Annotated in this window: 51 protein-coding genes and 3 tRNA genes (1 of these 54 cut by a window edge); 38 read left to right on the top strand and 16 right to left on the bottom strand. The window is 64.2% G+C overall.

What is annotated here, in order from left to right:
- Positions 1-110: 110 nt before the first annotated feature.
- The gene (locus tag ABID59_RS08895) at positions 111-1,415 is read right to left on the bottom strand and encodes a multicopper oxidase family protein (RefSeq protein ID WP_354083101.1); all 1,305 of its coding nucleotides are present in this window, start codon (positions 1,413-1,415) and stop codon (positions 111-113) included.
- A gap of 154 nt (positions 1,416-1,569) precedes the next feature.
- On the opposite strand from ABID59_RS08895, the gene ABID59_RS08890 reads away from it, so the two are divergent.
- The 6 genes from ABID59_RS08890 (at position 1,570) to ABID59_RS08865 (ending at position 9,081) form a co-directional block, all read left to right on the top strand.
- Positions 1,570-1,654, top strand: a tRNA-Leu gene (locus ABID59_RS08890).
- Between the two features lie 179 nt (positions 1,655-1,833).
- A complete protein-coding gene (tig, locus tag ABID59_RS08885) occupies positions 1,834-3,192 on the top strand; it encodes a trigger factor (protein ID WP_148753603.1) in 1,359 nt (452 codons plus the stop codon).
- Between the two features lie 278 nt (positions 3,193-3,470).
- The gene (locus ABID59_RS08880) at positions 3,471-4,103 is read left to right on the top strand and encodes an ATP-dependent Clp protease proteolytic subunit (RefSeq protein ID WP_148753604.1); all 633 of its coding nucleotides are present in this window, start codon (positions 3,471-3,473) and stop codon (positions 4,101-4,103) included.
- 477 nt (positions 4,104-4,580) lie between these two features.
- Complete coding sequence (gene clpX, locus ABID59_RS08875; RefSeq protein WP_148753605.1) at positions 4,581-5,852, top strand: ATP-dependent Clp protease ATP-binding subunit ClpX; 1,272 nt, start codon at positions 4,581-4,583, stop codon at positions 5,850-5,852.
- 324 nt (positions 5,853-6,176) lie between these two features.
- Entirely contained in the window at positions 6,177-8,600 is a 2,424-nt protein-coding gene (lon, locus tag ABID59_RS08870; protein ID WP_354083100.1) for an endopeptidase La, read from the top strand.
- Between the two features lie 76 nt (positions 8,601-8,676).
- Entirely contained in the window at positions 8,677-9,081 is a 405-nt protein-coding gene (locus ABID59_RS08865) for a GFA family protein (RefSeq protein WP_354083099.1), read from the top strand.
- Positions 9,082-9,174: 93 nt separating this feature from the next.
- Here the strand turns inward: ABID59_RS08865 and ABID59_RS08860 are convergent.
- Together ABID59_RS08860 and ABID59_RS08855 are read right to left on the bottom strand one after the other, a co-directional pair.
- Positions 9,175-9,251, bottom strand: a tRNA-Val gene (locus ABID59_RS08860).
- Between the two features lie 216 nt (positions 9,252-9,467).
- Positions 9,468-9,824, bottom strand: coding sequence for a hypothetical protein (locus tag ABID59_RS08855; protein WP_354083098.1), 357 nt, complete (start codon positions 9,822-9,824; stop codon positions 9,468-9,470).
- 312 nt (positions 9,825-10,136) lie between these two features.
- Between ABID59_RS08855 and ABID59_RS08850 the strand changes: the two genes are divergently transcribed.
- Complete coding sequence (locus ABID59_RS08850) at positions 10,137-10,997, top strand: class I SAM-dependent methyltransferase (protein ID WP_354083097.1); 861 nt, start codon at positions 10,137-10,139, stop codon at positions 10,995-10,997.
- A gap of 121 nt (positions 10,998-11,118) precedes the next feature.
- Here ABID59_RS08850 and ABID59_RS08845 read toward each other — a convergent pair whose 3' ends face one another.
- The 7 genes from ABID59_RS08845 to ABID59_RS08815 form a co-directional block, all read right to left on the bottom strand.
- Positions 11,119-12,096 (bottom strand): cation diffusion facilitator family transporter, encoded by a 978-nt coding sequence (locus tag ABID59_RS08845; RefSeq protein WP_354083096.1) that lies wholly within the window; start codon positions 12,094-12,096, stop codon positions 11,119-11,121.
- 2 nt (positions 12,097-12,098) lie between these two features.
- The gene (gene ihpC / locus ABID59_RS08840) at positions 12,099-15,311 is read right to left on the bottom strand and encodes a divalent metal ion exporter subunit IhpC (RefSeq protein WP_354083095.1); all 3,213 of its coding nucleotides are present in this window, start codon (positions 15,309-15,311) and stop codon (positions 12,099-12,101) included.
- Positions 15,304-16,281: a divalent metal ion exporter adaptor subunit IhpB gene (gene ihpB, locus ABID59_RS08835; RefSeq protein WP_354083094.1), complete on the bottom strand. Its 978-nt coding sequence runs from the start codon at positions 16,279-16,281 to the stop codon at positions 15,304-15,306. The genes ihpC and ihpB overlap by 8 nt, the downstream gene beginning before the upstream one ends.
- Positions 16,278-17,552 (bottom strand): divalent metal ion exporter subunit IhpA, encoded by a 1,275-nt coding sequence (ihpA, locus tag ABID59_RS08830; protein ID WP_354083093.1) that lies wholly within the window; start codon positions 17,550-17,552, stop codon positions 16,278-16,280. Before ihpA ends, ihpB begins: the two co-directional genes overlap by 4 nt.
- 56 nt (positions 17,553-17,608) lie before the next feature.
- Positions 17,609-17,896 (bottom strand): hypothetical protein, encoded by a 288-nt coding sequence (locus ABID59_RS08825; protein ID WP_354083126.1) that lies wholly within the window; start codon positions 17,894-17,896, stop codon positions 17,609-17,611.
- Positions 17,897-18,073: 177 nt separating this feature from the next.
- Positions 18,074-19,321, bottom strand: coding sequence for a peptidase T (pepT, locus tag ABID59_RS08820; RefSeq protein WP_354083092.1), 1,248 nt, complete (start codon positions 19,319-19,321; stop codon positions 18,074-18,076).
- A gap of 144 nt (positions 19,322-19,465) precedes the next feature.
- Positions 19,466-19,765 carry an HU family DNA-binding protein gene (locus tag ABID59_RS08815; protein WP_148753615.1) on the bottom strand — a complete coding sequence of 100 codons (300 nt, stop codon included), beginning with the start codon at positions 19,763-19,765 and terminating at the stop codon, positions 19,466-19,468.
- A 669-nt stretch (positions 19,766-20,434) separates the two neighbouring features.
- Here ABID59_RS08815 and ABID59_RS08810 point away from each other — a divergent pair.
- Positions 20,435-21,580 carry a hypothetical protein gene (locus ABID59_RS08810; protein WP_354083091.1) on the top strand — a complete coding sequence of 382 codons (1,146 nt, stop codon included), beginning with the start codon at positions 20,435-20,437 and terminating at the stop codon, positions 21,578-21,580.
- A 189-nt stretch (positions 21,581-21,769) separates the two neighbouring features.
- Here ABID59_RS08810 and ABID59_RS08805 read toward each other — a convergent pair.
- From ABID59_RS08805 to ABID59_RS08795, 3 genes are all read right to left on the bottom strand, one after another.
- A tRNA-Asp gene (locus ABID59_RS08805) sits at positions 21,770-21,846 on the bottom strand.
- A gap of 418 nt (positions 21,847-22,264) precedes the next feature.
- Positions 22,265-22,468, bottom strand: a complete 204-nt coding sequence (locus ABID59_RS08800; RefSeq protein WP_148753617.1) for a hypothetical protein — start codon at positions 22,466-22,468, stop codon at positions 22,265-22,267.
- Between the two features lie 44 nt (positions 22,469-22,512).
- Positions 22,513-22,635 carry a hypothetical protein gene (locus ABID59_RS08795; RefSeq protein ID WP_354083090.1) on the bottom strand — a complete coding sequence of 41 codons (123 nt, stop codon included), beginning with the start codon at positions 22,633-22,635 and terminating at the stop codon, positions 22,513-22,515.
- A 45-nt stretch (positions 22,636-22,680) separates the two neighbouring features.
- Here ABID59_RS08795 and ABID59_RS08790 point away from each other — a divergent pair, with 45 nt between their 5' ends.
- The gene (locus ABID59_RS08790) at positions 22,681-23,586 is read left to right on the top strand and encodes an alpha/beta fold hydrolase (protein ID WP_354083089.1); all 906 of its coding nucleotides are present in this window, start codon (positions 22,681-22,683) and stop codon (positions 23,584-23,586) included.
- A gap of 6 nt (positions 23,587-23,592) precedes the next feature.
- Here the strand turns inward: ABID59_RS08790 and ABID59_RS08785 are convergent, their stop codons facing one another.
- Both ABID59_RS08785 and ABID59_RS08780 read right to left on the bottom strand, forming a co-directional pair.
- On the bottom strand, positions 23,593-24,885 hold the full coding sequence (locus ABID59_RS08785; RefSeq protein ID WP_354083088.1) for a spinster family MFS transporter: 1,293 nt from the start codon (positions 24,883-24,885) through the stop codon (positions 23,593-23,595).
- Between the two features lie 60 nt (positions 24,886-24,945).
- Positions 24,946-26,136: a Rieske 2Fe-2S domain-containing protein gene (locus ABID59_RS08780; protein WP_354083087.1), complete on the bottom strand. Its 1,191-nt coding sequence runs from the start codon at positions 26,134-26,136 to the stop codon at positions 24,946-24,948.
- Between the two features lie 184 nt (positions 26,137-26,320).
- Here ABID59_RS08780 and ABID59_RS08775 point away from each other — a divergent pair, with 184 nt between their 5' ends.
- From ABID59_RS08775 to mtnK, 26 genes are all read left to right on the top strand, one after another.
- Entirely contained in the window at positions 26,321-26,836 is a 516-nt protein-coding gene (locus ABID59_RS08775; RefSeq protein ID WP_148753621.1) for a MarR family winged helix-turn-helix transcriptional regulator, read from the top strand.
- Between the two features lie 184 nt (positions 26,837-27,020).
- Complete coding sequence (locus ABID59_RS08770) at positions 27,021-29,270, top strand: TonB-dependent siderophore receptor (protein ID WP_354083086.1); 2,250 nt, start codon at positions 27,021-27,023, stop codon at positions 29,268-29,270.
- Positions 29,271-29,292: 22 nt separating this feature from the next.
- Positions 29,293-30,429, top strand: a complete 1,137-nt coding sequence (locus ABID59_RS08765; RefSeq protein WP_354083085.1) for a PepSY-associated TM helix domain-containing protein — start codon at positions 29,293-29,295, stop codon at positions 30,427-30,429.
- Between the two features lie 477 nt (positions 30,430-30,906).
- On the top strand, positions 30,907-31,272 hold the full coding sequence (locus ABID59_RS08760; protein WP_092290902.1) for an NADH-quinone oxidoreductase subunit A: 366 nt from the start codon (positions 30,907-30,909) through the stop codon (positions 31,270-31,272).
- The gene (locus ABID59_RS08755) at positions 31,269-31,850 is read left to right on the top strand and encodes a NuoB/complex I 20 kDa subunit family protein (protein WP_430640188.1); all 582 of its coding nucleotides are present in this window, start codon (positions 31,269-31,271) and stop codon (positions 31,848-31,850) included. Before ABID59_RS08760 ends, ABID59_RS08755 begins: the two co-directional genes overlap by 4 nt.
- An 11-nt stretch (positions 31,851-31,861) precedes the next feature.
- On the top strand, positions 31,862-32,476 hold the full coding sequence (locus ABID59_RS08750) for an NADH-quinone oxidoreductase subunit C (RefSeq protein WP_354032746.1): 615 nt from the start codon (positions 31,862-31,864) through the stop codon (positions 32,474-32,476).
- A gap of 2 nt (positions 32,477-32,478) precedes the next feature.
- A complete protein-coding gene (locus tag ABID59_RS08745) occupies positions 32,479-33,675 on the top strand; it encodes an NADH-quinone oxidoreductase subunit D (protein ID WP_148753627.1) in 1,197 nt (398 codons plus the stop codon).
- On the top strand, positions 33,675-34,637 hold the full coding sequence (locus ABID59_RS08740; RefSeq protein WP_187435130.1) for an FkbM family methyltransferase: 963 nt from the start codon (positions 33,675-33,677) through the stop codon (positions 34,635-34,637). The genes ABID59_RS08745 and ABID59_RS08740 overlap by 1 nt, the downstream gene beginning before the upstream one ends.
- 10 nt (positions 34,638-34,647) lie before the next feature.
- Complete coding sequence (nuoE, locus tag ABID59_RS08735; RefSeq protein WP_148753629.1) at positions 34,648-35,259, top strand: NADH-quinone oxidoreductase subunit NuoE; 612 nt, start codon at positions 34,648-34,650, stop codon at positions 35,257-35,259.
- Entirely contained in the window at positions 35,259-35,462 is a 204-nt protein-coding gene (locus ABID59_RS08730; RefSeq protein ID WP_354083084.1) for a hypothetical protein, read from the top strand. The genes nuoE and ABID59_RS08730 overlap by 1 nt, the downstream gene beginning before the upstream one ends.
- A 15-nt stretch (positions 35,463-35,477) precedes the next feature.
- A complete protein-coding gene (nuoF, locus tag ABID59_RS08725) occupies positions 35,478-36,803 on the top strand; it encodes an NADH-quinone oxidoreductase subunit NuoF (protein ID WP_354083083.1) in 1,326 nt (441 codons plus the stop codon).
- 5 nt (positions 36,804-36,808) lie between these two features.
- Positions 36,809-37,297 carry a hypothetical protein gene (locus tag ABID59_RS08720; RefSeq protein WP_148753632.1) on the top strand — a complete coding sequence of 163 codons (489 nt, stop codon included), beginning with the start codon at positions 36,809-36,811 and terminating at the stop codon, positions 37,295-37,297.
- A 7-nt stretch (positions 37,298-37,304) separates the two neighbouring features.
- Positions 37,305-39,380, top strand: a complete 2,076-nt coding sequence (gene nuoG, locus ABID59_RS08715) for an NADH-quinone oxidoreductase subunit NuoG (protein ID WP_354083082.1) — start codon at positions 37,305-37,307, stop codon at positions 39,378-39,380.
- A 4-nt stretch (positions 39,381-39,384) separates the two neighbouring features.
- Entirely contained in the window at positions 39,385-40,452 is a 1,068-nt protein-coding gene (gene nuoH, locus ABID59_RS08710; protein ID WP_148753634.1) for an NADH-quinone oxidoreductase subunit NuoH, read from the top strand.
- Between the two features lie 14 nt (positions 40,453-40,466).
- Positions 40,467-40,955, top strand: a complete 489-nt coding sequence (nuoI, locus tag ABID59_RS08705) for an NADH-quinone oxidoreductase subunit NuoI (protein WP_027529879.1) — start codon at positions 40,467-40,469, stop codon at positions 40,953-40,955.
- Between the two features lie 9 nt (positions 40,956-40,964).
- Positions 40,965-41,603 carry an NADH-quinone oxidoreductase subunit J gene (locus ABID59_RS08700; RefSeq protein WP_148753635.1) on the top strand — a complete coding sequence of 213 codons (639 nt, stop codon included), beginning with the start codon at positions 40,965-40,967 and terminating at the stop codon, positions 41,601-41,603.
- Complete coding sequence (gene nuoK / locus ABID59_RS08695; protein WP_092028826.1) at positions 41,600-41,908, top strand: NADH-quinone oxidoreductase subunit NuoK; 309 nt, start codon at positions 41,600-41,602, stop codon at positions 41,906-41,908. Before ABID59_RS08700 ends, nuoK begins: the two co-directional genes overlap by 4 nt.
- Positions 41,909-41,915: 7 nt before the next feature.
- Positions 41,916-44,018 (top strand): NADH-quinone oxidoreductase subunit L, encoded by a 2,103-nt coding sequence (nuoL, locus tag ABID59_RS08690; protein WP_354083081.1) that lies wholly within the window; start codon positions 41,916-41,918, stop codon positions 44,016-44,018.
- Positions 44,019-45,527, top strand: a complete 1,509-nt coding sequence (locus ABID59_RS08685; RefSeq protein WP_148753637.1) for an NADH-quinone oxidoreductase subunit M — start codon at positions 44,019-44,021, stop codon at positions 45,525-45,527.
- A gap of 22 nt (positions 45,528-45,549) precedes the next feature.
- The gene (gene nuoN / locus ABID59_RS08680) at positions 45,550-46,986 is read left to right on the top strand and encodes an NADH-quinone oxidoreductase subunit NuoN (RefSeq protein WP_354083080.1); all 1,437 of its coding nucleotides are present in this window, start codon (positions 45,550-45,552) and stop codon (positions 46,984-46,986) included.
- 1 nt (position 46,987) lies between these two features.
- Positions 46,988-47,794, top strand: coding sequence for a biotin--[acetyl-CoA-carboxylase] ligase (locus ABID59_RS08675; RefSeq protein WP_354083079.1), 807 nt, complete (start codon positions 46,988-46,990; stop codon positions 47,792-47,794).
- Complete coding sequence (locus ABID59_RS08670) at positions 47,794-49,464, top strand: ribonuclease J (protein ID WP_148753640.1); 1,671 nt, start codon at positions 47,794-47,796, stop codon at positions 49,462-49,464. Before ABID59_RS08675 ends, ABID59_RS08670 begins: the two co-directional genes overlap by 1 nt.
- An 11-nt stretch (positions 49,465-49,475) precedes the next feature.
- A complete protein-coding gene (gene mce / locus ABID59_RS08665) occupies positions 49,476-49,880 on the top strand; it encodes a methylmalonyl-CoA epimerase (protein ID WP_354032753.1) in 405 nt (134 codons plus the stop codon).
- A 10-nt stretch (positions 49,881-49,890) separates the two neighbouring features.
- The gene (locus ABID59_RS08660; RefSeq protein WP_354032754.1) at positions 49,891-50,166 is read left to right on the top strand and encodes a DUF1467 family protein; all 276 of its coding nucleotides are present in this window, start codon (positions 49,891-49,893) and stop codon (positions 50,164-50,166) included.
- A 142-nt stretch (positions 50,167-50,308) separates the two neighbouring features.
- On the top strand, positions 50,309-50,656 hold the full coding sequence (locus ABID59_RS08655; protein ID WP_354083078.1) for a hypothetical protein: 348 nt from the start codon (positions 50,309-50,311) through the stop codon (positions 50,654-50,656).
- 35 nt (positions 50,657-50,691) lie between these two features.
- Entirely contained in the window at positions 50,692-51,981 is a 1,290-nt protein-coding gene (gene mtnK, locus ABID59_RS08650) for an S-methyl-5-thioribose kinase (protein WP_354083077.1), read from the top strand.
- An 80-nt stretch (positions 51,982-52,061) separates the two neighbouring features.
- On the opposite strand, the gene ABID59_RS08645 is transcribed toward mtnK, so the two are convergent.
- Positions 52,062-53,207 (bottom strand): DUF418 domain-containing protein, encoded by a 1,146-nt coding sequence (locus ABID59_RS08645; protein WP_354083076.1) that lies wholly within the window; start codon positions 53,205-53,207, stop codon positions 52,062-52,064.
- Between the two features lie 376 nt (positions 53,208-53,583).
- Here ABID59_RS08645 and ABID59_RS08640 point away from each other — a divergent pair, with 376 nt between their 5' ends.
- The 3 genes in view from ABID59_RS08640 to ABID59_RS08630 are tightly spaced (at most 57 nt apart) and all read left to right on the top strand, a layout consistent with a single transcriptional unit that may run on beyond the window.
- On the top strand, positions 53,584-55,173 hold the full coding sequence (locus tag ABID59_RS08640; RefSeq protein WP_502916402.1) for an ABC transporter substrate-binding protein: 1,590 nt from the start codon (positions 53,584-53,586) through the stop codon (positions 55,171-55,173).
- A 57-nt stretch (positions 55,174-55,230) separates the two neighbouring features.
- On the top strand, positions 55,231-56,154 hold the full coding sequence (locus tag ABID59_RS08635; RefSeq protein ID WP_354083125.1) for an ABC transporter permease: 924 nt from the start codon (positions 55,231-55,233) through the stop codon (positions 56,152-56,154).
- Positions 56,151-56,843, top strand: partial view of an ABC transporter permease gene (locus tag ABID59_RS08630; RefSeq protein ID WP_148753646.1) — the 5' portion only. 129 nt of this gene lie beyond the right edge of the window; 693 of the gene's 822 nt are visible here — the first part of the coding sequence; it begins with the start codon at positions 56,151-56,153; its stop codon lies beyond the right edge, outside the window. Before ABID59_RS08635 ends, ABID59_RS08630 begins: the two co-directional genes overlap by 4 nt.

Raw genomic sequence — 56,843 nt, 5'->3', positions numbered from 1 at the left:
CGCCATGCCCGCCGGCCTCCCGTCCCGGCGGGTAGCTTGAATCACCAAAACGCTGATTTGTGAATCCCCAACGATTCAGTCAGATGGGCTAACGCTCTAGGGCCGATGCTTCACTCCACCCCGTACCACCGCACCAGCCGTGGCGCGGCCCAATCGGTCACCACGGATTCGATCAGCCATCGTCCCGGCGAAGTCGCGGCGAAGGCGATGCGCTGGGTCTGGCCGGGCTCGATGGCGAGCGTGTCGAGCCAGTAGGGCTTCCAGCCATCGTCGAGCCGGTCGAGCAGGCGGAAATGGTGGCCGTGCAAATGGAAGATGGTGGTGATTGGGGCGGGGTTCTTCACCGCCAGCACGACGGTCCGGCCGGCCTTGGCGCTGAAGGCGGGGGCGGAGGTGGCGGAGAAATTGGCTGTCCGGCTCCAGCCGGCGCCGGGTGAGCCGGGCGCGACATCGAACCGCAGGGCGCCCCTCAGGTCGAGTTTTTCGGGAAGGCCGTTCGACGGGAGCGGCTGAGGCGGCGGCAGCGGCGTGCGCCGCTCCAGTTGGCCGGAGACGGCGAGGCGCCCGATCGGGTGCGCCTCCTTGCCGTCATGCAGCACCAACGCGGCCGCCATGGCCGCATCCACAAAGGCGTCGGCGCGGGCTCCGGGGGCCAGCACCAGGGCGCCGTTGCGGGCCGGGAACGGCTCCGCCGGCTGTCCGTCCAGCGCCATCACCTGGACCTCATGGCTTTCCAATTTGATTGCCAGAACAGAACGTTGCGAGCCGTTGATGAAGCGCAGCCGCAGCCGCTCGCCGACGGAGGCTGAGAGTTCGAATGAAGTCCGCCCGTTGAGTGTGTAGAGCGGCATCGTATCTTTGGGATCCTGGCCCGGCGGCAGTGCGGTGCCGTCCTGCCTCACGCGCCATTCCTCGATCAGCAGAACCTCGTCGCGATCGACGGCGATGCGGCTGGTCTCCTCGGCAATTACCGGAAGCGGGCGCGCAGGCTGCTTCAGGCGGTCTTCAAAGAGGCGAAAGTCGGCTACCAGGGTCCCGGCGTTTGGTATTGAAACAATTGATGTTTCGGTTGCGTCCGGGGCGGTGGGCGCGCGCCCCCGCAACGGATCAGCCAGCGCCGCCCCATTGAGGCCGTACCAGACCGGCGCAAGCGGGACCGGCAGGGTATTGCGGAAGGTCACCTCACAGCGGTCGCCGCGCCTGAGATGGACATTGCCGAGATGGCTTACGGCGGCCAGCTCCCAGATCGGTGCAGGGGGCCGATCCGGCCTCAGAGCGAGGGTCGCAGGGCGGGCCTGGAGCGCAAGCTGGGTGGTGGTAACAGGCGCTGCGCCACCGCCGAGCAAGCCCGCGGCGGAGGCCCCAAGGCCGGCCAGGACCTCGCGTCTGGATGGGGCGAAAATCCGCGGTTTCATAGGCGCGATCCGGACCACGCCGCGCTGGATAAGTCCAGCCATCGTGCTTACTTGAAGGGTGTCTCGATCAAGCCATTTTTTTGCTGCGAACAGGCGGGCCCATGCTATAAGCCCGCCGCCCGCGGCATCGCGGCCGGTCTTGATGCAAATTCACGCGGGCGTGGCGGAACTGGTAGACGCGCTGGATTTAGGTTCCAGTGACGAAAGTTGTGGGGGTTCGAGTCCCTCCGCCCGCACCAAGCGCTTTCAGCGTTTGCACGGATTACTGAGGGGCCTCGCTCCGCGCGGACGTTTTTCCGCCTGGAGCCGGGCTCGATGAACCACCGGCGTTGAGGCGTTTGCCTCGCGCCGGATCGATTAATGACAGCGTTCCGACGCGCGAGCGTGCCGGGACCGAACGAGAAGAAGATTGGACGCCATGCAGGTCACAGAAACCATCTCGGAAGGCTTGAAGCACGAGTTCAAGATCAGCGTTCCCGCCTCTGACCTCGACGCCAAGGCTGGCGCCAAGCTCGTCGACCTCAAGGACAAGGTGCGCCTCAACGGCTTCCGTCCCGGCAAGGTGCCGGTTGGCCACCTGAAGAAGGTCTATGGCCGCTCGGTGATGGCCGAGACCATCGACCAGACCATCCGCGACACCAACACCCAGCTGTTCTCCGAGCGCGGCTTCAAGCTCGCGACGGAGCCGAAGATCACCATGCCGACCGAGAAGGCCGAGGTCGAGGAACTGCTCTTGGGCAAGTCCGACCTGACCTACACGGTCGCGATCGAAGTGGTGCCCGCCATCGCGCTCGCCGACTTCAAGTCCTTCCAGGTCGAGAAGCCCGTCGCCGACGTCTCCGATTCGGACGTCGACGAGGCGATCAAGCGCATCGCCGACACCAACCGCGGCTATGCCGCCAAGGGTGAGGGCGCGAAGGCTGAATCCGGCGACCGCGTCACCATCAGCTTCAAGGGCACCATCAACGGCGAAGCCTTCGAGGGCGGCGCCGGCGAAGGCATCCAGGTCGTGATCGGCTCCAACACCTTCATCCCGGGCTTCGAGGAGCAGCTCATCGGCATCGGCGCGAACGAGACGCGCACGCTGAAAGTGTCGTTCCCCAAGAACTACATGAGCGAGAAGCTCGCCGGCCAGGCGGCCGAGTTCGAGACCACCGCGACGCTGATCGAGGCGCCGCAGGATCTCACCATCGACGACGAGTTCGCCAAGACGCTTGGCCTCGAATCGCTGGACAAGCTCAAGGAAGCCGCGCGCGAGCGGCTGGTTGCCGAATACGCCGGTGCGACGCGCCAGCGCGTCAAGCGCGCGCTGCTCGACCGTCTCGACGAGGCGCATCGCTTCGAGGCGCCGCCCTCGCTCGTCGACGAGGAGTTCAACCTGATGTGGAACTCGGTCAAGGCCGAGATGGATTCCGCCGGCAAGACCTTTGCCGACGAGGACACCACTGAGGACAAGGCGAAGGAAGAGTACCGCAAGATCGCCGACCGCCGCGTGCGTCTCGGCCTCGTGCTCTCCGAGATCGGCGAGAAAAACAAGATCACCGTGACCGACGACGAGGTCGGCCGCGCCGTGATCGAGCGTGCCCGCTCGATGCCCGGCCGCGAGAAGGAAGTCTGGGACTATTACCGCAGCAATGCCCAGGCGCTGGCCCAGCTTCGTGCACCGATCTACGAGGACAAGGTCGTCGACTTCATCCTCGAGCTCGCCAACGTGACCGAGAAGAAGGTCTCGCGCGAGGACCTGTACAAGGACGACGAGGAAAAGACTGCAGCCTGAAGGCTTTGAGACAGTCTTCTATTAAGGATGATCAGCGAACCGGCCCAGCTAGCCAGATGGCCGGCTGGGCCTTTTTGCGAGAATCAGCTTCAAGTGCCCGGTGGATTAAGCCTTAACTCGTTCCGTACTTGTCTGGCGCGAATTGGGCTATATCTGTCGGTGGAGCCTGTATCTACGCGTTCCACTTGCAAGCGTTCTTCTACCAACTTCCTGCATCACGGGACGTCCATCGGCCTTCCGGCAAAAGTGGCGACGTCCTCCGAAAACCTAGGTGACTCATGCGCGATCCGGTTGAAACCTACATGAACCTCGTGCCCATGGTGGTCGAGCAGACCAACCGTGGCGAGCGCGCCTATGACATTTTCTCGCGCCTTCTGAAGGAGCGCATCATCTTCCTGACCGGGCCGGTCGAGGACGGCATGTCGACGCTGGTCGTCGCGCAGTTGCTGTTCCTTGAGGCGGAAAATCCGAAGAAGGAAATCTCGATGTACATCAACTCGCCGGGCGGCGTGGTGACGTCGGGCCTCGCGATCTACGACACCATGCAGTTCATCCGCCCGCCGGTCTCGACGCTGTGCACGGGGCAGGCCGCCTCGATGGGCTCGCTGCTGCTTGCCGCTGGCGAGAAGGACATGCGCTTCTCGCTGCCGAACGCGCGCATCATGGTGCATCAGCCCTCCGGCGGCTTCCAGGGCCAGGCCACCGACATCATGCTGCATGCTCAGGAGATCCTGAACCTGAAGAAGCGGCTCAACGAGATCTACGTGAAGCACACCGGCCAGACCTACAAGTCGATCGAGGACGCGCTGGAGCGCGACAAGTTCCTGACGGCGACCGATGCCAAGGAGTTCGGGCTGGTCGACAGGGTGATTGACAAGCGCGCCGAGGAACCGGCGGCGAAGCCTCAGTAACGCGAGCGAGGCGGCAATATCGATCCCTGGAATTCCTCTTGCGGATTCCTTGGGGGATTCCCCGGGGATCGTCAGGGCAACGTTCACGTTAACGGCGCACTTCGCGAGGGCGCAAAAAACGCAGTTCTGCGCCCTGCGACAGGCAGAAAGTTCCGCTTTCGTGCTTGTTTTTCGTGGTAATCCAGCAACGCCGGGGTGATTTCGGTCACTTCGCCCGTGCCAAGACCTGAAATCACGGTATTGTCACGGGTTGTCGGCGACCCCTCGATTAGCGAATTCTTGATAGTCGGGTGACAGCATGGTTGGCTACGAATGATCGGCTATGATCGCGGAGAATCGATTGACCGTGATTCGCACGGTATGTAACGCGTAGGGTCTTTTTTGGTACGGAATTTGCTCTATTTGAGTCCCTTACCCGCGAACGTTTCGGGATGGGACGATCGAGCGGACGGGATCGAACCGCGGACGGAGACATGAATGAGTAAGGTCGGCACGAGCGACTCCAAGAACACGCTATATTGCTCGTTCTGCGGCAAGAGCCAGCACGAAGTCCGCAAACTGATCGCGGGTCCCACGGTCTTCATTTGCGACGAGTGCGTCGAGCTTTGCATGGACATCATCCGCGAGGAGAACAAGTCCTCGCTGGTCAAGTCGCGGGACGGCATTCCGACGCCGAAGGAAATCTGCAAGGTCCTGGACGATTACGTCATCGGCCAGAGCCATGCGAAGAAGGTCCTGTCGGTCGCGGTGCACAACCACTACAAGCGCCTCAACCACCAGACCAAGCACAACGACGTCGAGCTCGCGAAGTCGAACATCCTGCTGATCGGTCCGACCGGTTCGGGCAAGACGCTGCTTGCGCAGACGCTCGCCCGCATTCTGGACGTGCCGTTCACGATGGCGGACGCGACCACGTTGACCGAAGCCGGCTATGTCGGTGAGGACGTCGAGAACATCATCCTGAAGCTGCTCCAGTCCGCCGACTACAACGTCGAGCGTGCCCAGCGCGGCATCGTCTACATCGACGAAATCGACAAGATCAGCCGCAAGTCCGACAATCCCTCGATCACGCGCGACGTGTCGGGTGAGGGCGTGCAGCAGGCGCTGTTGAAGATCATGGAAGGCACGGTCGCTTCGGTTCCGCCGCAGGGCGGCCGCAAGCATCCCCAGCAGGAATTCCTGCAGGTGGATACCACCAACATCCTGTTCATCTGCGGCGGTGCGTTCGCCGGCCTCGAGAAGATCATCTCGGCGCGGGGACGGTCGACTTCGATCGGTTTCGCTGCCCAGGTGATGGCGCCGGAAGACCGCCGGACCGGCGAGATATTCCGTCACGTCGAGCCTGAGGATCTCCTGAAGTATGGCCTCATCCCCGAGTTCGTCGGCCGTCTGCCGGTCGTCGCGACGCTGGAGGATCTGGACGAGGTTTCGCTGAAGAAGATCCTGACCGAGCCGAAGAATGCGCTGGTGAAGCAGTACCAGCGGCTGTTCGAGATGGAGAATATCGAGCTGACCTTCGCCGACGAGGCGCTTGGCGCGGTTGCCCGCAGGGCGATCGAGCGCAAGACCGGCGCGCGTGGTCTGCGCTCGATCCTCGAAGCGATCCTGCTCGAGACCATGTTCGACCTGCCGGGCCTGGAAGGTGTGGAAGAAGTCGTGATTTCCCGCGAAGTCGTGGAAGGAACGGCGCGTCCGCTCTACATCTACGCCGATCGGTCCGATCGCGCCGTCGAGAACGCCAGCGCCTGATTTTGCGGCGCTGGAACGCTCCAAACGTCTTTCATGGTAGCGGCTGCGGAAATGTACTCCGCAGCCGGAATTGCGTCGCTTACCTGCGTGCGTAAGCGCCTGATGGCGCGCGTTTTTCGATGACTTGACACCCCCCCGGTCGATAGCCACCTTATGTCGGCGGCGAGCGAAAATTCTGTTCAAGATTCGCCTCAGTTCCGATCCGGCAAGCCCGGTCCAACCTTCAAATGGTAGACCGGTTTGTGGATCACCTCGGCACCTTGTGGCGGTTGCGCATGAGAGAAGCGGGCTGCGTGCGAGGGGGCAAAGCAAAAGGAAAAGGCCATGACTAATCCAAAACCCCGGCCAACCATCGTCCATGGCGAGACGCACGCTTATCCCGTGTTGCCGCTGCGCGATATCGTGGTCTTCCCGCACATGATCGTTCCGCTCTTCGTCGGTCGCGAGAAGTCGATCCGCGCACTCGAAGAGGTGATGAAGAATGACGCGCTGATCATGCTCGCGACGCAGAAGAACGCGTCCGACGATGATCCGGCGCCCGATGCCATTTACGAGACCGGTACGCTTGCAAGCGTGCTGCAGCTCTTGAAGCTTCCCGACGGCACCGTGAAGGTGCTGGTAGAAGGGCTCGAGCGTGCACGCGTGCAGAAGTACACCGATCGCGCCGATTATTATGAGGCCACCGCAATTGCGCTCGCCGACACCGACGCGAAGTCGGTCGAAGCCGAAGCTCTCTCGCGCTCGGTCGTGTCCGACTTCGAGAGCTATGTGAAGCTCAACAAGAAGATCTCGGCCGAGGTCGTCGGCGTCGTGCAGGCGATCACCGATTTCGCCAAGCTCGCCGACACAGTTGCCTCGCATCTCGCGGTCAAGATCGCAGATCGCCAGGGCATCCTGGAGACGCTGTCCGTCACCACCCGCCTGGAGAAGGTGCTGGGCCTGATGGAGAGCGAGATCTCGGTGCTGCAGGTCGAGAAGCGCATCCGCTCGCGCGTCAAGCGCCAGATGGAGAAGACCCAGCGCGAGTATTATCTCAACGAGCAGATGAAGGCGATCCAGAAGGAGCTCGGCGACGACGATGGTCGCGACGAGCTCGCCGATCTCGAAGAGAAGATCTCCAAGACCAAGCTCTCCAAGGAAGCGCGCGAGAAGGCGCAGCATGAGTTGAAGAAGCTGCGCCAGATGTCGCCGATGTCCGCGGAAGCGACCGTCGTGCGCAACTATCTGGATTGGCTGCTGTCGATCCCGTGGAACAAGAAGTCCAAGGTGAAGAAGGATCTGGAAGCCGCGCAGACGGTTCTGGACGCAGATCACTACGGGCTCGAGAAGGTCAAGGACCGTATCGTCGAGTATCTCGCGGTGCAGTCGCGCGCCAACAAGTTGACGGGCCCGATCCTGTGCCTCGTCGGACCTCCCGGCGTCGGCAAGACTTCGCTCGGCAAGTCGATCGCGAAGGCGACAGGGCGCGAGTTCGTGCGCGTCTCGCTCGGCGGCGTGCGCGACGAGGCCGAGATCCGCGGTCACCGCCGCACCTATATCGGCTCGATGCCCGGCAAGATCATCCAGTCGATGCGGAAGGCGAAGTCGTCCAATCCGCTGTTCCTGCTGGACGAGATCGACAAGATGGGCGCCGATTTCCGCGGCGATCCGTCCTCGGCCCTGCTCGAGGTCCTCGATCCCGAGCAGAACGCGACCTTCAACGACCACTATCTCGAGGTCGACTACGATCTGTCGAACGTCATGTTCATCACGACCGCGAATACGCTCAATATTCCGGGCCCGCTGATGGACCGCATGGAGATCATCCGGATCGCCGGCTACACCGAGAACGAGAAGGTCGAGATCGCGCGCAAGCACCTGATCCCGACCGCGGTGTCCAAGCACGGCCTGGACTCCAAGGAGTTCTCGATCGACGACGAGGCGCTGCTGCTTCTGATCCGCCGCTACACCCGCGAAGCGGGCGTGCGTAACCTGGAGCGTGAGCTCTCCACACTCGCCCGCAAGGCGGTGAAGGAGCTGATGATCTCCAAGAAGAAGTCGGTCAAGGTCACCGAGAAGACTCTCGAAGAGCTTCTGGGTGTGCCGAAATACCGCTTCGGCGAGATCGAGAGCGAGCCGCAGGTCGGTATCGTCACCGGCCTTGCCTGGACCGATGTCGGCGGCGAGCTCTTGACCATCGAAGGCGTCATGATGCCCGGCAAGGGCAAGATGACGGTCACGGGCAATCTGCGCGACGTCATGAAGGAATCGATCTCGGCGGCGGCGTCCTACGTCCGCTCTCGCGCGATCGTTTACGGCATCGAGCCGCCGCTGTTCGACCGGCGCGACATCCACGTGCACGTGCCGGAAGGCGCGACGCCGAAGGACGGTCCGTCGGCGGGCGTGGCGATGGCGACCGCGATCATCTCGGTCATGACCGGCATTCCGGTCCGCCACGATGTCGCGATGACCGGCGAGATCACGCTGCGCGGCCGCGTGCTGCCGATCGGCGGCCTGAAGGAGAAGCTGCTCGCCGCTGCCCGCGGCGGCATCAAGACGGTGCTGATCCCCGAGGACAACGCCAAGGATCTCACGGAGATTTCCGATGCGATCAAGGGCGGCATGGAGATCATCCCGGTCTCGCGTCTGGACGACGTCGTCGCCAAGGCGCTGGTGAAGAAGCCGGTGCCGATCGTCTGGGAAGAGGACACCAAGGTGACGGTGAAGCCCGACGGCGATGAGGCCGCCGGCGGCCTGACCGCTCACTGAGATCAGCGAAAGATGATAAAACGGCGCCTTCGGGCGCCGTTTTTATTTGGGGGGCAAGGAGCAAGGAGACCGGGCGATGCAGATCGACGGCAAGTGTCATTGCGGGCGGATCACCTTCGAGGCCGAGATCGACCCTGAGGCGGTCTCGGTCTGTCACTGCACCGATTGCCAGACCCTGACCGGATCGCCGTTCCGGGTGACCGCGATCTGCACCAAGGCCGACGTGAAGCTGATCGCCGGTGCGCCAAAGGTCTACGGCAAGCGCGGCGACAACGGCCGGATGCGCCTCCAGCACTTCTGTGGCGACTGCGGTTCCCCGCTGTTCACCAGCGGCGAGGGCGACCAGGCCGACGATTGGGGCATCCGCTGGGGCTCGATCCGCCAGCGCGACCAACTGCGGCCTGTGAGGCAGATTTGGTGTCAGTCGGCCGTGGTCTGGATCGACGCGGTGCCGCTGCTGCCGGGGAGGCCGAAAGATTGAGCTGGGCTTGCGACAAGCCCGCCTGCGCCGGCCTCGCACCAATGTGTGCCTCGGCTGGCTCGCCAAGCCGTAGCCAGCGAAGCAGGCGAAGGCTGGTGGGCGGTCACGGATTCGAACCGCGGACCCTCTCGGTGTAAACGAGATGCTCTAACCAGCTGAGCTAACCGCCCGGGTGGGCCTCTTTAGCGCCCCGGCCGGTGTCGAGGCAAGAGCCGAACGCGCCGCAAACTGGCTCCAATTTGCGGCCTGGTCAGGGTTCATGCTGGACACGAGCAGCCCTGCAGCAGGCCTGCTGGAGGGCAATCCGCTTTCGCAGCGCGAATCCGTCATCCGGCGGAAGAGGCCGGCGATCGTGCGTGCCGCCGCCGCGCAACTCCCGTCCGATATCAGGCCGTCTTGGTGAACATCGTCAGGACGCCGTCGGCGATGTTGATCGCGACGACTTGTGACGAACTCAAGCCCTTCGCCTTGAGGACGGAGGCTGCCTGCGGTGTGGCGTCGATGGACTGCCGAAGCGACTGAATGTCTTTTTCGCTTGTCTGCGCCACGAGTTCATCGACCTTTGCGCGCACCGCCGGCTGCAATTCCTTGACGTCCACCACCTGTATGCTCCGGATCACCGTGCTGGACTGAGTGGACGGCTGTTCCGCGCCGGGCTGCGACGACGCGCCCTGCGCCTGCACCAGAGCCGGAGTTCCGAGGGAGAGAGCTGCAACGATGACGGATGCCGTGAAGCTGCGCATGGTCTGCCTTTCCGATTTGAGGAACTGCGAATCTACCGAGGAAATCTGGTTGGCATCTGATTCCGATGTGGCCGTTCGGTGAAACCAATGCGGCCGCAATGCGCACAGACGCGCTGTGCCGGGGCCGGTGATGTCTGCGGCAAACGCCGGCTCGTGCCCTGAGCTCGACACGAGGGCGCTGCTGCGAGCTGAGGCCGGAAAGTGCTCCCCGGTTCAGGCAGGGCAATCGCATATGGTGCGCCGGCTCAGGGAGTAGACTGGATTTGGCAGGTGGGCGATAGATGTCGCCTGACCTGAGTGACAGAGGCTCCGATGCAGCAACCAAGCGGATACGAGCAAAACGCCGACCAGATCGCCTATTGGAACGGCCCGAGCGGCCAGCGCTGGGCCGATCGCCACGCGGCGCAGGAGAGCGTGCTTGGACCCATTGCCGACGTGCTGATCGACCGCGCCAAGCCGCAGCCGGGCGAGCGCGTTCTCGATGTCGGCTGCGGCTCGGGTGCGACGACTTTTGCGTTCGCGAAGGCTGTGGCGCCAAACGGCTTTGCGCTCGGTCTCGATGTCTCCGAACCGATGCTGTCGCAGGCGCGCGCGTTTGCGCCGAAGGGACTGCCGCTGGATTTCGTGCTGGCGGATGCGACGGTGTGTCCGTTCGAGCCGGCGAGCTTTGACCTGCTCGCCTCGCGCTTCGGCGTGATGTTCTTTGCCGATCCGATTGCGTCCTTCAGCAACCTTCACCGTGCGCTGAAGCCGACGGGGCGGCTAGCATTTGCCTGCTGGCGCGAGCCGAAGGAAAACCCGTGGATGATGGCGCCGTTGATGGCGGTCTACAAGCACGTGCCGAAAATGCCGCCGGTCGGGCCGGAAGAGCCGGGCCCGTTCGCCTTCGCCTCGGAGGAGCGCGTGACGCGCATCCTGAAAGGTGCTGGCTTCATCGACGTGGCGATGGAGCCGCATAATCTTCCCATGGACATCGCCATCGGCGGCGGGCTCGATGCCGCCGTCGACGGCGCGCTCCAGATCGGCCCCGCCAGCCGCGCGTTGCAGGGCCAACCGCCGGAGACGTACGCTGCGGCCAAGACGTCGATCCGCGAGGCGCTCGCGCCGTTCCTCAAGGGGCAGTCAGTGGCGCTGCCGGGCGCGATCTGGATCGTGACGGCGAAGGCGTCGTAGGCGCTGCTCTCTCCTCTCGTCATTGCGAGGAGCTCTTGCGACGAAGCAATCCAGACCGTCTCCGCGGAGGCATTCTGGATTGCTTCGCTGCGCTCGCAATGACGGTGTCGAGACAGAATGCCTACACCACATCATCCGGCGCGAGCGCGCAGCCATTGTCCGGATGTGTCTCGACCTGCAGCGTGGTGTGGCCGATGCGGAAGGTGGTCTTCAGCTGCTGCGCGGTCTCCATCAGGAACGCGTCGGCGCTGCCTGCGGGCATCACGAGATGGCAGGTCAGCGCGGTCTCGGTGGTGGAGATCGGCCAGACGTGGAGGTCGTGGATCCCTGAGACGCCGGGCCGCGCCAGCAGGAACGCCTTGATAGCGACGAGGTCGGTGCCCCTGGGCGCTGCCGCCATCGACATGTCGATGGAGCCGCGGAGCAGGTTGGTCGTGCCCCAGAGGATGCTGGCGCAGATGACGAGGCTGGTGAGGGGATCGAGCCAGAGCCAGCCCGTCCAGATGATCAGCGCCGCCGAGACGACGACACCAAGCGAGACTGCGGCGTCGGCCGCCATGTGCAAGTATGCACCTTCGATGTTGATGTCGTCCTTGCGTCCGCGTGCGAACAGCATGGCGGTAAAGCCGTTGATGAGGATGCCGATGCCGGCGACCACCATCACGGTGACGCCCGCGACTGGCTCGGGCTCGCGCAGCCGCAAGATCGCCTCCCAGCCGATCGCGCCGGTTGCGACCAGCAGGAACACCGCATTCGCCAGCGCCGCCAGAATGGTGGAGGCACGAAAGCCATAAGTGAAGCGGCCGCTCGGCGCGCGCCGCGCCGCGATCGAGGCGCCCCAGGCCACGACCAGGCCGAGCACGTCGGACAGATTATGGCCGGCGTCCGCCAGCAGCGCGGTGGAATTGCCGAGATAGCCGTAAACCGCTTCGGCCACGACCAGCGCGGTGTTGAGCGTAATGCCGATCGCGAACGCCTTGCCGAAATCGGCGGGCGCATGGACATGCCCGTGACCGTGCGAATGGCCGTGGTCATGGCCATGATCATGAGCGTGGCCGTGATCATGGTGGCGATGACCGTGATGGTCGTGACTGCTCAAACCTAGCGCTCCCCGGAAACCGCCAAATCAGGCGCCATTGTAGGCGTTTCGCCCGCGCCGTCACGCCGGAACAGTACATAGAGTGCCGGCAGCACGAGCAATGTCAGCACCGTCGAGGAGATGATGCCGCCGATCACGACGGTCGCGAGCGGCCGCTGCACCTCGGCGCCGGCGCCGGTGGCGAGCGCCATCGGCACGAAGCCGAGCGAGGCGACCAGCGCGGTCATCAGCACCGGGCGGAGCCGCGTCAGCGCGCCCTCGCGGACAGCGTCCGCAATAGGGCGTCCTTCGCTGCGCAGACGCTCGATGAAGGTGATGATGACGAGGCCGTTGAGCACAGCGACGCCCGACAGCGCGATAAAGCCGACGCCGGCGCTGATGGATAAGGGAATACCGCGCAGCAACAGTGCGGCGACGCCGCCCGTCAGTGCCAGCGGCACGCCGGAGAACACAAGCGCTGCATCCGCTGCCGATCCCATGCCCATGAACAGCAGCAGGAACACCAGCAGCAGTGCCACCGGCACGACGATGGTCAGCCGCTTGGTCGCCGAGACCAGCTGCTCGAACTGTCCGCCCCAGCCGATCCAGTAGCCGGGCGGCAGCTTGACCTTCTCGGTCACCGCCTCCTGGGTCTCGGCGACGAAGGAGCGCAGGTCGCGCCCGCGAACGTTGGTCATGACCACCACGCGGCGCTTGCCGTTCTCGCGGCTGATCTGGTTGGGGCCGGGCGCGATCTCGATTGTCGCAACCGAGGACAGGGGGACGTAGCGGGGTGTCGTGCCCGATGCCCCCGGCCACGCGGTCTTCGTGACCGCGGCTGCATCCTCGCCGGGCGGCAGCGGAATCGGCAGCGACCTGATCGTGTCGGGGTTGGCCCGCAGGCTTTCCGGCAGCCGCACCACGATGTCGAAGCGGCGATCGCCCTCGAACAGCTTGCCCACCGGCTTGCCGCCGATCGCGATCTCGACCAGGTTCTGCACCTCGCCGAGACTGAGGCCGTAGCGCGACAGCGCCTGGCGGTCGAGCCTGACAGTTAGGATCGGCAGACCCGCGACCTGCTCGGTCTTCACGTCGGCGGCGCCCTCAATGGCGCGGACCACGCTGTTGACCTGCTGGGCGATACCGGCGAGCACGTCGAGATCGTCGCCGAAGATTTTCACGCCGACGTCGCTGCGGATGCCGGCGATGAGCTCGTTGAAGCGCATCTGGATCGGCTGGGTCATGCCATAGGCGCTACCGGGCAGGGTGTTGGCGGCGCGCTCGATCTCTTCGATCACCTCATTCTTCGGCTTGGCGGGATCGGGCCATTCCTCGCGCGGCCTCAGCGTGACATAGGTGTCGGCGACGTTCGGCGGCATCGGATCGTTGGCGATCTCGGCGGTGCCGACCTTGGAGAAGATGGTCGCGACCTCCGGAACCTGCTTGACTGCCTTCTCAAGCCGGAGCTGCATGTCGACGCTCTGGGTCAGGCTGGTGCCGGGAATCCGGATGGTCTCGATGGTGATGTCGCCTTCATCCAGGCTCGGAATGAACTCGCCGCCCATGCGTGTCGCGGCAAGGATGCTGCCGGCGACGATCAGCACGGCAACGAACGCGACGCTGCCGCGGTAACGGATGGCGCGCTCGAGCAGCGGCACATAGAGCCGCTTGGCCGCCCGCATGAAGACGTTCTCCTTCTCCGAGACCTTGCCGGTGACGACAATCGCCACCGCAGCCGGGACGAAGGTGACCGACAGCAGCGCCGCACCCGCGAGCACCATCAGCACGGTCAGCGCCATCGGCGTGAACATCTTGCCCTCGGTCCCCGTCAGGGTCAGGACCGGCAAATAAACCACGGCGATGATCAGCGTGCCGAACAGGCTCGGCTTGATGACCTCGCTGCTGCCGTCGCGGATGGTCTGGAGGCGTTCGTCCAGCGTCAGCAGCCGTCCGCGCCGGTGCTGCCCGGCGGCGAGCAACCGCAGGCAGTTCTCGACGATGATGACCGCGCCGTCGACGATGATGCCGAAGTCGATTGCGCCCAGACTCATCAGATTGGCGCTGACCTTGCTCTCGACCATGCCCGTGACCGTGAACAGCATCGAGAGCGGGATGACGCAGGCCGTGATCAGCGCAGCGCGGATGTTGCCGAGGATCAGGAACAGCACCGCGATCACCAGCGCCGCGCCCTCGACGAGATTCTTCTCGACGGTCTGGATGGTCGCTTCGACCAGATGCGTGCGGTCATAGACGGCGCGCGCGATCACGCCATCGGGCAGCGATTTCGCAATCTCCGCGAGCCGGGCCTTCACGCGTTGCGCCACCGTGCGGCTGTTCTCGCCGATCAGCAGCATGGCTGTGCCGAGCACCGTCTCCGTGCCGTTGGCCGAGGCCGCGCCACTGCGCAGGTCCTGGCCTTCCTGGACGTCGGCGACGTCGCGGACGCGGACCGGTACGCCGCCGCGCGAGCCGATCACGATGTCTCTAATGTCCTCGATATCGGCGACCTGGCCAGGCGCGCGGACGAGATATTGCTCGCCATTGCGCTCGATATAGCCAGCGCCGACATTGGCATTGTTGGCGGCCAGCGCCGTCATGATGTCGCGGAAGCCGAGGTTGTAGGCCATCAGCCGGCCGGGGATCGGCAGCACGTGGAATTGCCGCTCATAGCCGCCGATCGAGTTGACCTCGATCACGCCGGGAATGGTGCGCAGCTGCGGCTTGATGATCCAGTCCTGGATGGTGCGCAGCTCGGTCGGCGTGAACTCGGCGCCAGTGGGCGATTTTGCGCCGGCCTTTGCCTCGACGGAGTAGACGTAGATCTCGCCAAGGCCGGTCGAGATCGGCCCCATCGCGAGCTCGGTGCCTACAGGAAGCTGGTCCTTCGCCTGCTGGATGCGTTCGTTGACGAGCTGCCGGGCGAAATAGATGTCGGTGCCGTCCTGGAATACGACGGTGACCTGGCTCAGGCCATAGCGCGAGATCGAGCGGGTGTAATCGAGCTTGGGCAGCCCGCCCATCGCGGTCTCGATCGGGAAGGTGATGCGCTGCTCGGCTTCGAGCGGCGACAGGCCCGGCGCGCGCGTGTTGATCTGGACCTGGACGTTGGTGACGTCAGGGACGGCGTCGATCGGCAGGCGCGTGAAATTCCAGGCGCCGAAGGCGCCGGCTGCCAGCGCGAACAGGACCACGAGCCATCGTTGACGAATGGAGAAGCCGAGGAAGGCGTCAATCATGATCGGCGTCTCCCTTGCCCATCTCCGCCTTCACGACGAAGCTGTTTTCGGCGACGTAGTGCTCGCCGGGTATGAGGCCGGCGCGGATTTCCACGAATTGCGGATCGGAATCTCCAAGCTCCACTGGGCGCGCCTCGATCTTGTCGCTGTCCTCGCGGACGAACACGATGGTTCGGTTCTCCAGCGTCTGGATCGCACTGCGGCGCACGGCAACCGCGACATTGCGGGCGGCGAGGATCAGCCGCGCCGTGACGAACAGGCCGGGGCGAAGCCGGCCCTCCGGGTTCGGCAGCACCACGCGCGCCAGCGCGGTCTGGGTCTCGCTGCTTCCGATCGGCGCCATGTAGGAGATACTGCCCTTGATCTCGCCGCGGGCGTCGTCGGGATCGATCAGCACCTCGTCATTGAGGCGGACGCGCCGGAGGTCCTGCCGGTAGATCGACAGATCGACCCAGATGGTCGCGAGGTCGGCGACGACGAAGGCCGGCTTCTGCTCGGAGACGTATTCGCCGAGCGAAATCTGCCGCTCGATGACGGTGCCGGCGATCGGCGCCTTGAGCTCGTAGACGGTCAGGCTCTGGTTGCTCTCGATGCTGGCGAGCAGATCGTCCTTGCCGACCTTGTCGCCGATCCGCTTCTGGATCGATTTGGCGAGGCCCGGAAAGCGCGGGGTGACCTGCACCACGGCCTCCTGGTTGGCGCGCAAGATGCCGTTGAAGGACAGCGTATCGGTCAGCGTGGCGCTCGCGGCTTCCGCGAGCGTCACGCCGGCAGCGGCGAGCTTGACGTCGGAGATGCGGATGCGGTCGGCGCCATGCTCATCCTGCTCGACATGATCGTTCGGCCTCTCCGGCTTCTTCTCTTCGGTATGCGCGGCGGGCGCGACCCTGGCCGGGGCGAGCAGGGAATAGCCGTAGGCGCCGAGCGTGGCGGCAAGGATGGCGATGAGGACGGTGGAGGACGTCTTCATCGCGCGCTCTCCCGCGCCAGCGCAAACGGATTGCCGACGAGGCCTTCGATGGTGGCAACGCCGGCATGGAAGTTCTGCAGCGCCTCCTGCTCGCGAAGCCGCGCCTGGGCGACGCTGGCTTGGGCATCGAGCACCTCCAGCAGGGTGAAGCGGCCCTGGCCGTAGCCCTGCGAGATCGCTTCCGAGGCCTCGGTGGCCTTGGGGATCGCAGTCTCGCGCAGCACCGCGAGCTCGCGCAGGGAGCCCTGGAGCGAGTCGTAGGCGCGGCCGGCGATCACGATCAGCGTGTTGCGGTTGGCCTCGCGCTCGGCCTTGGTCTTGGCCAGGCTTTCCTGGGCGGAGAGGATGTTGCCCTGGTTCTGGTCGAACACGGGGATCGGCACCGAGACGGTGAGGCGCGCCGCATCGTCATTGGTCTCGTTGAAATGGCGCCAGCCGGCCGCGATCCGCACGTCGGGATAGGGCCTGAGCCGCGCCATCAGCAGCTCGGCATTGCGCTGCGCATACACTGCGGTCCAGCGCACCAGCTGCGGATTGGCGTCGATGGCGGCGACGACAGACTGGAACGTCGGCGGCCGTCCCATGGTGTCGAGCCGGCCGGAGACCTCGCCGAATTTCGCCACGGGATCGCCCATCAGCACCGCGAGCTCGCGCCGGGCGCTCGCCAGCGTCGCCTTGAAGCGCTCGCGATCGGCCTTCACCAGCGCCGAGGCGACCTCGGCGCGGCCGGTCTCTGCCGGCGAAGAGGCGCCGGCCTCGACACGGCGGCGGAGCAGCGGCGTCAGGCGATCGATCGCGGCAATCTGCTCGTCGAGGATCTGGATGCGGCGCTGCGCGCCGAGCACGCTGAGGAAGGCGATCGCGGTCTCCGACAGCACCTCGAGCCTGATTGCTTTGCGCTGGATTGCGGCGACCTCGATGCCGGCCACGCCCGCCGCGATCCGCGCGTCGCGCTTGCCGAACAGCTCAAAAGCCTGGCTGATCTGGAGCGTGGTCTCGGCCGATCTGGTGCCGCGATAGATGCCCGAGCCGAACGAATTGTCCTGCTCATAGGACAGTTCGGGATTGAGCAGGGCGCCCGCCTGGATGCGCTGGCCCGTGGCGATTCCGACATCGCGTTCCGCTGCCGTCAGGCGCGGGCTCGCGGCCAGCGCGCGCGTCAGCGCCGCGCGCATCGTCAGGGTCTGGGCGTGGGCGTGCTGCGTCAGCCAGGGGCTGACGAAAATCGCCATCGCGCACGAAAGGTGCGCAGCAGTCCGTCTGCAAGACATGAAGGTGACCTGTGAACAAAAGCATCGTGGGCGCACGCGGCGCCCGGCTGGTCAGTTCAGGTCAGATGTTTGGGGGGCGGGGATTCGGTGTCAGGCGCAATGCCGATCAGCGCAGGCGCGCGCTGCGGAACCGGTGCGGCAACGAAGTGGGCTGCTGCTTCCGCCTGCATCAGCTGCGCCACGGCGACGGAGAAGCAGCCGTGGCAGTGATGGCCGCTGAGTGCCTTGTGATCGCCATGGCCTTCGGAACCATTGTCGAGGATCGAGGCGATCTCCGAGCCGCCTGCGGGGCTGGTCACGTCGATATCGTGCACGCCATGCAGCGCACCCGACAGCAGGTGCATCACCGCAACGAGCACAGCCACGAGCCCGCGCCAGTTGCGCAGGTGGCTGAAGCGATAGACTCGGTACGTCGCGATCACGAGATGACTCAAGTTCCCCAGTCTGACTGCGGGTACCATGGCTACTGCAACAATGTCGACCCGCAACATTGTTACGTGTGGGGAACGCGATGTCGCGCCTTACGCCTTCTCCTCCCAGATCATCGCCAGATGCACGATGGTCTGGACCGCCTTCTCCATGTCCTGCCGGCTGACCCATTCCAGACGCGAATGAAAGGCGTGCTCGCCGGCAAAGATGTTGGGGCAGGGCAGGCCCATGAAGGAGAGGCGCGAGCCGTCGGTGCCGCCGCGGATCGCGGTGCGCATCGGACGCAAGCCGGCGCGGCGGATCGCTTCGATCGCGTATTCGAGGATGTGCGGGTGACGGTCGATCACCTGCTTCATGTTGCGGTACTGCTCGCGGACCTCGAACTTGTAGGTCGAGCGCGGATAATCCTTCATCACATCCTTGACGATGGTCTCGAGCAGGATCTCCTTCTCCTTCAATCCTTCCTCGGTGAAGTCGCGCACGATGAACGAGAGGGTCGCCTGTTCCAGCGCGCCCTCGATGCCGACCGGATGCAGGAAACCCTGCTTGCCCGACGTCGTCTCCGGCGAGCAGTCTTCCTTGGGCAGCCGCTCGACGATGGCCGCCGCAATCTTGATCGCGTGCTCCATCTTGCCCTTGGCATAGCCGGGATGGGCGCTGACGCCGGTGATGGTAATGGTGGCGCCGTCGGCGGAGAACGTCTCGTCCTCGACACTGCCCGCGCTTTCGCCGTCCATGGTGTAGCCGAAATCGGCTCCTAACTTCTTGATGTCGACATTGTCGACGCCGCGGCCGATCTCTTCATCCGGCGTGAACAGGATCTTGATGGTGCCGTGCTTCACATCCGGGTTGTTGATGAAGAAATGCGCGGCATCCATGATCTCGGCGACGCCGGCCTTGTTGTCGGCCCCGAGCAGCGTGGTGCCGTCGGTGGTGATGATGTCGTTGCCGATCTGGTTCTTCAGCGCGGGGTGCTCGGCAAAGCGGATCACCTGGGTCGTATCGCCCGGCAAGGTGATGTCGCCGCCGCGATAGTTCTTCACGACTTGCGGCTTCACATCCTTGCCCGTGACGTCGGGCGAGGTGTCCATGTGTGAGCAGAAGCAGATCACCGGCACCTTCTTGTCGGTGTTGGCGGGGATCGTTGCGTAGACATAGCCGTAATCGTCGAGATGGGCGTCGGCGACGCCCATGGCCTTTAGCTCGGTGACGAGGACGCGGCCGAGATCCTTCTGCTTCTCGGTCGATGGCGAGGCCGGGGAATTCGGATCGGACTGGGTGTCGATGGTGACGTAACGCAGGAAGCGCTCGGTCACGGTATGGACGAAGGTCAGGGACATGTCTGTTCAAACCGCCGGGTCTTTTGGGAGCAGGTCTTGGGAAGCAGGTCTTGGGAAGCAGGTCTTGGGAAGCAACCGGTATACCAGAAAAGCGGGCCGCGTTGCGGCCGGACGAAGGCGAATCCGACTAAACGAAAGGGAGCATCAGATCGCCTCTTTCAGTTCCTTGACCGGGCGGAACGCGACCTTCTTGCTGGCCTTGATGTGGATCGCCTCGCCGGTGGCGGGATTGCGGCCGGTGCGGGCGGCCCGCTTGCGGACCTGGAGGATGCCAAGCCCGACGATGCGGACGCGGTCGCCCTTCTTCAGATGCCTGGTGATCAGCTCGACGAGGTCGGTGAGGACGGCCTCGGCGTGCTTCTTCGAGAGGTCCTGGCTTTCCGCGATCTCGGCCGCGAGGTGCTTGAGCGTGATCGTGGCCGGAGCAGCTGCCTTCTTCGCCATATCTGGCCTCCTCGGGTGTCGCGCGGACGCTTGCCGGGGCTCCCAAACTGCCAAGTTCCACAGGCCTAGACGATTCGGGATGAGACTGACTATGCCGGTCAGCGGGCGTGGGATTTTCGCGTGATTTCTCAATCGAATCCGCGCGTTCCTGCCGGCTGATAGGTCGAGATGCGGCACGATACTGCTAATCGGAATGAAGAGCCGATACTAAGCCTTTGAAGATGTTGTCACAATGTCGAGAGGAAGACAGCGCTCGACCCCCGCAGGCTCCGGCTTGGGCGCATCCACATCGAGACGATCAGTGCCGTGTCCCCGTAGCCAATCGGATTGCATGCACGTCGCGGTTAATGTTCAAGTGCCCGCGTGAACCCAAATGCGGCCGATAGCACGGCAGCAGGGGCGGCGGGGGCCGTTCGGATCGCAATTGATTTCGCCCAAGGCCGCGTTTGCGCGGTGTTACTTGGCGCGATGGCTTTTGCTGCGGTCTATTTCCTCGTCTACCCTGTCTGGCGATCGCAATTCCTGGTGGAGATCTGGTTCACCGAGGGATGGAACGCCTATTTTCAGGACGCGGCCGGCGCCGGTCGAGCGCTCTATCCCCCGTCTGATGCGCTGATCGTCAACAACTACCCGCCATTGTCCTTCTATGCGGTCGGCGCACTCGGCAGGATGCTTGGCGCCGACAATCTGTTCATCGGCCGTGCACTCTCGCTGACCGCGGTGATCGCGATCGCCGTCGAGATATTCGCCTGTGTCAGGCTTCTATCGGGAGGACTGGCTGGAGGCCTGTTGGCGGCCTTCTGGTACGTCGCGATCACGTCGCACAACTTCACCGCATATGCGGGTGCGAACGATCCCCAACTCGCCGGCGAGGCGATCATGGGCCTCGGATTGGTCTTGTTCCTGTCGCGCCAGCAGTCCGGCCGCTCGGTGCTCGGTCCTTTGCTCTTGATGGTGCTGGCCGGTTTCTGGAAGCACAACATGATCGCCATCCCGCTGGCGGCGATCGCGTGGCTTCTTATCAGGCGCGGCCGCTCTGCTTTCCCCGACATCGTGGTCAGCGCAGCCGTCGCGGCCGCAGGCCTGGCGCTCTGCGGAATTCTGTTCGGTCTCGACTTCTTCAGAAACCTCTTCGTCAGCAGGCATTATGGCCTCTCGCACTTGCTTTCGAACGTAGGTCATCTCCAATGGTCAGCTCCTGCGTTCCTCTCTTGGCTGACATGGGTTCTGTTCTCGAGAAGCCAGGCTGCAAGATTTACGGCGCTGCACGTACCCATCGGTCTCGGGGCATGCTTGCTGCAATGGCTCGGCGACAAGATCTATGGCAATGCCGAATTCGATCTCATCATCGCGCTTGCGATTGGCGTGGGCGTCGCCTTCGAAGAGATCAAGACCTCGCCGCTTGTTCGCCTGATCGGCGAGACCGGCACACGCGCCGTGCTGGTCTTGGTTCTGCTCCTTCGCTTCGTTGCCAGCGATCGCCAGGAACCGCTTCTTGTGATGTTTGACCGGGACTTCGAGCATCAGTTCTTGCTCAGCGAGCTCGCGGTCAAACGCGAAGCTGAAATTGTCTCTCAGACCAGCGGCGACGTCGCATGTACGGTGAAGGTGGTCTGCCGGGAGGCCGGCAAGCCGTTCGTCGTCGACGACTTCAAAATCGACGAGATGTTGGCGACGAAGCAAATGTCGCCTGATGGGCTGCATCGGCTCCTTTCCGATCGAGGTATCCAGACGTTCACGAACAGTCTTGCGACATCGGCCACCGTGAACACATCGCTAAGCCACGCATGGGCGCGCGGCGCGCTCGGACGCTGAAACGCAAGAGCCCCACCGGCCCGGGCTCGGTCGGCTCGAATTTAGTCTGCAGACCAAACTGGCCACCCTGAAGCCGCGGCGCTCGCGAACGAACAGGGCCGGCAAGTCAGAGGTCCTCGGCATACCCAGGATACGCCGTACCAGGCTCCGTTAAGGCGTCTCTCTAAATGATTGATATTCCGCCATAAATGGCGCGAGAGACGGGGCTCGAACCCGCGACCTCCGGCGTGACAGGCCGGCGCTCTAACCAACTGAGCTACTCCCGCGTGACGCGTATGTGTCCGCGCGGAACGAGGGGGGACTTAAAGGGGGGACATGGTGAAGTCAAGGACGTTGCGTTCACGGGGAGCAAACGCCTGCTGGAGCGGGGCGGGACCGTATCGCTACGGTCCGAACGGCTGGCTCCGGGCGCCGAATCAATCAATGGTGATGCAAGCTCCGCGGGCTATTTCCGAGGACAATTGGCTTGACCGTCGGCTCGCGCGCCTTCCAGGCCGGCGCGGATTTCGCGATGTTGCTGGCTGCGCGCAAATACTGATGGGACAACGTCGGCGCCAGGATTCAGCAACACTCCGGCGGCAGTCGGCTCGGAGTTTTTGGCCTCAATTCTTCAGAGATCGGCCAAAAGCAAAAGGCCGCCCTGAAGGGCGGCCGTTTTGTCTCAAACCGGACCTTTTTCCGCAATCAGCGGATCGTCGAGGCGCCCGAGCTCGTGACCGCCACCGGCTTGCCGGCCTTGATCACGTGGGTGGACTGGGCGGTCTGGCTGTAATCGGCGTTGGTGCGGGCTGCGATCCCGAAGGCGGCAACTGCGATGCCGGCCACCAGCGCCACCACCACGATCTTCAGGTGGGTACCCCGATCTGCAGAGTGAATTGAGTGGTTCATCCGAGCCTCCCGACGGGCTTTGGCGCCGTCTGTAGGCCGATGTCTTAAGGAGCATCTGTTTCCGCATCGTTTCGCCGGTTCGGCAAAATGGTTTCATCCGGCCATTTCAGGACGGCTTGAGTGGTTTTACCTGCCGCGTAATCGCGGGGGCCAATTCCCTTCGCCATGATCGTTTCCGTCGGCCGCGAACGATCCGGCAAGGGAGAAGCACCATGAACCGTCGAACCGTCCTCGAAGCCACGTTGCTTGGGACCGCCTTTGCGGCGTCGGGCGCCAGCGCGCCAGTGGCCGCAGCCCAGGAGACTGCGCGGCCGCCCTATGTAATGGCCAGGGACGGCACAAAGCTGTTCGTGCAGGACTGGGGCAGCGGGCCACCGGTGCTGCTGCTCTCGGCCTGGACCTTCGACGCCAGTAGCTGGGGCAGCCAGATTGCGGCCCTGAACGAGAAGGGCTTCCGCTGCGTTGCGCCCGACCGGCGCGGGCATGGCCGGTCCGAGATGCCGTCTTCGGGCTATGATTTGGAGACGCTGACCGATGACGTCGCCGCGGTGATCGAGGCCCGCGACCTGCGCGACGTGACGCTGGTGGGTTTCTCGATGGGGACGGCCGAGGCGGTGAACTATCTCGGCCGTTTCGGATCGGACCGGATCGCAAGGCTGGTGCTGGTCGCGCCGACGACGCCGTTCCTGGTCAAGACCGAGGACAATCCGGATGCGGTTCCGAAGGCGATGATCGAGGCTGACAACGCGGCGGTCGCGCGCGACTTCGCAAAATGGATCGCGGCGAACGAAGCGCCGTTCTTCACCCCTGACACGCCCGAGATCACGCGGACATGGATCCGCGAGATGATGCTGAGCGTGCCGCTGCCGGTGGCGCTGGCGTGCCGCAAGACCACCGCGTTCGCCGATCTGCGCGCGGCTGCCGCCAGGATCGATCGGCCGACGCTGATCCTCCATGGCGACAAGGACGCCAGCGCGCCGCTGCCGTTGACGGGCGCCAAGACCGCAAAGCTGATCAAGGGCAGCAAGCTGATTGTCTATGAGGGCGCGCCGCATCCGCTGCCGCTGACGCACAGCGAGCGGCTGATGGCGGACATGCTCGCCTTCATGAGCGCGTAAGCGCGCTCAGCTCGCCCGCTCGATGTCGGCGCGGATGGTCCGCGCCGCCCAAACGAACAGCAGGGCACCGAAAGTGGTCGTGACCGCCGCCGAGAGCAGGGAATAGCGCACCGCGTCGGCGCCGTAGCTGCCTTTCAGCGCGTCGTTGACCACGCCGACCGCGAGCGGGCCGACGCCCTGGCCGAAGCAGGTCGCGGTGAGCGCGATCAGGGCAGAGGCGAGCGCGCGCATGCTTGGCTTCGCCACCGTCTGCGCGATCGCGAAGATCGGCCCGAGATGGAAGCCGACCAGGAACGAGGTCAGCGCCAGCATCGCCACCATCATCGCAAAATCCTGCGTCAGCATGCACAGCGCAAAGACGGGGCCGGCGAGGCCTGAGGTGATCGCCGGCGCCCACAGCTTCCAGCGGTCGTCGCGGCGGCTCACTTGCGCCACGACGAAGCCGCCGAGCAGGGTGCCGGCCATGCCGGCGAGCCCCTTGAACGTACCGGCATAGGTGCCGATCTCGGCGCTCGACAGATGATGCACGCGCGCCAGGAACGGCGGGATCCAGGCCGCCGTCGCATAGTTCGTGTAGGTGGTGAGGCAGAAGCCGATCAGCACGATGATGAAGCTTTGTTGGGAGACGAGGAAGCGCAGCGTCGGCCCGAGCGGCTCGGGCACGAAGCTTTCCTGCATCGCGCCACGCTTCGGCTCCGAAATCGTCAGCCACAGGATCAATGCGAGCAGCATGCCCGGCACGCCCGCGACATAGAAGGCCATCCGCCAGCCATAGTGCTGGTTGACATAGCCGCCGATGAAATAACCGAGGAAGACGCCGAGATAGGTGCCGATGGCGTAGATGCCGAGCGCGCGCGGGCGCTCGTTCTTGGCAAAGAGATCGGCGACGATCGATTGCGAGGCGGGGGAGCCGGCGGATTCGCCGATGCCGACGCCGATCCTGGCAAAGGCCAGCGCGGTCACGCTCGAGGCCATGCCGCACAGCGCCGTCATCGCGCTCCAGAACGCGAGCGCCAGCGCCACGATGTTGCGGCGGTTGAGCCGGTCGGCGACGCGCGCGATGGGGATTCCGAGCACCGAATAGAACAGCGCGAAGCCGAAGCCTGCGAGCAGGCCCATCATGGTATCGCTGAGCTGAAATTCCTTCTTGATCGGCTCGATCAGGACATTGAAGATCGTGCGGTCGAGAAAGTTCAGCGCGTAGATGATGGTAAGCAGCCCCAGCACATAGTAGCGCCGCGCCGACGGCGTTGCCGCGGCGGCCGTTTGCACCGGCACCTGTGACGTGACATCGACCATCGCTTCCCCCCACTTTGTCTTTGTTATCTTTATGGGTCCAGCCTTACTGGAGCTGGTTGCTCAGCCTTCGCGAATGTAGTTCCCCGCTTCGAACTCGACCAGCGGCGCGCTTGCGTCGAATGAGACACCGACGGGGTCGCGGCCCGCTTCCATCGCCTCGAGCTGGTCGCCCAGCATGCGCCGGATCATCAGGATGCCGCGGTCGCTCTGGCCGAAATGCTCGTCGGAATGCACCGTCACCGGGCCCTGGCCGACCTGCGCCTCGTAATCGCCGGGGAATTGCTGGTGCTCTTGCTCCGTCATGTCCCACCAGAATTTTCCGTTGAACTTCGAGCGCATGCGGCCGATGTCGCCGGAAGTTTTGACGCGGCCGGCGACGTAGATGCGGAACGAGGTGTCGTCGATCGGCAGCGTCCAGCCGATCGATTCCACGCGGGCGAATTGCGCCACGCGCGGGTTCGGCACCACGCGCAAGGTCGGGAGGGCGGCTTCGGTGACGCGGTAAAACACACGGCCGTCGTCCTGCTTGCGGATCGAGCGCACGGCGATGCCGCGCGGTGTCTTGTCGAACTTCACCTCCGGCATCGAGGCCATCATGTTAGTGAATTGCGGCCCCGAGAACGAGCCGTGCAGCACCGGCACGTGGTAGGGATCGACCACGTTCTCGAAATGCTGCAGCCAGTTGCAGGGGATGACCGCGGGCCCACCGCCGCCGATCGAGGAATCGTCGGCCTCGACGAACTCTCCGTCGTCCATGTTTTCAAGGCACTCGTAGCGCGGCAGCACCGGGCGTTTCTCGGCCGGGCCCATATAAGCAAAGATCAACCCGTAGCGCTCCTCGACCGGGTACCAGGGCTGGCGCACCCTGTCCTTGAACTGGCCGCCGTCGGGCTCGCAGGGCTGCTCCAGGCAATGGCCCTCGGTGTCGAACTTCCAGCCGTGATAGCAGCAGCGGATGCCGTCCTCTTCGACCTTGCCGTAATAGAGCGTGGTGCCGCGATGGCAGCAGCGGGCGTGGAGGAGGCCGACGCGGCCGTGCTTGTCGCGAAACAGGATCAGATCCTCGCCGAGCGCGCGCACTTTCTTCGGCGTGTCGGTGGCGTCGCTGGTGAGCCCGACCGGATGCCAGTAGCGGCGGAGCAGTTCCCCCATCGGCGTGCCGCGCGCAACAGAGGTGAGCTCGGTGCGCGTCTGCGCCGGCTTCATCGCATAGGCCGTGCCGAGATCGCGATCCCGCTGGGTGATCGTCATGCTTGTTCCTCCCGCCGCAGGCCTTGGTGGCCGGGTCGTTTCTGGTGCGGTGACCCCAGTGAAAAATAATTCGATGACAATGTCAACGATCTTCCTGAGTGTGTCTTAATTGCATTTCGATCAGGCTGGCGAGGTTGCGCTACCAAGGCTTGGCACGTCCTGGCTTTCTTGGCAGAGGTGGACCATGAGCCAGACATCGAGCAGGGACGGGCGCGCATCGTCCGATACGGACGACAATCACTCGCCGGCGCCGATCACCGTGATGCTGTCGTCACGGCTGATGGTGCTGGCCAACCTGCTCAAGCGCGGTGCGATCCTGCGCTACAAGCGCCTGGCCGGATTGTCCTCGGTCGAGTTCGGTCTGGTCGCCTCGCTCGGCCGGCGGCCGCCGATGAGCGTGGCGCGGCTCGCCGAGGCCGTCGGTCAGGACAAGGGCCAGATCAGCCGTGCGCTGGCTGAACTGGTCTCGCGCAAGCTGATCGCGAAGTCCGAGAATCCCAAAGACAGCCGCGAGGTGCTGGTGTCGCTGACGCCGGCCGGGCTCGCCGCGCATGACGCGATCGTCCAAGGCGCACAGGAACGCAACCGGATGCTGCTCGCGCAATTGAGCAATGACGAGTTGGAGACGTTGCTTGCGCAAATCGATCGTCTCACCGCGACGGCGGAAGCGATGCTCGAAGCCGAGAAGGTTTCGCGCTGATCGCGCAGCAATCTCCGGAAATATTCGAGTGCTTCTAAGAGACTCTCTAAGAGTCGTTCTAAGAGCCTTTCAATTAGCGATATCGCGCGCGCTCCCCTAAGCGTCACCCAATCGCATGCCGTCCCGGGACAGGCGGCATGACGCATCAGATGCACATTGGGGTGGCGCGTTGAACAGTCTTGGAATGCTGCGGTTGGCCGTGTTGGCGACCGCGTCCGCTTTGGTTTTGATGCCGCAGGTATCGCTTGCACAATCGCCGGCGCAGAGTGGCGCGCAGAGCCTGCCGCCGGTAAACGTGGCTGCACCGGAGCAGCGCCGCCGCGCGGGCGTCCGCGCACCGCGCCGGACCCAAGGCCCGGTGCAGACGGCCGACAGCCGGAAACCGCAGCCACAGCGCAACGTCGGAATCGTCGAGACGCCACGTGGACCGGTGCAAGGTTACGTCGCTCATCGCAGCTCGTCCGGCACCAAGACCAACACGCCGATCATGGAGACGCCGCAGTCGGTCTCGGTGATCGGCGCCGAGCAGATCCGCGACCAGAAGCCGAACAAGCTCGATGAAGTGCTGCGCTACACCGCCGGCGTGCGCGCCGGCACCTTTGGCGCTGACACCCGCAACGACTGGTGGCTGATCCGCGGCTTCAAGTCCGACGACGTCGGGCTGTTCCTCGACGGCATGCAGCTGTTCTACACGTCCTATGCAAGCTGGAAGCTGCAGCCGCCGAACATGGAGCGCGTCGAGGTGCTGCGCGGTCCGTCGGCCGTGCTCTATGGCGGATCGAGCCCGAGCGGCATCGTCAACGTCATCAGCAAGATGCCGCCGGCCGAGCCGGTTCGCTACATCGAGACCGGCGTCAACAATTTCGGCAACGCCTATGTCGGCTTCGATGTCGGTGGTCCCGTCGCGATGCAGTCCCATGACGGCAAGCTGTTCTACCGCGTCGTCGGCCAGGTCCAGAACGGCAACACGCAGGTCAACTTCACGCCCGACAACAACTACTTCATCGCGCCGTCCTTCACCTGGAAGCCGGATGCCGACACCACCTTCACGGTGCTGGCCTCGGCCTCGAAGCAGGACACCCGCGGCATCAACTTCCTGCCCTACCAGGGCACGGTGACCAACGCGCCGTTCGGCAAGATTCCGACCAGCTTCTTCGTCGGTGATCCGAACGTCGACAAGTTCACGCGCGAGCAGGAGATGCTCGGCTACCAGTTCGAGCGCAATCTCACCGACGACCTCACGTTCCGGCAGAACGCGCGGTTCGCGCATATCGACCTGACCTATCGCGGCTTCGTCGGCAATGGCTGGGACAATATCAACACGGCCACAATGGCCCGTTACAATTGGTATGCGAAGAACACCGCCAACCAGGCCGATCTCGACAATCAGCTCGAGTACCGCTTCAACACCGGCCCGGTGAAGCACACGATGCTGTTCGGGGTCGATCTGAAGGGCTATCAGATCGACGACTACCAGGCGTTTAACTTCGGCACGGTGCCGTCCATCAACGTCTTCAGTCCCGCCTATGGCCTGGACATTCCGCTCACCGGCGCGCCGTTCCGCAACTTCCTGCTCACACAGAAGCAGGCCGGCACCTACGTTCAGGACCAGATGAAGCTCGGCAATTTCACGCTGGTGCTGAGCGGCCGCAATGACTGGGTCGAGACGACGCAGGCCGCCCGCGACACCGGCGCAAACATTGCCCAACGCGACGACAGCAGGTTCAGCGGGCGCGCCGGGCTGATCTACAATTTCGACAACGGCATCGCGCCCTACGTCTCCTATTCGACGAGCTACAATCCGATCATCGGGCTCAACGCGCAGAACCAGCTGTTTCTGCCGGAGACCGCGAAGCAGGCCGAGATCGGCGTGAAGGTCGCGCCCAAGGGATTTGACGGCTATTTCACCGCGTCGCTGTTCGACCTGAAGCGCCAGAATGTAGCGACCACCGATCCGTCGAATGTCCTGCTGCAAAACCAGACCGGTGAGGTGACGTCGCGCGGCATCGAGCTCGAAGCGGTGGCCAACGCCACCAAGGAACTGAAGTTCATCGGCGCGTTCACCGCCTATCATCTCTTCACCAGCAAGGACCTCGATCCGACCCTGATCGGCAAGACGCCGACCAACACGCCGGAGATGCTGATCTCGGGCTGGGCGGACTACACCTTCAAGGACGGGCCGCTCGAGGGATTTGGTTTCGGCGGCGGCGTGCGTTATGTCGGCGCGTCCTGGGCCGACACCGCCAACACTCTGGAAGTTCCCGCGGTGGTGCTTGGAGATCTCGCGGTCCATTACGAATGGCAGAACTGGCGTACGGCCATCAACGTGGTCAACCTGACCGACAAGATTTATGTCGCCAGCTGCGCGTCGGCATCGTCCTGCTTCTACGGCGACCGCCGCCGCATCACCGCGAGCCTCGCCTACAAATGGTGAGCGCAGGCGAGGGGAGGGCATCGTGAAGGCGCGCACGGTCCGGCTCTGGTCCATGGTCCACACCTGGACCAGCCTGATCTCGACCCTGTTCCTGCTTTTGCTCTGCCTGACCGGCCTGCCGCTGATCTTCCATCACGAGATCGATGAGCTCCTGGGCTACGCCCCCCGGCCCGAAGCTCATGCGAGCGCGGCGCGCGCGACGCCCCAAGTCGTCGCCGGCGCCGCGCTCGCCGCCGATCCCGGCCGCGTCCTGCAATATGTTTCCTGGGACAAGGACGAGCCCGGGATCGTAACGGCCTTCACCAACAGCGCGCCCGATGGTGCGCCTGACAACGCGACCGTGCGTGCCTTCGACGCGGTCTCGACCAAGCTGCTCGGGCCGGTCGGCGTCGGGCCGATGCTGATCGTGCTCAAGCTGCACACCGACATGTTCGCCGGCCAGGCCGGAAAGTTGTTCCTCGGCGCGATGGGGCTGCTGTTCGCTGTGGCGATTGTCTCCGGCGTGGTGCTGTACTGGCCGTTCACCCGCCGCCTGCGCTTTGCCACCATCCGTGACAGCGCCGCGCGCCGCGTCCGCTGGCTCGACTGGCACAATCTGATCGGCGTGGTGACGGTGGCCTGGGCGCTGGTCGTGGGCTTGACCGGCGTCGTCAACACCTGGGCCGAGCTGATGCTCAACCAGTGGAAGGCGACCGAGCTCGCCAGCATGGTCGCGCCCTATGCCGGCAAGCCGCCGCCGGTACGTCTCGCCTCGCTCGATGATGTCGTCGTGCGCGCCAGGCAGGCGGCGCCCGGCATGGAGGTCGCCTTCATCGCGTTCCCGGGCACGCCGTTCACGTCCTCGCACCATTTCGCCGCTTTTATGCGCGGCGACACGGCGCTGACGGCGCGGCTGCTCAAGCCGGTGCTGCTCGACGGCGAAACCGGGGAGGTCGCGGATATCAGGGCGCTGCCACTTTACCTTCAGGCGCTGCTGATCTCCCAGCCGCTGCATTTCGGCGATTATGGCGGGATGCCGCTCAAGGTGATATGGGCCGCGCTCGACGCGCTCACCATCGTTGTGATCGGCAGCGGCCTCTATCTCTGGGTGGCACGGCGGCGCAACCGTGCCCCTGCCAAAGCCGAAACATTCGCCAGACGAGCCCGGGTCCCGTCGTGATGCATGGCTTCTCTGACCGCGCGCGCCTGTGGACACGTGTCTTTGCTGCACCTGGCCTGCTCGCGGCCGCGACCATCACCGGTCTCCTGGCTGCATTGCTGTGGGGAACGGTCGGCCAGTATGTCGCCTGGGTGACAGTCGGAGCGCCGGTCGCGGTCGTTGCCTGGGTTTGGGTGCGCCGGCGGCCCCAAAAAACCGGGCCATTTTCGCCGACGATGCGCGGCAAATAGCCGGCGCCGCCTGTGCGCCGCAATCTTAGAACGGCTGCCCTGCAAAACCGTGGCCGCCCTTGCTGGGTTTGCCGATCTGCTCCATACCAGCGTGGGGTGATTCCGGGATTTCTACCGTGCCGGGGGGCGGCAAAGGGCCTGAAAAGAGCGTGTCTTGCGCCCATTGGTGCACTGCGCTAAGGCTCAGAACAATTCCAAATCGGACGAATCCGTGGCTGTCCCGAGGCTGCGGGAAAAAGGGCTCGCCATGAGCGGCATTCTACAGAACTATCTTCCACTCGTCGTCTTTATAGGGGTAGCTGCTATCATCGGCCTGGTGCTGCTGATCGCGCCCTTCATCGTGGCGTTCCAGCAGCCGGACCCGGAAAAGCTGTCGGCGTATGAGTGCGGTTTCAACGCGTTCGACGACGCCCGCATGAAATTCGACGTCCGCTTCTATCTGGTCGCGATCCTCTTCATCATCTTCGACCTCGAGGTGGCGTTTCTGTTTCCCTGGGCGGTGGCGTTCGGCAAGCTTGGTGCGACCGGCTTCTGGTCCATGCTGGTGTTCCTCGCCGTGCTGACGGTCGGCTTCGCCTATGAATGGAAGAAAGGCGCACTCGAATGGGATTGAACCCTGCACCATCAGCTGGCCCGATCGTGACGCCGGCCCCCAAGGGCATCCTGGATCCGTCGACCGGCAAGCCGGTCGGGGCCAATGATCCGTTCTTCCTCGAGGTCAATCACGAGCTGTCCGACAAAGGCTTCTTCGTGGCCGCGACCGACGACCTCATCACCTGGGCCCGTACCGGCTCGCTGATGTGGATGACCTTCGGTCTCGCCTGCTGCGCGGTCGAGATGATGCAGGTGTCGATGCCGCGCTACGACGTCGAGCGTTTCGGCTTCGCCCCGCGTGCCTCGCCGCGCCAGTCCGACGTGATGATCGTCGCCGGCACGCTGACCAACAAGATGGCGCCGGCGCTGCGCAAGGTCTACGACCAGATGCCCGAGCCGCGCTACGTCATCTCGATGGGCTCCTGCGCCAATGGCGGCGGCTATTATCACTATTCCTACTCGGTCGTGCGCGGCTGCGACCGCATCGTGCCGATCGACATCTACGTGCCGGGCTGCCCGCCCACGGCGGAAGCGCTGCTCTACGGCGTGTTGCTGCTGCAGAAGAAGATCCGCCGCACCGGCACCATCGAACGCTAAGGTTTTACGTCATGGACGACGCCAAGCTCGACGCCCTGGGGCAGACGATCGTGAGCGCGCTTCCGGGCGCCGCCCTCGGTCACTCTGTCGCCTTCAACCAGCTCACGGTTGATGTCGAGGCCAGCAAGATCGTCGAGGTGGTCACGTACCTCCGCGACGATCCGAACTGCCGTTTCGTCAACTTCACCGACATCACGGCGGTGGACTATCCGGATCGCGAGAAGCGTTTCGACGTGATTTATCACTTCCTGTCACCGACCCTGAACGCCCGCATCCGCCTCAAGGCCCAGGCCGACGAGACCACGCAGGTGCCGTCGCTGATCGAGGTGTTCCCCGGTGCCGACTGGTTCGAGCGCGAGGCCTATGACCTCTACGGCGTGTTCTTCGTCGGCCATCCTGACATGCGCCGGCTGCTTACCGATTACGGTTTCGAGGGCCATCCGCTGCGCAAGGATTTCCCGCTGACCGGCTTCCTCGAGGTCCGCTACGACGACCAGGAGAAGCGCGTGGTGTACGAGCCGGTGCGCCTCAACCAGGAATTCCGCAAGTTCGACTTTTTGTCGCCGTGGGAAGGGGGCGACTATCCGGTCCTTCCGGGGGATGAGAAGGCGGGGCCGAAGAGCTGATCATGAACGAGCAACCAGAAGTCCTTCGCAACTTCACCATTAATTTTGGTCCGCAGCATCCGGCGGCGCACGGCGTGTTGCGTCTGGTGCTGGAGCTCGACGGCGAAGTCGTCGCCCGCGTCGATCCCCATATCGGCCTGCTTCACCGCGGCACCGAAAAGCTGATCGAGCAGAAGACCTATCTCCAGGCGATCCCGTATTTCGACCGGCTCGATTACGTCGCGCCGATGAACCAGGAGCACGCCTTCTGCATGGCGGCCGAAAAGCTGCTCGGCATCGAGGTGCCGCGCCGCGGCCAGCTAATTCGAGTGCTCTATTGCGAGATCGGCCGCATCCTGTCGCATCTGCTCAACGTCACTACGCAGGCGATGGACGTCGGCGCGCTGACCCCGCCGCTGTGGGGCTTTGAAGAGCGCGAGAAGCTGATGGTGTTCTACGAGCGCGCCTCGGGCAGCCGTATGCACGCAGCCTTCTTCCGCGTCGGCGGCGTGCATCAGGACCTGCCCCAGAAGCTGGTCGACGATATCGAGGCCTGGTGCGATCCGTTCCTGAAAGTGGTCGAGGACCTCGACCGCCTGCTCACCGCCAACCGCATCTTCAAGCAGCGCAACGTCGACATCGGCGTGGTGTCGCTGAAGGAAGCCTGGGAGTGGGGCTTTTCGGGCGTCATGGTGCGCGGCTCGGGCGCGGCCTGGGACCTGCGCAAGTCGCAGCCCTATGAGTGCTATGCCGAGATGGATTTCGACATTCCGATCGGCAAAAACGGCGACTGCTACGACCGCTATCTGATCCGCATGGAAGAGATGCGCCAGTCGGTGCGCATCATGAAGCAGTGCATCCAGAAGCTGAATGCAGCCGACGGGCAGGGCCCCGTCGTCGTCGAAGACAACAAGGTCGCGCCGCCGCGCCGTGGCGAGATGAAGCGCTCGATGGAAGCGCTGATCCACCACTTCAAGCTCTACACCGAAGGCGTTCGCGTGCCGGAAGGCGAAGTCTACGCCGCGGTCGAGGCGCCCAAGGGCGAGTTCGGCGTCTATCTGGTCTCCGACGGTAGCAACAAGCCCTACAAGTGCAAGATCCGCGCACCGGGCTTTGCGCATCTGCAAGCGATGGATCACATCTGCCGCGGCCATCTGCTCGCCGACGTCTCGGCCATTCTCGGTTCGCTCGACATCGTGTTCGGAGAGGTCGATCGGTGATGGCGCAGGCGCCAATCCAGTATGACCGTGCCTCTGGGGCCCTTGAAGGGGCCAACCTGTGGGAGCGGACGGCTGCCTTGGCGCTGGTGACGGGATCGAAGATCTCGTCGCACTTCTCCCATATGGGCTACATCGCCTGCGCCAATCTGCTGCGGAAAACGCTGCCCGAGCGCAACATCGCGATCAAGCTCAACCCGGACGCCGTGTTCGAGTTCCCTTACGGCGACGGCTACTGGAGCAAGCTGCTCAACCGCTCCTATTGCTACGAGGACGAGCTGGAGCTGTTGTTCGCCGACTCCATCGACGTCGACTACACGCTGCTCGATTGCGGCGCCAATTACGGCTACTGGTCGGTTCTGGTCTCGAGCAAGCCGTTCGGCTCGCACAAGGCGATCGCGATCGAGCCGTCGGGCCAGAACTACCCGAAGCTCGCGAATAACGCCCGCATCAACGGCAATCGCTTCGAGACCATGAAATGCGCGATCGGCGCGACACGCGGCACCGCGCGGCTGTCGGGCACCAAGCACGAGGCCTTCAGCATCGCCGGCGCTCCCTCGGATGGCGGCGAGGACGTGCCCGTTCTCGCGCTCGACAATCTCATCGACGACGGCAAGGTCGCAGCCAGCGGCAAATATCTGATCAAGCTCGACGTCGAGGGCGTCGAGATCGAGGCGATCAGGGGCGGCGCGCGGCTGCTCCAGACCGACAGCGTCATCATGTGCGAGGAGCACGGCAGCGACCGCTCTCATGCGGTGTCGCGCTACATCCTCGAGCAGACCCCGCTGAAGCTGATCGTGCTCGATCCGCGCACCAACCGGCTTGAGACCGTGAGCGATCTGTCGATCCTCGACCGCATCAAGGTCTCGACCCACGTCGGCTACAACGTTTTCGGCACCGCAAGCGCATTCTGGCAGGACAGGATCAATGTCCTGAATGCGAAACCCGCGCGCCGCATGCAGTGAGAGATAAGAGATGTCCGTTCGCCGATTAGCACCGAAGGAAGTCCAGCCCGCGAGCTTTGCGTTCACGGACGAGAACCTTGCCTTCGCCAAGCAGCAGATCGCGAAATATCCGGCCGGCCGGCAAGCCTCCGCCGTCATCGCCATCCTCTGGCGCGTCCAGGAGCAGCATGAGGGCTGGGTCTCGGAAGCCGCGATCCGCGCCGTCGCCGATCTGCTCGACATGCCCTATATCCGCGTGCTCGAGGTCGCGACCTTCTACACGATGTTCCAGCTCGCTCCGGTCGGCAAGAAGGCCCACGTCCAGGTCTGCGGCACCACGCCGTGCCGCCTGCGCGGCGCCGAAGACCTGATCCACGTCTGCGAGAGCCGGATCCATCACGATCCCTTCCATCTCTCCAAGGACGGCAATTTCAGCTGGGAAGAGGTCGAGTGCCTGGGCGCCTGCGTGAATGCGCCGATGGTGCTGATCGGCAAAGACACCTATGAGGACCTGACCAAGGAAACCTTCGGCAAGGTGCTCGACGGCTTCGCCTCGGGCAATCCGCCGAAGCCCGGTCCGCAGAACGGCCGCCAGTTCTCCGCGCCGGCGGGTGGGCCGACCACGCTGAAGGAGACCACCTGATGGATCTTCCGTCTCAGGCGAACCGGGGGAGCGAAGCCGTGAAGAAATGGGGCTTCGTTGCCATGCACTCCGCGCTCGCGGCCACCTTCATGTTCCTGCTGCAGCGCTTCGTGATGAACGCGACGCAGGAAACCAGTCTGCTCTGGGCGCTGACCTTCGCCGTCTGCGCCGCCGGGCTTGCCTACAAGCAGGCCAATCGTTGATCGGAAAGCACTGATATGCTCGAGGACAAGGACCGCATCTTCAAGAACCTCTACGGCCTCCACGATTGGGGGCTCGAAGGTGCGCGGCGCCGCGGCGCCTGGGATGGCACGAAGAATATCATCGACAAGGGCCGCGACTGGATCATCAACGAGATGAAGGCGTCGGGCCTGCGCGGCCGCGGCGGCGCCGGCTTCCCGACCGGTCTGAAGTGGTCCTTCATGCCGAAGGAATCGACCGACGGTCGTCCGAGCTACCTCGTCGTCAACGCCGACGAGTCCGAGCCCGGCACCTGCAAGGATCGCGAGATCATGCGGCACGATCCGCATCTGCTGGTCGAGGGCTGCCTGATCGCGAGCTGCGCGATGAACGCGCACGCCTGCTACATCTATGTCCGCGGCGAGTTCATCCGTGAGCGCGAGCACCTTCAGGCCGCGATCGACCAGGCCTATGAGGCAAAGCTGGTCGGCAAGGACAACATCAACGGCTGGCCGTTCGACATCTATGTCGCGCACGGCGCCGGTGCTTACATCTGCGGCGAAGAGACCGCACTGCTCGAAAGCCTCGAGGGCAAGAAGGGCCAGCCGCGCCTGAAGCCGCCGTTCCCGGCCAATGTCGGCCTGTTCGGCTGCCCGACCACCGTCAACAACGTCGAATCGATCGCTGTCGCGCCCGACATCCTGCGCCGTGGCGCCGCCTGGTTCGCCGGCATCGGCCGTCCGAACAATGTCGGCACCAAGCTGTTCTGCATCTCCGGTCATGTCGAGCGGCCCTGCAACGTCGAAGAGGCCATGGGGATTCCGTTCCGTGAGCTGATCGACAAGCACTGCGGCGGCATTCGCGGCGGCTGGGACAACCTCAAGGCCGTGATCCCCGGCGGCTCGTCGGTGCGCATGGTGCCGGCGGAGCAGATCATCGACACGCCGATGGATTTCGATTCCTTAAGCAAGCTGCGCTCGGGCCTCGGCACCGCGGCCGTGATCGTGATGGACAAGTCGACTGACTTGATCCGCGCCATTGCCCGCATCTCCTATTTCTACAAGCACGAGAGCTGCGGCCAGTGCACGCCGTGCCGCGAGGGCACCGGCTGGATGTGGCGCGTGCTCACCCGCATGGCCGATGGCCGCGCCCACAAGCGCGAGATCGACATGCTGCTCGAGGTGACAAAACAGGTCGAAGGCCACACCATCTGCGCGCTTGGCGACGCAGCCGCCTGGCCGATCCAGGGCCTGATCGCGCATTTCCGTCATGAGATCGAAGCGCGCATCGACCAGTATTCGCACAAGGCCGACATCGACGATGCCGGCGTCCGCGATCCCGAGAACATGGTCGCGGCGGAGTAATATCGATGTCGCAACCGAGCTCCTGGTGGCAGAGATACGGAACGCTGGCGCAGATGGCGCAGGCGAGCGTCGCGCTGCTCGGCTTCGTTGCGATCCTGTTCCAGATCAACGAGATCCGCACCGGCAACCGCGCCGCCAGCGCGCGTCAGGCTTTTCTTGGTTACACCGACCTGGCGTTCAAGAATCCGAAGTTTGCGCAACCGGACTACGAGAAAATCAAGGCCAGCGACCGCGACGAGCAGGTTCAGTACGAGAGCTTCGTCACTTACTTGCTTTACGCCTGCGAGGAAGCGATCAGCGCGTTCTCCGGAAAGGGCGAGTGGCTGGCGTCCTGCGACTATGACCTGAAGCCGCATCTGCCGTTCCTGTGCGAGAAGAGCGCCGCGCAGCCGGCCTATCTGGCCACCTACGGCACCGAGACCCAGCAATGGATCAAGGCCTCGCTGAAGGCGGCCAGCATTACACCGCCAGATTGCAAGCTGGGAAAGACTTGAGACCGCAATGACCAAACTCATCATCGACGGCAAAGAGATCGATGTCCCCGCCGAGTACACGCTGCTTCAGGCGTGCGAGGCGGCCGGCGCCGAGATTCCACGCTTCTGCTATCACGAGCGGCTGTCGATCGCCGGCAATTGCCGGATGTGCCTCGTCGAGGTGAAGGGCGGCCCGAAGCCGGTCGCAAGCTGCGCCTGGGGCGTGCGCGACTGCCGTCCGGGTCCGAAGGGCGAGCCGCCGGAAATCTCGACGCGTTCGCCGATGGTGAAGAAGGCACGCGAAGGCGTGATGGAGTTCCTTCTGATCAACCATCCGCTGGATTGCCCGATCTGCGACCAGGGCGGCGAGTGCGATCTGCAGGACCAGGCGATGGGCTATGGTGTCGACACCAGCCGCTTCGCCGAGAACAAGCGCGCGGTCGAGGACAAATATCTCGGCGCGCTGGTCAAGACCTCGATGAACCGCTGCATCCAGTGCACGCGCTGCGTCCGCTTCTCGGCGGAAGTCGCAGGCGCCCCAGAGATGGGAGCGACGGGGCGCGGCGAGGACATGGAGATCACGACCTATCTCGAGCACGCGCTGACGTCGGAATTGCAGGGCAATCTCGTCGACATCTGCCCGGTCGGCGCGCTGACCTCGAAACCCTATGCCTTCGCGGCGCGTCCGTGGGAGCTCGGCAAGACCCAGTCGATCGACGTCATGGACGGCGTCGGTTCCGCGATCCGCGTCGATACCCGCGGCCGTGAGGTGATGCGCGTGCTGCCGCGCATCAATGAGGCGGTGAACGAGGAGTGGATCTCGGACAAGACCCGCCACGTCATCGACGGCCTGCGCACCCAGCGCCTCGACCGGCCCTATATCCGCGAGGCCGGCAAGCTGCGTGCGGCGAGCTGGCCCGAGGCCTTCGCGGCGATCGCCGCCAAGGCGGCGCGTACCGACGGCAAGCGCATCGGCGCGATCGCTGGCGACCTCGCCGGCGTCGAAGAGATGTTCGCGATGAAGGATCTGCTTGCTAAATTCGGCTCGGCCAATCTGGCGGTGCAGGGCGGCGACGCCTTCGATCCCGCACTCGGCCGCGGCTCCTACATCTTCAATCCGACGCTCGCGGGCGTCGAGCAGGCGGATGCGCTGCTCATCATCGGCGCCAATCCACGCAAGGAAGCGGCCGTGTTCAACGCCCGCATCCGCAAGCGCTGGCGTGCCGGCGGCTTCAAGGTCGGCGTGATCGGCGCCAAGGCCGATCTCACTTACGACTACGACCATCTCGGCGCGGGCACCGAGACGCTCGGCGAGCTCGCGGCGGGCAAGCACTCCTTCATGGACGTGCTGAAGAACGCCAAAAACCCGATCATCCTGGTCGGCGCGGGCGCAGCCTCGCGTCACGACGGCGCCGCCATTCTGGCCGCTAGCGCCAAGCTCGCGCTCGACGTAGGTGCGGTGAAGGACGGCTGGAACGGTTTTGGCGTGCTGCACGAGACCGCCTCGCGCGTCGGTGCGCTCGACATCGGCTTTGTCGCAGGTCCCGGCGGGCTGAACGCCGCGCAGATGACGACCTTCGGCACGCTCGACCTGCTGTTCCTGCTCGGCGCCGACGAGATCAAGGCGCCGGACGGCACCTTTGTGGTCTACATCGGCACCCATGGCGACCGCGGCGCGCACCGCGCCGACGTGATCCTGCCGGCGGCCGCCTACACCGAGAAGTCAGCGATCTATGTCAATACCGAAGGCCGCGTGCAGATGACCGGCCGCGCCGCGTTCCCGCCGGGTGAAGCCCGCGAGGACTGGGCGATCGTCCGCGCGCTCTCGGAAGCGCTCGGCAAGAAGCTCGGCTACGACTCGCTTGCTGCGCTGCGCCAGGCGCTCTTCAAGGCCGTGCCGCATCTGATCCGTCTCGATCAGATCGAAGCGGGTGCAGCCGACCAGATCAAAAAGCTGGCGGGGAAGGGCGGCTCGACGGAGAAGGCGCCATTCAAGGCTGTCGTCGAGGACTTCTATTTGACCAACCCGATCGCGCGTGCGTCCGCCGTGATGGCGGAATGCTCGCGGCTTGCCTCCGGGCAGATGCTGACCGCAGCGGAGTGAGCCGATGGAATTTTTCGCAAGCGCATTCTGGACCGGCTTCCTCTGGCCGCTGATCATCATGATCGCGGAGAGCGTGCTGGTGCTCGTCGTTCTCTTGGTCGCGATCGCCTACATCCTGCTCGCCGATCGCAAGATCTGGGCGGCGGTGCAGATCCGCCGCGGCCCGAACGTGGTCGGGCCCTGGGGCCTGTTCCAGTCCTTCGCCGACCTGCTGAAGTTCGTGCTCAAGGAGCCGATCATTCCGTCTGGTGCCAACAAGGGCGTTTTCCTGCTGGCGCCGCTGGTGTCCTGCGTGCTCGCGCTCGCGGCCTGGGCGGTAATTCCGACCAATCTCGGCTGGGTGATCTCCGACATCAATGTCGGCGTCCTCTTCATCTTCGCGATCTCGTCGCTGTCGATCTACGGCATCATCATGGCCGGCTGGTCGTCGAATTCGAAATATCCGTTCCTGGCCGCGCTGCGCTCGGCCGCGCAGATGGTGTCCTATGAGGTCTCGATCGGCTTCGTCATCATCACGGTGCTGCTCTGCGCCGGTACGCTGAACCTCTCGGCCGTGGTCGAGGCCCAGCATGCGCGGGGCCTCGCCAGCCTGATCGGGCTGCCGCAGCTCACCGTCCTGAACTGGTACGTCTGGCCGCTGTTCCCGATGTTCGTGGTGTTTTACGTCTCGGCGCTGGCGGAAACCAACCGTCCGCCCTTCGACCTGGTCGAAGCGGAGTCCGAGCTCGTCGCCGGCTTCATGGTCGAATATGGCTCGACGCCGTATCTCTTGTTCATGCTCGGCGAGTATGTCGCGATCGTCACGATGTGCGCGCTGGCGACGATCCTGTTCCTCGGAGGCTGGCTGCCGCCGGTGGATCTGCCGCCCTTCAACTGGGTGCCGGGGATCATCTGGTTCTCGATCAAAGTGTTCTTCATGTTCTTCCTGTTCGCGATGGCAAAGGCGATCGTGCCGCGCTACCGCTACGACCAACTGATGCGCCTCGGCTGGAAGGTGTTCCTGCCGCTGTCGCTGGCGATGGTGGTCGTGGTGGCCGGCGTGCTGCAATTCGCCGGCATCGCGCCGAAGTGAGGGCTGTCATGGGTATCAACATCAACGCCACTGCACGCTCGCTTCTGCTGTCGGAATTCGTCTCGGCGTTCTTCCTCGCCATGCGCTATTTCTTCCAGCCGAAGCCGACGCTGAACTATCCGTTCGAGAAGGGCCCGATCTCGCCGCGCTTCCGCGGCGAGCACGCGCTGCGCCGCTATCCCAACGGCGAGGAGCGCTGCATCGCCTGCAAGCTGTGCGAAGCGATCTGCCCGGCGCAGGCCATCACCATCGAGGCCGGACCGCGCCGCAACGACGGCACCCGCCGCACCGTGCGCTACGACATCGACATGGTGAAGTGCATCTATTGCGGCCTCTGCCAGGAGGCCTGCCCGGTCGACGCCATCGTCGAAGGTCCGAACTTCGAGTTCGCGACCGAGACCCGCGAGGAACTGTTCTATGACAAGGCCAAGCTGCTCGCCAACGGCGACCGCTGGGAACGCGAGATCGCAAAAGCGATCGAGCTCGACGCGCCGTACCGGTGAGATGAGAGCATGATCCTTCCCGCGCTGTTCTTCTATCTCTTCGCCGGCGTCTGCGTCGCCTCGGCGGTGATGGTGATTGTGTCGCGCAATCCCGTCCACTCCGTGCTGTACCTGATCCTGGCCTTCGTCAACGCCTCCGGCCTGTTCGTGCTGCTGGGCGCCGAATTCCTCGCAATGATCCTGATCGTCGTCTATGTCGGCGCCGTCGCGGTGCTGTTCCTGTTCGTGATCATGATGCTCGATGTCGACTTCCTCGAGCTGCGCGAGGGCTTCATCCAGTACCTGCCGGTCGGAGTCGTGATCGGCGGCATCTTCCTGTTCGAGCTGCTCCTGACCGTCGGCGCCTGGGTCATCAATCCGACCGTGAGCAAGACCATCACGTCGCCGATCCCGACCAACGTCTCGAACACCGAGGCGCTGGGCCTCGTGCTCTATACGAAGTACGTCCACTACTTCCAGCTCTCGGGCATGGTGCTGCTGGTCGCCATGATCGGCGCCATCGTGCTGACGCTGCGCCACAAGGCGAACGTGAAGCGGCAGGACATCAATGTTCAGAACGCACGCACGCCCGAAATGGCGATGGCGATGCGCAAGGTGGTACCGGGGCAGGGGCTCCAGGACAGCGACGCGGCGGAGTGGGTGAAATGACGGTCGGGCTCGGGCACTATCTGGCGGTCGGCGCCATCCTGTTCACCCTTGGAATCCTCGGCATCTTCCTGAACCGCAAGAACATCATCGTCATCCTGATGTCGATCGAGCTGATCCTGCTCTCGGTCAACATCAACCTGGTGGCATTCTCGACCTTCCTCGGCGACATCGTCGGCCAGGTCTTCGCGCTGCTGGTCTTGACCGTTGCGGCTGCCGAAGCCGCGATCGGTCTCGCCATCCTGGTGGTCTATTTCCGCAACCGCGGCTCGATCGCGGTTGAGGACGTCAATCTGATGAAGGGTTAACCCGGCCATGGTCCAGGCAATCGTCTTTCTGCCGCTGCTGGGCGCCATTCTGGCCGGCGTGATCGCGCTGTTCGGCGCGCATGCCCGCAACCCGTCGGGTGACACGGTCGAGCATCACGACGACCACGGGCACGGTGCGCAAGCCCATGCCTCCGATGCGATCAACGAGGATGCGTCGGTCATCCACGAGAGCCAGCACGAGCCGGGCGACGGACATGACGGCCACGGCCCGGTCGAGCCGGCGGCCGCCGGCTCGCGCGGTGCCGAGCTGATCACCACGGCGCTGCTGTTCGTGGCGGCTGCGCTGTCCTGGATGACGCTGGTCGATGTCGGCTTCAATGGCCACGATGCCCGGATCCAGCTTCTGCCCTGGATATTCTCCGGCGAGCTCGAGGTCTGGTGGACGCTGCGTGTCGATACGCTCACCGCCGTGATGCTGGTGGTGGTGACGACCGTGTCCTCGCTCGTGCACCTCTATTCCATCGGCTACATGGACGAGGATCCGTACCGGCCGCGCTTCTTCGGCTATCTCTCGCTGTTCACCTTCGCCATGCTGATGCTGGTGACGGCGGACAACCTCGTGCAGATGTTCTTCGGCTGGGAAGGCGTGGGTCTGGCGAGCTATCTGCTGATCGGCTTCTGGTACCAGAAACCGTCGGCTAACGCCGCCGCCATCAAGGCCTTCGTGGTCAACCGCGTCGGCGATTTCGGCTTCGCGCTCGGCATTTTCGCGATCTTCTACCTGACCAGCTCGACCGATTTCGAGACTATCTTCCATGCGGCGCCCGGCCTGACTGGCAAGACCATCGACTTCCTCGGCTGGCACGCCGACGCCCTGACGCTGACCTGCGTGCTGCTGTTCATGGGCGCGATGGGCAAATCGGCGCAGTTCCTGCTGCACACCTGGTTGCCGGATGCGATGGAAGGCCCGACGCCCGTGTCGGCGCTGATCCACGCCGCGACCATGGTCACCGCCGGCGTGTTCATGGTGGCGCGCCTGTCGCCGCTGTTCGAGCTCGCCCCGAACGCCCAGGCCGTCGTGATGTTCTTCGGCGCGACCACCGCGTTCTTCGCAGCGACCATCGGTCTCGTCCAGAACGACATCAAGCGCATCGTCGCGTACTCGACCTGTTCGCAGCTCGGCTACATGTTCGTGGCGATGGGAGCGGGGGCCTATTCGGTCGGCATGTTCCATCTGTTCACGCACGCCTTCTTCAAGGCGCTGCTGTTCTTGGGCTCCGGCTCGGTGATTTACGCGATGCACCACGAGCAGGACATCCGCAACATGGGCGGCCTCTGGAAGAAGATCCCGTACACGTTCGCGGTGATGACCGTCGGCACGCTGGCGCTGACTGGCTTCCCGCTATTCGCCGGCTACTTCTCCAAGGATGCGATCATCGAGTCCGCCTACGCCTCGCACAATCCGTTCTCGATATATGCCTATCTGTTGACGATCGCAGCCGCCGGCCTGACCTCGTTCTACTCCTGGCGGCTGGTGTTCAAGACCTTCTTCGGCGAGCCGCACGACCAGGAGCACTACGAGGCCGCGCACGAGAGCCCGATCTGGATGCTGATCCCGATCGGCGTGCTGGCGGTTGGCTCGGTCCTCGCCGGCTTCCCGTTCAAGGAGCTGTTCACCGGGCCTCACGGCGTGGAAGAGTTCTTCCGCGAGTCCGTGAAGATGAACCCGCATATCCTCGAGGATATGGAGCACATGCCGCCGCTGCTCGGCTGGCTGCCCTTCGTGATGATGGTCGGCGGCTTCCTGGTGTCCTACACCTTCTATATCCGCAAGCCCTACCTCCCGGTCGAGCTCGCGAACACGCAGCCGATGCTGTACCAGTTCTTGCTCAACAAATGGTACTTCGACGAGCTCTACGACTTCATCTTCGTCCGTCCGGCGAAGTGGATCGGCTACCAGCTCTGGAAGAAGGGCGACGGCTCCATCATCGACGGCCTCGGCCCCGACGGTATCTCGGCCCGCGTGCTGGACATCACCCGCAACGTCGTGAAGATCCAGACCGGCTATCTCTATCACTACGCATTCGCCATGCTGATCGGTGCCGCCGGCCTGATCACCTGGTTCATGTTCGGCCTTGGAGGCCAGTAAATGACAACCTGGCCCATCCTATCGGTCACGACGTTCCTGCCGGTGGTCGGCGCGCTGATCGTCTATCTCAGCCGCGGCGATGACGAGGCGGCCAGGCGCAATTCGCGCTGGATCGCGCTGTGGACCACGCTGATCACCTTCGCGGTGTCGGTGCTGCTGGTCATGCGCTTCGACCCGTCGAATGCGGACTTCCAGTTCGTCGAGAAGGCGAACTGGCTCGCCACCGGCATCACCTACCACATGGGTGTCGACGGCATTTCGCTGCCCTTCGTGATCCTGACCACCGCCTTGATGCCGTTCTGCATCATTGCGAGCTGGAAGTCGGTCACGAGCCGGGTGCGTGAATACATGATGGCGTTCCTGATCCTGGAAACGCTGATGATCGGCACCTTCTCGGCGCTCGACCTCGTGCTGTTTTACCTGTTCTTCGAAGGCGGCCTGATCCCGATGTTCCTGATCATCGGCGTCTGGGGCGGCCCGCGCCGGGTCTATGCGTCCTTCAAGTTCTTCCTCTACACGCTGCTCGGCTCGGTCTTGATGCTGCTCGCCATTATGGCGCTGTACTGGAACGCCAGCACCACCGACATCCCGACCCTGATGCACACCGCCGTGCCGAGGTCGCTGCAAACCTGGGCGTGGCTCGCCTTCTTCGCCTCGTTTGCAGTGAAGATGCCGATGTGGCCGGTGCACACCTGGCTCCCCGACGCGCACGTCGAGGCACCGACCGCCGGCTCCGTGGTGCTGGCGGCGATCCTGCTGAAGATGGGCGGGTACGGCTTCCTACGCTTCTCGCTGCCGATGTTCCCGCTGGCCTCGCATGACTTCGCGCCGCTGATCTTCACCATGTCCGTGATTGCCATCATCTACACCTCGCTGGTGGCCCTGATGCAGGAGGACATGAAGAAGCTGATCGCGTACTCGTCGGTTGCGCATATGGGCTTCGTCACCATGGGCATCTTCGCCGGCACCATGCAGGGCGTCGCCGGCGGCGTGTTCCAGATGATCTCGCACGGCATCGTCTCCGGCGCGCTGTTCCTCTGCGTCGGCATCGTCTATGACCGCATGCACACCCGCGAGATCACGGCCTATGGCGGCCTCGTCAACCGGATGCCGCTCTATGCGCTGACCTTCATGGTGTTCACCATGGCCAATGTCGGTCTGCCCGGCACGTCCGGCTTCGTCGGCGAGTTCATGACGCTGCTCGGCACCTTCAAGGTCTCGATCCCGACCGCGTTCTTCGCGACGACCGGCGTGATCTTGTCGGCATGCTACGCGCTGTGGCTCTACCGCAAGGTCGTGTTCGGGGCGCTGGTCAAGCCGTCGCTGGCGAGCATGAAGGATCTCACTTTGCGTGAGTGCGTGACTCTGTTCCCGCTGATCGCGCTGACGATCCTGTTCGGAATCTATCCGAAGCCGGTGCTCGACATCTCGGCCGCCTCGGTCCAGCAACTCGTCAACAATTACAACACCGCTGTGACGGCCGTGAAGGCCGCCGCACTGCTCCATTGATCGGGCAGGTCAGGATATCGCCATGAGCTTTACGACTGCAGGTTATCAACTGGCGCCGGTGCTGCCCGAGCTCGTGCTCGCGATCGGCGCCATGGCGCTTCTGATGCTCGGCGCCTATCGCGGGCAGGGGACCACCGGCGCGGTGAACACGCTTGCGGTGCTGCTGCTGATCGTGGTCGGCGTGCTCGAATACATGCTGCCAGCAGGCAAGCAGGTGACCTTCGGCGGCAGCTTCATCGTCGACGATTTCGCCCGCTTCATGAAGATCCTGGCCCTGATCGGCTCGGCGGTGACGCTGGTGCTGTCGACCGAGTTCCTGTCGGACCCGTCGCGTCGCATCTTCGAATACGCGATCCTGGTGCTGCTCTCGACACTCGGCATGATGGTGCTGATCTCGGCCGGCGACCTGATCTCGCTCTATCTCGGCCTCGAATTGATGTCGCTCGCGCTCTATGTCGTGGCGACCTCGAACCGCGACAACGCCAAGTCGACCGAAGCCGGCCTGAAGTACTTCGTGCTGGGTGCATTGTCCTCGGGCATGCTTCTCTACGGCGCCTCGCTGATCTACGGCTTCACCGGCACCGTCAGCTTCGCCGGCATCGCCTCGGCTGCGACCGCCGCGAATATCGGCCTCGTGTTCGGCCTGGTGTTCCTGCTCGCGGGTCTCTGCTTCAAGGTCTCGGCCGTGCCGTTCCACATGTGGACGCCCGACGTGTACGAAGGCGCCCCGACCCCGGTCACCGCGTTCTTCGCGTCTGCGCCGAAGGTGGCCGCGCTCGCTGTCTTCACCCGCGTCACGCTGACCGCATTCCCCGGCATCGTCTCGCAGTGGCAGCAGATCCTGGTGTTCGTGGCGATCGCCTCGATGGCGCTGGGTTCGTTCGCCGCGATCGGCCAGAGCAACATCAAGCGCCTGATGGCGTACTCCTCGATCGGCCATATGGGCTTTGCGCTGGTCGGCCTTGCCGCCGGTACCGTCGAGGGCGCCCAGGGCGTGCTGATGTACATCGTGATCTACGTCGCGATGACGCTCGGCTCGTTCTCGATCATCCTTGCCATGAAGCGTAACGGCCAGGCCGTCGAGCAGATCAGCGATTTCGCCGGTCTCTCGCGCACCAACCCGCTGCTCGCCTTCATGTTCGCGATGCTGCTGTTCTCGCTCGCCGGCATTCCGCCGCTCGCCGGCTTCTTCGCCAAATGGTACGTCTTCGTGGCCGCCATCAAGGCGAATTTGTTCACGCTCGCCGTGATCGGCGTGCTCTCCAGTGTGGTTGGCGCCTACTACTATCTCACCATCGTCAAGACGATGTATTTCGATGAGCCGGCCGGCCAGGTCGATCCGGTGCGCGTCGAGGTCAAGACGGTGCTGGCGGTCGCGGGCCTGTTCAATATCCTGTTCGCGTTGTTCGCGGGTCCGGTGGTGAGCGTCGCCTCCGCAGCCGCCAAGTCGCTGTTCTAGGATGGGCTTCGCGCTCGGTCCTCGTGCCATCGCGGCGGGCTACAGGCTCGCAGCTTCTGAGCGGACCGGCTCGACCAACACGGATGCGATCGAAAGCGCGCGTTCCGGCGAACGCGGCCCGATCTGGTTCGTGACAGCGGAGCAGACGGCGGGCCGCGGTCGCCGCCAGCGTGCCTGGGTCTCGCCAAAGGGCAATCTCGCTGCCAGTGTCCTCGAAGTCGTGAACTTGGCCCCTGCGGTCGCCGCGACGATAGGTTTCGCCGCCGGGCTGGCGCAGGAAGCCGCCCTGGAGAAAGTCAGTATCGAAGCCGCGCTACGGCTCGGGCCCGACCGGCCGCGCTACACCCTGAAATGGCCGAACGACGTCCTCGCCAATGGCAAGAAGCTGGTCGGCATCGGGCTGGAGGCCGAAGCCGTCGGCGATCGCCTCGCGATTGTGGTGGGCATCGGCACCAATATCGTGGCGGCGCCCGAGGGCACGCCGACGCCGGCGGTATCGCTCGCAGCGCTCGGCGTCCAGATCAGCGCAGAGGAGCTGTTCTCGGCGCTGACGGATACCTGGGTCGAGTTTCGCGGCATCTGGGACAATGGTCGCGGCTTTACCGAGATCCGAAAACTCTGGCTGGAGCGCGCCGCCCGCCTTGGCGAGCCGATCGCGATCAATACGGGAACGACGACGCTGGAAGGCATTTTTGACACGATCGACGACACCGGCTGCCTGATCGTCCGCACCGCGGAGGGCCGTCGTGTGCCGGTGGCCGCGGGCGAGGTGTTCTTTGGCCCGGTTCGTTCGGTGGGAGCTGCGTGATGGCGAGGCCCGACGAACTGGTATTTGCGCCGCTCGGCGGCGTCGGCGAGATCGGCATGAACCTGTCGATCTACGGCCTTGGTAACCGCCAGCAGCGGTCCTGGCTGGCGGTCGATCTCGGCGTCTCCTTCGGCGACGAGGAGCATCTGCCCGGCATCGACCTGATCATGCCGGACATCAGCTTCCTGGAGAAGGAGCGCAAGAACCTGATGGGCCTGGTGCTGACCCACGCCCATGAGGACCATTTTGGCGCCATCATCGACCTCTGGCCCAGGCTGAAATGCCCGATCTACGCCACGCAATTCAGCGCGGCGCTGTTCGAGGCCAAATGCGCCGCCGAGCGCAACGCGCCAAAAATTCCCGTCACCGTGGTCCCGTCCGGCGGCCGTATCGACGTCGGCCCCTTCAACGTCGAGTTCATCCCGGTTGCGCATTCGATTCCGGAAGCGCATGCGCTGGCGATCCACACCGAGGCCGGCACGGTGCTGCACACCGGCGACTGGAAGATCGACCCGACCCCGACGCTGGGACGTCCGACCGACGAGAAGCGGCTGCGCGAGCTCGGCGAGGAGGGCGTGCTCGCCCTGATCGGTGATTCCACCAACGCAGTGCGCGACGGCCGTTCGCCTTCCGAAGCCGAAGTCGCCCGCACCATCATCGACCTCGTCAAATCAGCCAAGGGCCGCGTCGCGGTCACGACCTTCGCCTCCAACGTCGCGCGCATCAAGGCCGTCGCCGACGCGGCGAAAGCCGCCGACCGCGAGGTCGTCGTGGTGGGCCGCGCCATGGAGCGCGTGGTGCAGGTCGCGCGCGAGACCGGCTATCTCGACGGCGTCCAGAATTTTCGCTCGCCCGAGGTCTACGGCCATCTGCCGCAGGACAAGGTGCTGGCGCTCTGCACCGGCAGCCAGGGCGAGCCCCGCGCCGCATTGGCCCGCATCGCCAATGACGACCATCCCGAGATCACGCTCAACCGCGGCGACAGCGTGATCTTCTCCTCGCGCACGATCCCGGGCAACGAGAAGGCGGTCGGCTCGATCATCAACAATCTGGTGCTGCAAGGCGTCGAGGTCCTCACCGACCGCGACCACCTGGTCCACGTCTCCGGCCATCCGCGTCGCGATGAGCTGCGCGACATGATCTCCTGGGTGAAGCCGCAGCTCCTGATCCCCGTCCATGGCGAGGCCCTGCACCTGAACGAGCACGCCAAGCTCGCGCGCGCTGCCGGCGTGCCGCGTGTGCTGGTCATTCGCAACGGCGACCTCGTCAAGCTCGGTCCCGGCGATCCCGGCATCATCGGCGAGGTGCCGTCGGGCCGGCTCTACAAGGACGGGACTATTCTGGAGGATTCCAAATCCCGCGCGGTGGTCGAGCGCCGCCGCATGGCGTTCTCCGGCTGTGCCTTCGTCGCCATCGCCATGACCGCACAGGGCGAGCTCGCCGACGAGCCCGAGGTCGACCTGGTCGGCATCCCCGAGAAGAACCGGGCGGGCGAGCCGTTCGATGACATCGTCTTCGATGCCGTGATGTCCACGATCGAGGGCCTGCCGAAGGCGCGGCGCCGGGATCCGGACGCGCTGGCTGAATCGGTGCGGCGCGCAGTCCGGGCGGTCATCAACGAACATTGGGGCAAAAAGCCCCCCTGTCTGGTACACATCCTGACAGTCTAAGGGAGAAGCACATGCTGGGCCGGCTCAACCATGTGGCGATCGCCACAAAGGACGCGATCAAGGCTGCCAAGATCTACGGCGCGGCGTTCGGGGCGCAGATTTCCGAGGCCGTCGCGCTGCCCGAGCATGGCGTCACCACCGTGTTCGCGACGCTGCCCAACACCAAGATCGAGTTCATCGAGCCGCTCGGCGAGACCTCGCCGATCGCAAAGTTTCTCGAGCGCAATGCCGATGGCGGCATCCACCACGTCTGCTACGAGGTCGTCGACATCATCGCCTCGCGCGACACCCTGGTGAAGGAGGGCGCGCGCATCCTCGGCGACGGCGTGCCGAAGATCGGCGCCCACGGCAAGCCGGTGCTGTTCCTGCACCCGAAGGACTTTTCCGGCGCGCTGGTCGAAATCGAGCAGGCGTAAGACCGGGATCATGGCCGTCCAGATATCAACCGCGCTCGCAATCTACTTCGTGATCTGGTGGATCGCATTGTTTCTGACGCTGCCGTTCGGCGTGCGCAGTCAGCACGAGGATGGCGTCGGCGCGCCCGGCACCGACCCCGGCGCCCCGGTCCTGACCGGCATGAAGCGCAAGCTGATCTGGACCACGATCATCTCGGCGATCATCTATGGCCTCGGGATGGCCGCCTATGAGGCCGGCTATCTCTCGATCGAGCGGCTGTCGAAATTGATGGGAATGCCGTTTTAGAGGTGAGCCGACGAGAGACAAACCAAGGTCGTCATTGCGAGCGCAGCGAAGCAATCCAGTATCCCACCGCGGAAAGATTCTGGATTGCTTCGCTTCGCTCGCAATGACGCCCGAGATAGTTCGATTAGTTGGGGAATAACGAATGACTTTTCAGAAGATCGTCGTCGCGCTTCTGGTGCTGATCGTCGCCGGGATCAGTGCCATCGGCTATCTTGAATGGAGGACGGCCGTGCAGGCGCGAACCCTTAAGGCGTTCGTCGAGGGCTACGTCTTCAACGAGGCCGTGATGGCCTGCGAGCAGGCCAAGAGCTCGACGCCGTTCAAATGGAACGGCGGCAAGAGCACCTCGGTCATCGGCCTGAACTCGGTCAAGCCTGACAAATACGCCGTCAGCGCCAGCTACACGCTGGTGGCGGACAGCGTTTATTGTGATTACGATCCCATCAAAAGAAAGGCCGAGATCGGCTCGAGCTTCCTGGAGCGGGAGTAACGATCCGGCCATGCCAAGCATGGGATGGGATCGTCATGACCGGGAGCCGGGCGGGGAACTATCGGATTCTGCAGGAAGCGGCCTTGCGGGACTATCTCGCAGGCTTGCCTGAGATCGCGGCACTGGTCGGCGGCGCGCCGGCCGCCTGGGCCATCACCGAGGTAGGCGACGGCAATCTCAACCTCGTCTTCATCGTCAAGGGCAACCGCGGCGGCATCGCCGTGAAGCAGGCGCTGCCTTACGTCCGCCTGGTCGGCGAGAGCTGGCCGCTGCCGCTGTCGCGGGCCCATTACGAATATCTCGCGTTGTCCCGGCAGGCCGAGCTCGCGCCCGGCCTCGTGCCGGCGCTGCTGCACCACAACGAGACGCTGGCACTCACCGTGATGGAGCTGCTCGAGCCCCACGTCATCATGCGCAAGGGGCTGGTGGCTGGGACGCGCTACCCGCGCTTCGTCGAGGACATCACCACCTTCATGGCGCGGACGCTGTTCTTCACCTCCGACCTCGCGCTCACAGCCGCCGAGAAGAAGGACGCCATCGCGGCCTTCGCCGGCAACCATGCGCTGTGCAAGATCACCGAGGATCTGATCTTCACCGATCCCTACCGCGTGGCCGCGCAGAACCGCTGGACTGCGCCGTATCTCGACGGCCTGGCCGCATCCTTGCGCGACGACATGGAGCTGCATGTCGCGATCTCCCGGCTGAAGCTGAAGTTCATGGCAAGCCCGGAAGGCCTGCTCCATGGCGATCTCCACACCGGCTCGATCATGGTGACCGAGGGCGAGACGCGGGTGATCGACCCGGAATTCGCATTCTACGGCCCGATGGGTTTTGACGTCGGCGCGGTGCTGGCGAACCTCCTGATGGCATATTTTGCATCAAGCGGTCACGAGCGCTCGCCCGGCGAGCGGCAGGCATTTGAGAGCTGGGTGCTGGAGACAGTCGAGAAGGTCTGGAACGGGTTCGCGCGAAAATTCCTTGGCTTCTGGCGGACGGAAGCCCGCGGCGACGCCTATCCGGTCTCGCTGTTCGCCGGCGACAAGGGCGCCGCGCGGCTGGAGATCGAGCGGCAGGCCTACATGCAGCGTCTGTTCACCGACACGGTCGGGTTCGCCGCCGCGAAAACAATCCGCCGCATCTTCGGCCTCGCTCACAACATCGACTTCGAGCTGATCGAGGATCCGAAGAGCCGCGCCGTCAGCGAAGCCCGCGCCGTGCGGCTCGCACGCGGAATGATGGTGGAGGCGGTGGCGTTTCGGACGATCGCCGACGTCACAGGCGCTGCGCGAAAATTGCGCGATTGGCAGCCGGAGCTATCCGGCTGACCGGAGCCTCTTTCCGCGGAGGCAGTCTGGATTGCTTCGTCGCAAGAGCTCCTCGCAATGACGGTGGAGACAGAGCCGAGTCATCTCGCAGCCCCGACCTCTGCCACCACCATCGGCTGCCTCACCCCATACATCAACGACCGCCACAACCATTCGAGCGGGCCGTAGCGGTAGTGGCGCAGCCAAAATGCGCTGAAGCGCAACTGTGCGGCGTAGACGATGATTCCGATGGCGAGGGCCGGGGCGACGCCGAGCCGGCCGAACAGGCCAAGGCCATAGCCGTAAAATATCCAGCCGAAGATGACGGATTGTGCGACGTAGTTGGTGAAAGCCATCCGGCCCAACGGCGCAGCCCAGCCAAGCAACTTCTTTCCGCGCTCGACATGGGCGATGCCGAGGATCGCGGCACCATAGCCCAGCGCCAGCACAATGGTGCCAAGCGGCTCGATGCCGCGATAAAGGAGGCCTGCGCCGAGGCCGATCGCGGGGAGCGCGATGGCGAACAGGCCGCGCGTATTTTGCACAATGCCGCTGCGCCAGGCCAGCGCGCCCAGCAGAAACAGCCCGATCGTGCGCAGGAAGACGAATGCGTGCAGCGAGGCGATGAGGGGAATTTCGCGCAGACGAAACGGCAGCACGTCGCGGAAACCGCCCGTCGCATAGATGCGATTGGCATCCATGACGTCCTGCCAGATCGCGGCCCGGCTCGGAAACAATCCGGCCGGCGGAAAAGCCTGCATGGCCAGATACAGCGCGAGAGACACCAGAGCGGCAAGCGTCAGCAGCCAGCGTGGACCAAACAGGAACGGCAGCACGATGAATCCGGCAATCGCATATTCGGTGAGGATGTCACCGTTCCAGATCAGGCACAGATGAATGACGCCGAACACCAGCAGCACGGCGAGCCGGCGCAGGAGCAGCGCGGTGCGGCGCTCGCTGTTGGCGAGCCGGTCGAATTGAATGGCAAGGCCTGCGCCGAACAGCAGCGAAAACAGCGCAAATGCCTTGAGCTCGACGGCCTGGCTCAGGATCGCCTCGACGGCGCGATCGATTGGTGAAGCGAGAATCCTGGGGCCAAGAAACTGCTCGAAAATCGAAACGCGAAATTCCATCACCAGGTTGATGGCCATGACGCCGAACAGCGCGATGCCCCGCAGCACGTCGATGGCGTCGATCCGCTCCGCGGAGGGCGTCGGCCTGGGAGCTCCGGCGTTATCGGACGTCATCGAAGGATTCCAATCGTAGCTCGGCGACATGCGATGGAGGACGAGATGCCGCCACATTCTCTGTCATTGCCCATCCTACGGGCTACGGGCTGAGGGCGCGTTAATACAGCCGCATCTGAAGCGGAGCGCCGTCCGGGCCGACCGGCAGGCCCCGGGTCTCGTTGGCTGCGACCTCGAGCTGTCGACCCATCTGATCGGGAAAAATGTTCACCGGCCCTGGCTTGCGGGATGTGCAGCGCAAGAGCGTGCCGAGACAGCCAGGGTGTCGCGCCGGGCGCCGCGTTCCGGAACCCGTCTCCATCAAAACGAGGCTTGCATTCGACGGGCTCCGAATGATCAAATCCCTGATCGGGATACCTGCGTTGTTGGGGGACACATGATGTTCAGGATGATTGCGATCGTTGCGGGCTTGGGACTGGCGCTCGCCGCCCCGGCAGAGGCCCAGACACCGCGCAAGGGCGGAACCATCCGCATGACCGCACCCTACGGTTCGAGCTTCACCAGCCTGGACATCCACACCACCCAGCGCGCCCAGGACGAGATCTACGCCAAGGCCCTGCATCGTTCGCTCTACATCTGGGATTCCGCGGAAGGAAAGCCGGTTCCGGAACTTGCCAAGGAGGCCGTCGTCTCCGGCGGCGGTCTCGTCTACACCTTCAAGCTCCGCGACGACGCCTACTTCCACAATGGCCGCAAGATGACGGCCGACGACGTCATCTGGTCCTACAACCGCATCATGGACGGCACCAGGGCCTATCCTGGCGCGCGTTATGTCCGCATTATCGAGGGCGCGGCCGCGGTCGAGAAGGGCCAGGCCAAGGAGATCTCCGGCCTGAAGAAGATCGACGACTTCACCGTCGAGATGAAGCTGACCGAGAAGGTCGATCCGGCCTTCTACCTGTTCACCGCGCTGACCTCGATCTATCCCGCCGACGAGGCTGTCAAGGACAGCTTCATCCAGCACCCGATCGGCCTTGGACCGTTCAAATTCGTCGAGCACGTGCCGGGATCGCGCATCGTCATGGAGCGCTGGGACCGGTTCTACAAGCCCGGCAAGCCCTACGCCGACAAGGTCATTGTGTCGGTCATGGGCGAGGCCGCGGCACGCGATGTCGCCTTCCGCAACAAGGAGATCGACACCTCCGTGCTCGGGCCGGCGCAATATGTCGCCTATCAGGCTGATCCCAACCTCAAGGGCACCATCGCCGAGGTCGCCGAGGTGTTCACGCGTTACATGGGGATGAATCCCGCGTTCAAGCCGTTCGCCGACAAGCGCGTCCGGCAGGCGATCAACTATGCGATCGATACTGATTTGATCATCAACAAGCTGGTCAAGGGCAAGGCCTATCGTGCCACCAGCTGGCTGCCGCTGACCTCGACGGCCTACGACAAGGCGATGAAGCCGTACCCCTACGATCCCGCCAAGGCCAGGCAGCTGCTTGCCGACGCCGGCTATCCCTCGGGCTTCGAATTCGAATGGACCACCAGCCAGAATGAAAGCTGGGGCCTGCCGATCGTCGCGGCCGTGATCCCGATGCTGGACAAGGTCGGCATCAAGGCGAAGGTCAAGCAGGTCGAGGCCGCGGTGCTGTCGGAGGTGGTTCGCTCCGGCGACTACCAGGCCTTCATCTATTCCCAGCAGACCGGCCCGGACCCCCAGGCCGCCCTGAAATGCTTCCACTCCTCGACGCCGCAATCGGCCTGCAACTACATGAACTTCAAAAACGTCGAGTTCGACAAGATCATCGATGAGGCCGGGCAGGCCGACGATACTGCAAAGCGCACCCAGCTGCTGCAGAAGGCCAATGCGCTGCTCTACGACGAGGCGCCGGTCTGGTTCTTCAACTACAACAAGGCGGTCATGGCGGTGCAGCCGTGGCTCCACGGCGTTCAGCTGAACGCGACGGAGCTGACCCACCAGAATGTCGAGGACCTCTGGGTCGACGAGACCTCGCCCGCGAAGTGACACGCGTTCTCGTGCTCCCTCCATCGCCATGAGCGATGGGGGCGGAAGAAAGTGCCGATGCTCTCCTTCCTGATCCGCCGCCTGCTGCAAACCATTCCGACCGTGCTCGCTGTCGTGGCTCTGGTGTTCGTGCTGTTCAGCGTCGTTCCCGGCAGCATCGTCTCGTCCATGAGCGACGACGCCGATCCCCAGGTCGAGCTGCGCCTGAAGAAGCAGCTTGGCCTCGACGATCCCGTCCATGTGCGTTTCGGCGCCTATATCGCCAAGCTTGCCACCGGTGATTTCGGCACGTCGTTCCGGACCCGCGAGCCTGTGACGACCATGATTGCCAAGCGGGCCTGGCCGACGCTGCAGCTGATCTTCACCGCCATGGCGTTTTCGGTTCTGCTCGGCGTGCCGCTCGGCTTCATCGCCGCATTGCGGCCGGGCGGGCTCGTCGACACGCTCGCGATGGTCGTGGCGGTGTCGGGCCTGTCCATTGCCAAGTTCTGGCTCGGGCTGGTGCTGATGTATCTGTTTGCGCTGAAGCTCGGCTGGCTGCCGAGTTTCGGCTATGGCGATGGCGGCCTGAAATACCTGATCCTCCCGGCGGTGACGCTTGGCGTCTCGCCGATGGCGCTGTTTGCCCGGACGACGCGCGCTGCGGTGCTCGAGATCATGACGGCCGACTTCGTCCGCACCGCGCGCTCCAAGGGCATGAGCGAGACCCGAGTGGTGAAGTGGCATGTGATGCGCAACGCGCTCGTCATCATTCTCACCACCGTCGGCCTGCAGTTCGGCGGGCTGATGGGGCAGGCGGTCGTCGTCGAGAAATTGTTCTCCTGGCCGGGCATCGGCTCGTTGCTGGTCGACAGTGTCCTGCAGCGCGACATTCCGGCCGTCCAGGGCTCGATTCTCGTGGTGGTGCTGGCCTTCCTCGCGATCAATCTGCTGATCGACGTGCTCTATGGCGTGATTGATCCCAGGATCAGATACGCATGAAGCTCCGCGCCAATCTCATCATCGGTGGCGCGCTGTTCGCGCTCGCGATCCTGGTCGGTGTGCTCGCGCCCTGGCTGGCGCACACCGATCCCGTCCTGGACGCCAATCTGCTGAACGCGGAGGAGCCACCGGGCTGGACCTGGTGGTTCGGCACCGACGACCAGGGCCGCGACATCTATTCCCGCGTCGTCTACGGCGCGCGCGTCTCGCTGACGGTCGGCATCGTCTCGCAGCTCATCAACAGCGTCATCGGCGTGGCGCTGGGCCTGAGCGCCGGCTATTGGGGCGGCTGGTGGGACGATGTCGTCAACGCCCTGACCAATGTCATGCTCGCGATCCCCTCGCTGATCTTCGCGCTCGCCATCATGGCGGTGCTTGGCCCGGGCCTGACCAGCCTGCTGATCGCGCTCGGGCTGACCAACTGGTCCTTCACCTGCCGGATCGCACGCGCCTCGGCGCTGTCGCTGCGGAGCCAGGGCTATGTCCAGGCGGCGACCGTGCTCGGCTATGGCGATCTGCGCATCATGATCACGCAGCTGTTGCCGAACATGCTGGGGCCGATCGTCGTCATCGGCACGCTCGGCATGGGCAGCGCGGTCCTCTCCGAGGCCGCATTGTCGTTCCTCGGCCTCGGCGTCCGCCCGCCGTTTCCGAGCTGGGGCAGCATGTTGTCGGACGCCCGTGACCAG

It is taken from the genome of Bradyrhizobium sp. S3.3.6, assembly GCF_040546905.1.
Classification (GTDB): Bacteria; Pseudomonadota; Alphaproteobacteria; order Rhizobiales; family Xanthobacteraceae; genus Bradyrhizobium; species Bradyrhizobium cytisi.
The sequence above is the reverse complement of the archived record's forward strand: the minus strand, read 5'-3'. Positions and strand labels throughout refer to the sequence as shown.

Excerpts from the sequence above, each read along its gene's own strand:
- ABID59_RS08810 (WP_354083091.1), top strand. The coding sequence starts at position 20,435 with ATGCTTGGCGCCGACAATCTGTTCATCGGCCGTGCACTCTCGCTGACC.
- tig (WP_148753603.1), top strand. The coding sequence starts at position 1,834 with ATGCAGGTCACAGAAACCATCTCGGAAGGCTTGAAGCACGAGTTCAAG.
- mce (WP_354032753.1), top strand. The coding sequence starts at position 49,476 with ATGCTGGGCCGGCTCAACCATGTGGCGATCGCCACAAAGGACGCGATC.
- ABID59_RS08730 (WP_354083084.1), top strand. The coding sequence starts at position 35,259 with ATGGATCTTCCGTCTCAGGCGAACCGGGGGAGCGAAGCCGTGAAGAAA.
- ABID59_RS08790 (WP_354083089.1), top strand. The coding sequence starts at position 22,681 with ATGAACCGTCGAACCGTCCTCGAAGCCACGTTGCTTGGGACCGCCTTT.
- ABID59_RS08720 (WP_148753632.1), top strand. The coding sequence starts at position 36,809 with ATGTCGCAACCGAGCTCCTGGTGGCAGAGATACGGAACGCTGGCGCAG.
- ABID59_RS08825 (WP_354083126.1), bottom strand. The coding sequence starts at position 17,896 with ATGCACCTGCTGTCGGGTGCGCTGCATGGCGTGCACGATATCGACGTG.
- nuoH (WP_148753634.1), top strand. The coding sequence starts at position 39,385 with ATGGAATTTTTCGCAAGCGCATTCTGGACCGGCTTCCTCTGGCCGCTG.
- ABID59_RS08760 (WP_092290902.1), top strand. The coding sequence starts at position 30,907 with ATGAGCGGCATTCTACAGAACTATCTTCCACTCGTCGTCTTTATAGGG.
- ABID59_RS08865 (WP_354083099.1), top strand. The coding sequence starts at position 8,677 with ATGCAGATCGACGGCAAGTGTCATTGCGGGCGGATCACCTTCGAGGCC.
- ihpB (WP_354083094.1), bottom strand. The coding sequence starts at position 16,281 with ATGAAGACGTCCTCCACCGTCCTCATCGCCATCCTTGCCGCCACGCTC.
- ABID59_RS08775 (WP_148753621.1), top strand. The coding sequence starts at position 26,321 with ATGAGCCAGACATCGAGCAGGGACGGGCGCGCATCGTCCGATACGGAC.
- ABID59_RS08745 (WP_148753627.1), top strand. The coding sequence starts at position 32,479 with ATGAACGAGCAACCAGAAGTCCTTCGCAACTTCACCATTAATTTTGGT.
- nuoN (WP_354083080.1), top strand. The coding sequence starts at position 45,550 with ATGAGCTTTACGACTGCAGGTTATCAACTGGCGCCGGTGCTGCCCGAG.
- ABID59_RS08855 (WP_354083098.1), bottom strand. The coding sequence starts at position 9,824 with ATGCGCAGCTTCACGGCATCCGTCATCGTTGCAGCTCTCTCCCTCGGA.
- ABID59_RS08850 (WP_354083097.1), top strand. The coding sequence starts at position 10,137 with ATGCAGCAACCAAGCGGATACGAGCAAAACGCCGACCAGATCGCCTAT.
- nuoE (WP_148753629.1), top strand. The coding sequence starts at position 34,648 with ATGTCCGTTCGCCGATTAGCACCGAAGGAAGTCCAGCCCGCGAGCTTT.
- ABID59_RS08670 (WP_148753640.1), top strand. The coding sequence starts at position 47,794 with ATGGCGAGGCCCGACGAACTGGTATTTGCGCCGCTCGGCGGCGTCGGC.
- ABID59_RS08685 (WP_148753637.1), top strand. The coding sequence starts at position 44,019 with ATGACAACCTGGCCCATCCTATCGGTCACGACGTTCCTGCCGGTGGTC.
- lon (WP_354083100.1), top strand. The coding sequence starts at position 6,177 with ATGACTAATCCAAAACCCCGGCCAACCATCGTCCATGGCGAGACGCAC.
- ABID59_RS08895 (WP_354083101.1), bottom strand. The coding sequence starts at position 1,415 with ATGAAACCGCGGATTTTCGCCCCATCCAGACGCGAGGTCCTGGCCGGC.
- nuoG (WP_354083082.1), top strand. The coding sequence starts at position 37,305 with ATGACCAAACTCATCATCGACGGCAAAGAGATCGATGTCCCCGCCGAG.
- ABID59_RS08780 (WP_354083087.1), bottom strand. The coding sequence starts at position 26,136 with ATGACGATCACCCAGCGGGATCGCGATCTCGGCACGGCCTATGCGATG.
- mtnK (WP_354083077.1), top strand. The coding sequence starts at position 50,692 with ATGACCGGGAGCCGGGCGGGGAACTATCGGATTCTGCAGGAAGCGGCC.
- nuoF (WP_354083083.1), top strand. The coding sequence starts at position 35,478 with ATGCTCGAGGACAAGGACCGCATCTTCAAGAACCTCTACGGCCTCCAC.
- ihpC (WP_354083095.1), bottom strand. The coding sequence starts at position 15,311 with ATGATTGACGCCTTCCTCGGCTTCTCCATTCGTCAACGATGGCTCGTG.
- ABID59_RS08660 (WP_354032754.1), top strand. The coding sequence starts at position 49,891 with ATGGCCGTCCAGATATCAACCGCGCTCGCAATCTACTTCGTGATCTGG.
- ABID59_RS08645 (WP_354083076.1), bottom strand. The coding sequence starts at position 53,207 with ATGACGTCCGATAACGCCGGAGCTCCCAGGCCGACGCCCTCCGCGGAG.
- ABID59_RS08675 (WP_354083079.1), top strand. The coding sequence starts at position 46,988 with ATGGGCTTCGCGCTCGGTCCTCGTGCCATCGCGGCGGGCTACAGGCTC.
- ABID59_RS08815 (WP_148753615.1), bottom strand. The coding sequence starts at position 19,765 with ATGGCGAAGAAGGCAGCTGCTCCGGCCACGATCACGCTCAAGCACCTC.
- ABID59_RS08640 (WP_502916402.1), top strand. The coding sequence starts at position 53,584 with ATGATGTTCAGGATGATTGCGATCGTTGCGGGCTTGGGACTGGCGCTC.
- ABID59_RS08770 (WP_354083086.1), top strand. The coding sequence starts at position 27,021 with ATGCTGCGGTTGGCCGTGTTGGCGACCGCGTCCGCTTTGGTTTTGATG.
- pepT (WP_354083092.1), bottom strand. The coding sequence starts at position 19,321 with ATGTCCCTGACCTTCGTCCATACCGTGACCGAGCGCTTCCTGCGTTAC.
- nuoK (WP_092028826.1), top strand. The coding sequence starts at position 41,600 with ATGACGGTCGGGCTCGGGCACTATCTGGCGGTCGGCGCCATCCTGTTC.
- ABID59_RS08740 (WP_187435130.1), top strand. The coding sequence starts at position 33,675 with ATGGCGCAGGCGCCAATCCAGTATGACCGTGCCTCTGGGGCCCTTGAA.
- ABID59_RS08795 (WP_354083090.1), bottom strand. The coding sequence starts at position 22,635 with ATGGCGAAGGGAATTGGCCCCCGCGATTACGCGGCAGGTAAAACCACT.
- ABID59_RS08800 (WP_148753617.1), bottom strand. The coding sequence starts at position 22,468 with ATGAACCACTCAATTCACTCTGCAGATCGGGGTACCCACCTGAAGATC.
- ABID59_RS08655 (WP_354083078.1), top strand. The coding sequence starts at position 50,309 with ATGACTTTTCAGAAGATCGTCGTCGCGCTTCTGGTGCTGATCGTCGCC.
- ABID59_RS08635 (WP_354083125.1), top strand. The coding sequence starts at position 55,231 with ATGCTCTCCTTCCTGATCCGCCGCCTGCTGCAAACCATTCCGACCGTG.
- ihpA (WP_354083093.1), bottom strand. The coding sequence starts at position 17,552 with ATGTCTTGCAGACGGACTGCTGCGCACCTTTCGTGCGCGATGGCGATT.
- ABID59_RS08700 (WP_148753635.1), top strand. The coding sequence starts at position 40,965 with ATGATCCTTCCCGCGCTGTTCTTCTATCTCTTCGCCGGCGTCTGCGTC.
- ABID59_RS08880 (WP_148753604.1), top strand. The coding sequence starts at position 3,471 with ATGCGCGATCCGGTTGAAACCTACATGAACCTCGTGCCCATGGTGGTC.
- ABID59_RS08750 (WP_354032746.1), top strand. The coding sequence starts at position 31,862 with ATGGACGACGCCAAGCTCGACGCCCTGGGGCAGACGATCGTGAGCGCG.
- clpX (WP_148753605.1), top strand. The coding sequence starts at position 4,581 with ATGAGTAAGGTCGGCACGAGCGACTCCAAGAACACGCTATATTGCTCG.
- nuoL (WP_354083081.1), top strand. The coding sequence starts at position 41,916 with ATGGTCCAGGCAATCGTCTTTCTGCCGCTGCTGGGCGCCATTCTGGCC.
- ABID59_RS08785 (WP_354083088.1), bottom strand. The coding sequence starts at position 24,885 with ATGGTCGATGTCACGTCACAGGTGCCGGTGCAAACGGCCGCCGCGGCA.